The 55828-nt window shown below is 69.5% G+C and carries 51 protein-coding genes (1 of these 51 cut by a window edge); 24 read left to right on the top strand and 27 right to left on the bottom strand.

What is annotated here, in order from left to right; all coding sequences use genetic code 11:
* From AC07PV_RS17920 to AC07PV_RS17930, 3 genes are all read left to right on the top strand, one after another.
* The coding region (locus AC07PV_RS17920) for a DUF748 domain-containing protein (protein WP_494630947.1) at positions 1-2634 on the top strand (2634 nt) is incomplete at its 5' end.
* Between the two features lie 204 nt (positions 2635-2838).
* Complete coding sequence (locus tag AC07PV_RS17925) at positions 2839-5079, top strand: protein-disulfide reductase DsbD family protein (RefSeq protein ID WP_494630948.1); 2241 nt, start codon at positions 2839-2841, stop codon at positions 5077-5079.
* Between the two features lie 55 nt (positions 5080-5134).
* Positions 5135-5740: a thioredoxin family protein gene (locus AC07PV_RS17930; protein WP_218341302.1), complete on the top strand. Its 606-nt coding sequence runs from the start codon at positions 5135-5137 to the stop codon at positions 5738-5740.
* A 127-nt stretch (positions 5741-5867) separates the two neighbouring features.
* On the opposite strand, the gene AC07PV_RS17935 is transcribed toward AC07PV_RS17930, so the two are convergent.
* Positions 5868-6218, bottom strand: coding sequence for a hypothetical protein (locus AC07PV_RS17935; RefSeq protein ID WP_218296924.1), 351 nt, complete (start codon positions 6216-6218; stop codon positions 5868-5870).
* Between the two features lie 91 nt (positions 6219-6309).
* On the opposite strand from AC07PV_RS17935, the gene AC07PV_RS17940 reads away from it, so the two are divergent.
* Both AC07PV_RS17940 and AC07PV_RS17945 read left to right on the top strand, forming a co-directional pair.
* Entirely contained in the window at positions 6310-6825 is a 516-nt protein-coding gene (locus AC07PV_RS17940; RefSeq protein WP_494630949.1) for a CoA-binding protein, read from the top strand.
* A 60-nt stretch (positions 6826-6885) separates the two neighbouring features.
* On the top strand, positions 6886-8211 hold the full coding sequence (locus AC07PV_RS17945) for an O-acetylhomoserine aminocarboxypropyltransferase/cysteine synthase family protein (protein ID WP_494630950.1): 1326 nt from the start codon (positions 6886-6888) through the stop codon (positions 8209-8211).
* A 13-nt stretch (positions 8212-8224) separates the two neighbouring features.
* On the opposite strand, the gene AC07PV_RS17950 is transcribed toward AC07PV_RS17945, so the two are convergent.
* Positions 8225-9034 (bottom strand): IclR family transcriptional regulator, encoded by an 810-nt coding sequence (locus AC07PV_RS17950; protein WP_369643518.1) that lies wholly within the window; start codon positions 9032-9034, stop codon positions 8225-8227.
* Positions 9035-9177: 143 nt separating this feature from the next.
* Here AC07PV_RS17950 and AC07PV_RS17955 point away from each other — a divergent pair, with 143 nt between their 5' ends.
* The 4 genes from AC07PV_RS17955 to AC07PV_RS17970 all read left to right on the top strand — a co-directional run bounded on the left by AC07PV_RS17955 (position 9178) and on the right by AC07PV_RS17970 (position 13164).
* The gene (locus AC07PV_RS17955) at positions 9178-10137 is read left to right on the top strand and encodes an MBL fold metallo-hydrolase (RefSeq protein ID WP_494630951.1); all 960 of its coding nucleotides are present in this window, start codon (positions 9178-9180) and stop codon (positions 10135-10137) included.
* Positions 10138-10163: 26 nt separating this feature from the next.
* Complete coding sequence (locus tag AC07PV_RS17960; protein ID WP_494630952.1) at positions 10164-11816, top strand: FAD-dependent oxidoreductase; 1653 nt, start codon at positions 10164-10166, stop codon at positions 11814-11816.
* A gap of 14 nt (positions 11817-11830) precedes the next feature.
* Positions 11831-12091, top strand: coding sequence for a DUF2783 domain-containing protein (locus AC07PV_RS17965; RefSeq protein WP_494631052.1), 261 nt, complete (start codon positions 11831-11833; stop codon positions 12089-12091).
* Positions 12092-12195: 104 nt separating this feature from the next.
* Entirely contained in the window at positions 12196-13164 is a 969-nt protein-coding gene (locus AC07PV_RS17970) for a Bug family tripartite tricarboxylate transporter substrate binding protein (RefSeq protein WP_218296917.1), read from the top strand.
* Between the two features lie 131 nt (positions 13165-13295).
* Here AC07PV_RS17970 and AC07PV_RS17975 read toward each other — a convergent pair whose 3' ends face one another.
* The 3 genes from AC07PV_RS17975 to AC07PV_RS17985 are packed head-to-tail and all read right to left on the bottom strand — an operon-like array spanning position 13296 to position 15025.
* Positions 13296-13877: a DUF2062 domain-containing protein gene (locus AC07PV_RS17975; protein WP_369643521.1), complete on the bottom strand. Its 582-nt coding sequence runs from the start codon at positions 13875-13877 to the stop codon at positions 13296-13298.
* Entirely contained in the window at positions 13868-14029 is a 162-nt protein-coding gene (locus AC07PV_RS17980; protein ID WP_218296916.1) for a hypothetical protein, read from the bottom strand. Before AC07PV_RS17980 ends, AC07PV_RS17975 begins: the two co-directional genes overlap by 10 nt.
* A 15-nt stretch (positions 14030-14044) precedes the next feature.
* Positions 14045-15025 carry a TerC family protein gene (locus tag AC07PV_RS17985; RefSeq protein ID WP_218296915.1) on the bottom strand — a complete coding sequence of 327 codons (981 nt, stop codon included), beginning with the start codon at positions 15023-15025 and terminating at the stop codon, positions 14045-14047.
* Positions 15026-15289: 264 nt separating this feature from the next.
* On the opposite strand from AC07PV_RS17985, the gene AC07PV_RS17990 reads away from it, so the two are divergent.
* Positions 15290-16195 carry a LysR substrate-binding domain-containing protein gene (locus AC07PV_RS17990; protein ID WP_218341297.1) on the top strand — a complete coding sequence of 302 codons (906 nt, stop codon included), beginning with the start codon at positions 15290-15292 and terminating at the stop codon, positions 16193-16195.
* 23 nt (positions 16196-16218) lie between these two features.
* Here AC07PV_RS17990 and AC07PV_RS17995 read toward each other — a convergent pair whose 3' ends face one another.
* From AC07PV_RS17995 to AC07PV_RS18060, 14 genes are all read right to left on the bottom strand, one after another.
* Positions 16219-17385 carry an ABC transporter substrate-binding protein gene (locus AC07PV_RS17995; RefSeq protein WP_492245103.1) on the bottom strand — a complete coding sequence of 389 codons (1167 nt, stop codon included), beginning with the start codon at positions 17383-17385 and terminating at the stop codon, positions 16219-16221.
* 118 nt (positions 17386-17503) lie between these two features.
* Positions 17504-18253 (bottom strand): ABC transporter ATP-binding protein, encoded by a 750-nt coding sequence (locus AC07PV_RS18000; protein WP_494630954.1) that lies wholly within the window; start codon positions 18251-18253, stop codon positions 17504-17506.
* Positions 18250-20163, bottom strand: coding sequence for a branched-chain amino acid ABC transporter ATP-binding protein/permease (locus AC07PV_RS18005; protein WP_494630955.1), 1914 nt, complete (start codon positions 20161-20163; stop codon positions 18250-18252). The genes AC07PV_RS18000 and AC07PV_RS18005 overlap by 4 nt, the downstream gene beginning before the upstream one ends.
* A complete protein-coding gene (locus AC07PV_RS18010; RefSeq protein WP_145697155.1) occupies positions 20160-21188 on the bottom strand; it encodes a branched-chain amino acid ABC transporter permease in 1029 nt (342 codons plus the stop codon). The genes AC07PV_RS18005 and AC07PV_RS18010 overlap by 4 nt, the downstream gene beginning before the upstream one ends.
* Positions 21189-21422: 234 nt before the next feature.
* On the bottom strand, positions 21423-22580 hold the full coding sequence (locus AC07PV_RS18015; protein ID WP_370627858.1) for an ABC transporter substrate-binding protein: 1158 nt from the start codon (positions 22578-22580) through the stop codon (positions 21423-21425).
* Positions 22581-22705: 125 nt separating this feature from the next.
* A complete protein-coding gene (locus AC07PV_RS18020) occupies positions 22706-23335 on the bottom strand; it encodes a TetR/AcrR family transcriptional regulator (RefSeq protein ID WP_218296909.1) in 630 nt (209 codons plus the stop codon).
* A gap of 134 nt (positions 23336-23469) precedes the next feature.
* Positions 23470-24555, bottom strand: coding sequence for a 1,2-phenylacetyl-CoA epoxidase subunit PaaE (gene paaE, locus AC07PV_RS18025; protein WP_494630956.1), 1086 nt, complete (start codon positions 24553-24555; stop codon positions 23470-23472).
* Between the two features lie 25 nt (positions 24556-24580).
* Positions 24581-25120, bottom strand: coding sequence for a 1,2-phenylacetyl-CoA epoxidase subunit PaaD (gene paaD / locus AC07PV_RS18030; RefSeq protein ID WP_494630957.1), 540 nt, complete (start codon positions 25118-25120; stop codon positions 24581-24583).
* Positions 25120-25896 (bottom strand): 1,2-phenylacetyl-CoA epoxidase subunit PaaC, encoded by a 777-nt coding sequence (gene paaC / locus AC07PV_RS18035; RefSeq protein ID WP_494630959.1) that lies wholly within the window; start codon positions 25894-25896, stop codon positions 25120-25122. The genes paaD and paaC overlap by 1 nt, the downstream gene beginning before the upstream one ends.
* Before the next feature lie 11 nt (positions 25897-25907).
* The gene (gene paaB / locus AC07PV_RS18040) at positions 25908-26231 is read right to left on the bottom strand and encodes a 1,2-phenylacetyl-CoA epoxidase subunit PaaB (protein WP_218296905.1); all 324 of its coding nucleotides are present in this window, start codon (positions 26229-26231) and stop codon (positions 25908-25910) included.
* Positions 26232-26339: 108 nt separating this feature from the next.
* On the bottom strand, positions 26340-27353 hold the full coding sequence (paaA, locus tag AC07PV_RS18045; protein WP_494630960.1) for a 1,2-phenylacetyl-CoA epoxidase subunit PaaA: 1014 nt from the start codon (positions 27351-27353) through the stop codon (positions 26340-26342).
* Between the two features lie 22 nt (positions 27354-27375).
* The gene (paaK, locus tag AC07PV_RS18050) at positions 27376-28683 is read right to left on the bottom strand and encodes a phenylacetate--CoA ligase PaaK (protein ID WP_494630961.1); all 1308 of its coding nucleotides are present in this window, start codon (positions 28681-28683) and stop codon (positions 27376-27378) included.
* A 34-nt stretch (positions 28684-28717) separates the two neighbouring features.
* On the bottom strand, positions 28718-29179 hold the full coding sequence (paaI, locus tag AC07PV_RS18055; protein ID WP_494630962.1) for a hydroxyphenylacetyl-CoA thioesterase PaaI: 462 nt from the start codon (positions 29177-29179) through the stop codon (positions 28718-28720).
* A gap of 7 nt (positions 29180-29186) precedes the next feature.
* On the bottom strand, positions 29187-29990 hold the full coding sequence (locus AC07PV_RS18060) for an enoyl-CoA hydratase-related protein (protein WP_494630964.1): 804 nt from the start codon (positions 29988-29990) through the stop codon (positions 29187-29189).
* 144 nt (positions 29991-30134) lie between these two features.
* Between AC07PV_RS18060 and paaN the strand changes: the two genes are divergently transcribed.
* The gene (gene paaN, locus AC07PV_RS18065) at positions 30135-31814 is read left to right on the top strand and encodes a phenylacetic acid degradation protein PaaN (RefSeq protein ID WP_494630965.1); all 1680 of its coding nucleotides are present in this window, start codon (positions 30135-30137) and stop codon (positions 31812-31814) included.
* 65 nt (positions 31815-31879) lie between these two features.
* On the opposite strand, the gene AC07PV_RS18070 is transcribed toward paaN, so the two are convergent.
* From AC07PV_RS18070 to AC07PV_RS18080, 3 genes are all read right to left on the bottom strand, one after another.
* On the bottom strand, positions 31880-33100 hold the full coding sequence (locus AC07PV_RS18070) for an MFS transporter (protein ID WP_494631053.1): 1221 nt from the start codon (positions 33098-33100) through the stop codon (positions 31880-31882).
* Between the two features lie 82 nt (positions 33101-33182).
* On the bottom strand, positions 33183-34517 hold the full coding sequence (locus AC07PV_RS18075) for a sulfatase family protein (RefSeq protein ID WP_218296899.1): 1335 nt from the start codon (positions 34515-34517) through the stop codon (positions 33183-33185).
* A gap of 147 nt (positions 34518-34664) precedes the next feature.
* Positions 34665-35618 (bottom strand): tripartite tricarboxylate transporter substrate-binding protein, encoded by a 954-nt coding sequence (locus tag AC07PV_RS18080; protein ID WP_494630966.1) that lies wholly within the window; start codon positions 35616-35618, stop codon positions 34665-34667.
* 107 nt (positions 35619-35725) lie between these two features.
* On the opposite strand from AC07PV_RS18080, the gene AC07PV_RS18085 reads away from it, so the two are divergent.
* The 4 genes from AC07PV_RS18085 to AC07PV_RS18100 all read left to right on the top strand — a co-directional run bounded on the left by AC07PV_RS18085 (position 35726) and on the right by AC07PV_RS18100 (position 40196).
* Positions 35726-36283, top strand: coding sequence for a MarR family winged helix-turn-helix transcriptional regulator (locus AC07PV_RS18085; protein ID WP_082486043.1), 558 nt, complete (start codon positions 35726-35728; stop codon positions 36281-36283).
* A gap of 163 nt (positions 36284-36446) precedes the next feature.
* Positions 36447-38027, top strand: coding sequence for an MFS transporter (locus AC07PV_RS18090; protein ID WP_494630967.1), 1581 nt, complete (start codon positions 36447-36449; stop codon positions 38025-38027).
* Between the two features lie 157 nt (positions 38028-38184).
* Positions 38185-39297 carry a uroporphyrinogen decarboxylase gene (gene hemE / locus AC07PV_RS18095; protein WP_494630968.1) on the top strand — a complete coding sequence of 371 codons (1113 nt, stop codon included), beginning with the start codon at positions 38185-38187 and terminating at the stop codon, positions 39295-39297.
* Between the two features lie 14 nt (positions 39298-39311).
* Entirely contained in the window at positions 39312-40196 is an 885-nt protein-coding gene (locus AC07PV_RS18100) for a helix-turn-helix transcriptional regulator (protein WP_494630969.1), read from the top strand.
* A gap of 6 nt (positions 40197-40202) precedes the next feature.
* Here AC07PV_RS18100 and AC07PV_RS18105 read toward each other — a convergent pair whose 3' ends face one another.
* A complete protein-coding gene (locus tag AC07PV_RS18105) occupies positions 40203-40646 on the bottom strand; it encodes a NuoB/complex I 20 kDa subunit family protein (protein ID WP_494631054.1) in 444 nt (147 codons plus the stop codon).
* Between the two features lie 840 nt (positions 40647-41486).
* On the opposite strand from AC07PV_RS18105, the gene priA reads away from it, so the two are divergent.
* A complete protein-coding gene (gene priA, locus AC07PV_RS18110) occupies positions 41487-43610 on the top strand; it encodes a replication restart helicase PriA (protein ID WP_494630970.1) in 2124 nt (707 codons plus the stop codon).
* A 140-nt stretch (positions 43611-43750) separates the two neighbouring features.
* Here the strand turns inward: priA and AC07PV_RS18115 are convergent, their stop codons facing one another.
* The gene (locus tag AC07PV_RS18115) at positions 43751-44623 is read right to left on the bottom strand and encodes an alpha/beta hydrolase (RefSeq protein WP_218296891.1); all 873 of its coding nucleotides are present in this window, start codon (positions 44621-44623) and stop codon (positions 43751-43753) included.
* A gap of 401 nt (positions 44624-45024) precedes the next feature.
* On the opposite strand from AC07PV_RS18115, the gene AC07PV_RS18120 reads away from it, so the two are divergent.
* The gene (locus AC07PV_RS18120; RefSeq protein ID WP_494630972.1) at positions 45025-45753 is read left to right on the top strand and encodes a hypothetical protein; all 729 of its coding nucleotides are present in this window, start codon (positions 45025-45027) and stop codon (positions 45751-45753) included.
* A gap of 80 nt (positions 45754-45833) precedes the next feature.
* On the opposite strand, the gene AC07PV_RS18125 is transcribed toward AC07PV_RS18120, so the two are convergent.
* Entirely contained in the window at positions 45834-46787 is a 954-nt protein-coding gene (locus AC07PV_RS18125; protein WP_218296889.1) for an AEC family transporter, read from the bottom strand.
* 134 nt (positions 46788-46921) lie between these two features.
* Positions 46922-48199, bottom strand: a complete 1278-nt coding sequence (locus tag AC07PV_RS18130; protein WP_494630973.1) for an ABC transporter substrate-binding protein — start codon at positions 48197-48199, stop codon at positions 46922-46924.
* 277 nt (positions 48200-48476) lie between these two features.
* Between AC07PV_RS18130 and AC07PV_RS18135 the strand changes: the two genes are divergently transcribed.
* The 4 genes from AC07PV_RS18135 (at position 48477) to AC07PV_RS18150 (ending at position 53028) form a co-directional block, all read left to right on the top strand.
* Positions 48477-50576, top strand: coding sequence for an ATP-dependent helicase (locus AC07PV_RS18135; RefSeq protein ID WP_494630974.1), 2100 nt, complete (start codon positions 48477-48479; stop codon positions 50574-50576).
* 260 nt (positions 50577-50836) lie between these two features.
* On the top strand, positions 50837-51073 hold the full coding sequence (locus AC07PV_RS18140; protein WP_255591626.1) for a hypothetical protein: 237 nt from the start codon (positions 50837-50839) through the stop codon (positions 51071-51073).
* Positions 51070-52260 carry a phospholipase A gene (locus tag AC07PV_RS18145; RefSeq protein ID WP_494630975.1) on the top strand — a complete coding sequence of 397 codons (1191 nt, stop codon included), beginning with the start codon at positions 51070-51072 and terminating at the stop codon, positions 52258-52260. Before AC07PV_RS18140 ends, AC07PV_RS18145 begins: the two co-directional genes overlap by 4 nt.
* Positions 52261-52638: 378 nt before the next feature.
* Positions 52639-53028, top strand: coding sequence for a hypothetical protein (locus tag AC07PV_RS18150; RefSeq protein WP_010466226.1), 390 nt, complete (start codon positions 52639-52641; stop codon positions 53026-53028).
* A 96-nt stretch (positions 53029-53124) separates the two neighbouring features.
* Here the strand turns inward: AC07PV_RS18150 and AC07PV_RS18155 are convergent, their stop codons facing one another.
* The gene (locus AC07PV_RS18155) at positions 53125-53604 is read right to left on the bottom strand and encodes a universal stress protein (RefSeq protein WP_494630977.1); all 480 of its coding nucleotides are present in this window, start codon (positions 53602-53604) and stop codon (positions 53125-53127) included.
* Positions 53605-53736: 132 nt separating this feature from the next.
* Here AC07PV_RS18155 and tgt point away from each other — a divergent pair, with 132 nt between their 5' ends.
* The 3 genes from tgt to AC07PV_RS18170 all read left to right on the top strand — a co-directional run.
* Positions 53737-54909: a tRNA guanosine(34) transglycosylase Tgt gene (tgt, locus tag AC07PV_RS18160; protein ID WP_218296885.1), complete on the top strand. Its 1173-nt coding sequence runs from the start codon at positions 53737-53739 to the stop codon at positions 54907-54909.
* Positions 54910-55018: 109 nt separating this feature from the next.
* Entirely contained in the window at positions 55019-55486 is a 468-nt protein-coding gene (locus tag AC07PV_RS18165; RefSeq protein WP_494630978.1) for a hypothetical protein, read from the top strand.
* An 80-nt stretch (positions 55487-55566) separates the two neighbouring features.
* On the top strand, positions 55567-55828 hold the 5' end (the start) of the coding sequence (locus tag AC07PV_RS18170) for a GGDEF domain-containing protein (RefSeq protein WP_255594833.1). The gene runs 881 nt beyond the window's last position; only the first 262 of its 1143 coding nucleotides appear in the window; it begins with the start codon at positions 55567-55569; its stop codon lies beyond the right edge, outside the window.

Here is a 55828-nt window from a genome sequence, read left to right on the forward strand (position 1 = left end):
GCCGCAGCCCCCCGCGCGCCCGCGCCGTGGGAGGTGTCCGTCGCCAGCGCCGCGGTGCGGGGCGGCACCGTGCGCTGGGCCGACCAGGGCACGCGCCCGGCCGCCGCGCTGCAGGCCACCGACTTCACGCTGGACGCCGCCGGCATCGCCCTGCCCTTCACCGAATCGTCGAAGCCCTTCACCTTCAAGGGGGGCCTCAACGTGCAAGGCAGCGCCCTGGCCTTCGTGGGCGAAGCCACCGACCGGCGGGCGCAGACCACTGTCTCGGTCAACGCGCTGGCCCTGCAGCTGGCGGCCCCCTATCTGGCGCAGGCGCTGGAGCCGCAGGTGTCCGGACAGCTGACGGGCGACGTGGCCGTGCTGTGGGAGGCGCCCAGCCCCAAGGCCGCGCAGGCCGGCGCCACCGGCGTCACCCTGACGGCCGGCCCCCTGGCCCTGGAGCAACTGTCGGTGAAGCAGGGCAGGACCACGCTGGCCAGCCTGGGCAGGCTGGAGGTGCAGGGCGCCCAGGTGCCGCTGGATGCCCGCACGGTCACGCTGGAGAAGCTGACCCTCAGCCAGCCGCAGGCCACGGTGGACCGGGGCGCGGACGGGCGCTGGATGTTCGAGCGCTGGGCCAAGGGCGCCAGCCCGTCGCCCGCCCCCGCCAGCCCGCCCCCGGGCACCGCCGCGGCCGCCCCCTGGAAGCTGCGCGTGGCCGATTTCGCCGTGCAGGGGGGCGTGGTCTCCTTCGCCGACAACGCCCAGGCACGGCCCGTGGCCCTGGAAGTTTCCGCCCTGAACCTGAGCGCCAGGAACCTTGCCAGCGACGGCGCCAGGCCCGAGGCCTTCCAGCTCTCGGCGCGCGTGGCCGCGCCCGGCAAGGGCGGCGCCAGGGGCGCGGGCAAGCCCGAGGCAGGCCGGATCGACTACCAGGGCACCCTGGCCCTGCAGCCCCTGGCCGCGCAGGGCAAGCTCGACATCGCGCGGCTGCCGCTGCATGCGCTGGACGGCTACCTGGCCAGCCAGCTGTCGGTGGAGCTGCTGCGCGCGGACGTGGGTTTCCGGGGCCAGGTCGCGCTGGCGCAGAACGACAAGGGCACCAGCCTGCGCCTGGCGGGCGACGCCGCCGTCGACGAACTCAAGGCCAACAGCACGGCCGCCTCCACGCCCAAGACCGAGGCGCAGGTGGGCGAGGAACTGCTGGCCTGGAAAAGCCTGAGCCTGCGCGGCCTGTCCGTGGCCACGGCGCCGGGCACGGCGCCGCGCGTGGAGGTCAAGGAGACCAGCCTGGTGGACTTCTTCGCGCGCATCACCGTGAACGAGGTCGGCCGCATCAATCTGAGCGACATCGCCAAGACCCCCGCCGAGGCGCAGGCCGCGAACGCCGCCAGCGCCGCAGCGAGCGGCCCCGCGGCCTCTGCCTCCGCCGCGGCCCCCGCCAGCGCCGCAGTGGCCCAGGCCGACCCGCTGGCCCCGGTGGTGCAGTTCGGGCCGGTGAGCCTGGTCAATGGCCGGGTGGCGTTCTCGGACTTCTTCATCCGGCCCAACTACTCGGCCGACCTCTCGGAGCTGACCGGCCGGCTCAGCGCGTTCTCTTCCGAGGCCCCGGGCGGCGAACCCATGCTGGCCGACCTGGAGCTGCGCGGCCGTGCCGAGGGCTCGGCGTCGCTGGAAGTCACCGGCAAGCTCAACCCGCTGGCCAAGCCCCTGGCGCTCGACATCGTGGGCAAGGTGCGCGACCTGGAGCTGCCGCCGCTCACGCCGTATGCGGTGAAGTACGCCGGACACGGCATCGAGCTCGGCAAGCTCAGCATGGATGTGAACTACAAGGTGCTGCCGAGCGGCCAGCTCACGGCCAGCAACCGGCTGGTGCTCAACCAGCTGACCTTTGGCGAGCCGGTGGAGGGTGCGCCCAACAGCCTGCCGGTGAAGCTGGCGGTGGCGCTGCTGGCCGACCGCGACGGCGTGATCGACCTGGACCTGCCCATCAGCGGCTCGCTGAACGACCCGCAGTTCCGCCTGGGCCCGGTGATCGGCCGGATCATCGTCAACCTCATCGGCAAGGCCCTCACCGCCCCCTTCAGCCTGCTGGCCAGCGCCTTTGGCGGCGGCAACGAGCTGAGCCACGTGGCCTTCGCGCCGGGCAGCGCCGCGCTCACGGCCGAGGCGAAACAGAATCTGGACAAGGTGGTGAAGGCGCTGACCGACCGGCCGGCCCTCAAGATCACCGTGACCGGCATGGCGAGCCTCAAGGACGAGCGCGAAGGCCTGCAGCGCGAACGCCTGCAGCAGCTGGTGGCCGCCGAAAAGCGCCGTGCGGGCGGGGGCGACACGGCAGCGCCCGTGTCGGCGGCCGAGTACCCCGCCCTGCTCAAGGAGGTGTACCGCCGCGCCGACATCCCCAAGCCGCGCAACCTGGTGGGCCTGGCCAAGGACCTCACGGTGCCCGAGATGGAAACCCTGCTGATCACCAGCCAGAGCGCCACCGACGCGATGGCCGCCGAACTCGCGCAGGAACGCGGCCAGGCGATCCGGGCCTATCTGGTGGCGCAGAAGCTGCCCGCCGAACGGCTGTTCGTGGCCGCGCCCAAGTCGGGCAGCCAGCCCGACAAGTGGACACCGCGTGCGGAACTGAGCCTGAACACCCAGTAGCCCCCGTGCCGCCACGAGACGCGGCGGCTCTTCGGAGCGGTCCCCGGCGCCTCGTGCCGGAGCTGCTGCGCCCGTTTCCCCAGGGGGCCCGCGGGGCGCGCCCCGTTCCAGAGGGAGGGCGGTCCCGCGCACAATGGCGGATTCACTGAACGGACGGCCGGGCGCCGGAACCAACGGCGCCGCGCCTGCTCCCACACTGCAACCATGCCCCAACGCCTGCTCCACCGCCTTGCGGTCACTCTGCTTTTCATAGCCGCCAGCGCTTTATGGACAAGCGCCAGCGCCCAATTCAGCTCCAAAACCAGCGGCCAGGGCACGAGCGTGGTCACCACGCCGCATGTGCGGGCCGAGCTGATGGCCCATGCCCCCCAGGGCGTGGCGCCCGGCCAGCCGCTGTGGCTGGGCCTCTCGATCACCCACCAGCCCGAGTGGCATACCTACTGGAAGAACCCCGGCGACTCCGGCCTGCCCACCGACCTGGCCTGGACGCTGCCCGCCGGCCTGGACGCGGGCGAGATCGCCTGGCCCCTGCCCCGCAAGATCCCCATCGGCACCCTGGCCAACTACGGCTATGAAGGCACGGTGCTGCTGCCCGTGCCCGTCACGGTGGCCGGCAGCTTTGCCGCCGGGCCGCTCGCCAGGGACGCCACGATCAAGCTGCGCGCATCCTGGCTGGTCTGCCGCAAGGAGTGCATCCCCGAAGAGGGCGAATTCACGCTGCAGCTGCCCCTGCGCAGCACCACGGCCCTGAACGGCGCCGCGTTCGAGGCGGCCGCCCAGGCGCAGCCCCGGCCCGTGCTGGCGGGCACCGGCGGCATCGTGCCGGACAGCCAGGCGCAGATTTCCGACGGCAATGCGCTGCAGGTCAGCGTGCAGGGCCTGCCCGTGGCGCTGCGGGGCAAGACGCTGGACCTGTTCCCCGAAACCGCCGAGGTCATCGACAACGCCGCCAGTTGGAAGCAGGCCTGGAACGGCACCGTCTGGACCGCGCAGATTCCCCTGTCTGCCCAGCGCAGCAACAGCCCCACGCTGATGCCCGTGGTGCTGGCCGAGCAGATGGCCGCGCACGCCACCGGCCCCGACACCCGCACCGGCTACCGGGCCGAGCTCAAGGTGCTGGGCACCTGGCCCCCCGCGGCCTCGGTGGCCAGCGTGTCGCCTGCCTTGGAGGCCGCGCTCAAGGCCAATGCAGCGCAAGCGGGAGGAGCGGCAGCGTCGGCCGCAGGCTCCGGCGCATCGCCACTCACCCTCGCGGCGGCGCTGCTGGGTGCCTTGCTCGGCGGCCTCATCCTCAACCTCATGCCCTGCGTGTTCCCCGTACTGGCGATCAAGGTGGTGGGCTTCACCCGGCACGCGCAGGACCGCCGCGCGCACCGGCTCAGCGGCATGGCCTACGCGGCGGGCGTGGTGCTGTCGTTCATGCTGCTCGGCGCGCTCATGCTGGGCCTGCGCGCGGCGGGCGAGGCCATTGGCTGGGGCTTTCAGCTGCAGTCGCCGGCCGTGGTGGCCTCGCTGGCGGCGCTGTTCACGCTGATCGCGCTCAACCTGGCAGGCGTGTTCGAGTTCGGGCACTTCCTGCCCTCCTCGGTGGCCAGCCTGCAGGCGCGCCACCCGGTGGCCGACAGCTTCCTCACCGGCGTACTGGCTGTTGCCGTGGCATCACCCTGCACCGCACCGTTCATGGGCGCATCGCTGGGCCTCACGGCCACCCTGCCCGCGCCGCAGGCGCTGGCCGTGTTCGCAGCGCTGGGCCTGGGCCTGGCGCTGCCGTTTCTGGCCGCGAGTTTCATCCCCGCCGTGGCCCGCGCGCTGCCGCGCCCCGGCGCGTGGATGGACACCTTCCGCAAGCTCATGGCCTTCCCCATGCTGGCCACCGTGGTCTGGCTGGTGTGGGTGCTGGGCCAGCAAAGCGGCATCGACGGCGCCGGTGCGCTGCTGATCCTGCTGGTGGGGCTGTCGCTGGTGGTGTGGGCGCTGTCGCTGGCGGGCCGCGCGCGCGTGTGGATGGCCAGTGTGTCCATCGCGGCGATGGCCTTGCTGGTCTGGGCCTTTGCGCCGCATATCACCACCATGCCCGCCACGCAGGCCGCCCCGCAGGTTTCCGCCAACGGCTGGCAGCCCTGGGCACCCGGCGCGGCCGAGCAGATCGTGGCCACGGGCCGCCCCGTGTTCGTGGACTTCACCGCCGCATGGTGCGTGACCTGCCAATACAACAAGAAGACCACGCTGGCCGACGCCGACGTGATCGCCGACCTGCAGGCCAGGAACGTGGCCCTGCTGCGCGCGGACTGGACGCGCCGCGACCCCGACATCACCGCCGCGCTGGCGGCGCTGGGCCGCAGCGGCGTGCCCGTGTATGTGTTCTACCGGCCCGGCAAGCCGCCCGTGGTGCTGACCGAGGTGCTCAGCGTGGACGAGGTGCGCTCCACCATTGCCCAGTTGTAGAGGTTTTCACCCCGTTTCTTTTCCATCGACAGCCAACCCTTCAGGAGAGTCCGCCATGAAGATGCTTCGCCGTACGTTGATTGCCACCGCCGCGCTGGTGGCGCTGGGTGCCCAGGCCGCCGCGACCGTGGGCCAGCCCGCCCCGGACTTCACGCTCAAGGACGCCGCCGGCAAGACGGTGCGCCTGTCGGACTTCAGGGGCAAACATGTGGTGCTGGAGTGGACCAATCCCGGCTGCCCCTTCGTGCGCAAGCACTACGACAGCGGCAACATGCCCGCCACGCAGAAGCACGCCACTGGCCAGAACGTGGTGTGGCTGGCGGTCAATTCCACCGAGAAGGCCAGCAGCGACTACCTGGAGCCCGCCAAACTCACGGCCTGGCTCGCCGAGCGCAAGGCCGTGCCCACCGCCGTGCTCATGGACGAGGAGGGCACCGTGGGCAAAAGCTATGGCGCGCGCACCACGCCGCACCTGTACATCGTCAACCCGCAGGGCGTGCTGGTCTATGCGGGCGGCATCGACAGTATCCCCTCGGCCCGGCCGGCCGACATCGAGAAGGCCACCAACTACGTGAAGGTGGGGCTGTCGGAGGCGCTGGCGGGCAAGCCGATCTCGGCGGCGACGACACAGCCTTATGGCTGCAGCATCAAGTACAAGTAGGAAGCCCCCCTGAGGCGCTGCGCGCCTTCCCCCGGCGGGGGACGCCACCGGTGGCCTGGCGGAGCCAGTTCCACGGTGGCACTGGTGCGGGGAGCGCGCCAGTTTTTACGAGTGTGGCGGGCTCAGCTCAGCGCGCCACACAGTTCACGCGCAGCACACGGGGCGCCTGGAAGAACATCGTGTTGCCCTGGCCACGGATGTAGGTGCCACCGTCGCCATACCCAAAGCCGGTGACCACACGCTCAGGCTGCAGCGGCACGGTGCGGCCGTTGATCTCCAGCAGCGCCGGGCCATCGGGCTGGGCGGGCCAGTGCACCACCAGCATGGGGCCACGGTCACAGGCGTAGGTCGTGACACGCTGGACCTTGGGGACATCGGGCGCGCGGGGCGGCGTGCAGGCGCTCAGGGCAACGGTGGACAGGACAACGGCGGCGGCCACAAGGCCAGTGGCGCGGCGAGCGCGTGGGGGGTTCTGCACGGGATCTCCTCGGAATCTGGGGCGGGGCCACAGTGTGGATGGACAACGGTGCTCTGGCGCCGCAGCAGTCCGTCCCCATACACTGCCATGTATGACACGCACGCCCGACACCATCAGCACCCTGCGCGATATTCTGACGCACTGCCGCACCCTTGCGGTGGTGGGACTGTCGCCCCAATGGCACAGGCCCAGCTATTTCGCGGCCAAGTACATGCAGGCGCATGGCTACCGCATCGTGCCGGTGAATCCGCTCGTCGCGCGCGAGGGCGGGCAGATTCTGGGGGAGACGGCCTACGCCAGCGTGGCCGATGCCGCCCGGGCGCTCGCGGCCCGGGGCGAACGCATCGACATGGTGGACTGCTTTCGCAAGAGCGAGGACATCCCCCCGCTGGCCGGGGAGGCGATCGCCATCGGCGCGCGCTGCCTGTGGCTGCAGCTGGGCGTGTTCAACGAGGCCGCCCGCCTGCAGGCAGAGGCCGCCGGGCTGCAGGTGGTCGAAAACCGCTGCGTGAAGATCGAGCACGCGCGGCTGTTTGGCGGCCTGGGCTGGATGGGCGTGAACACGCGCGTCATCAGCGCCAAGCGCCTGCGGCAGCTGCCTTACTAGCAAATTCATAGCATCCAGCGCTTGCCCATAAAGCGCTGTCGGCCAATTTCATTCAAGACCATGTCCTCATCAGACCACCCCTCCGGCGCCGACCGCGACTTCGGCTTCGGCACCCGCGCCATCCACGCCGGCGCCCAGCCCGACCCCGTGACCGGCGCGCGCGCCACGCCGATCCACCAGACGACCAGCTTCGTGTTCGACAACGCCGAACACGCGAGCAGCCTGTTCAACCTGCAGACCTTCGGCAACGTCTACAGCCGCATCAGCAACCCTACGGTGGCCGTGTTCGAGGAGCGCATCGCCAGCCTGGAGAACGGCCGCGCGGCGCTGGCCTGCGCCAGCGGCATGGCCGCGCAGATGGCGGCGCTGCTGGCCATCCTGAAGACCGGCGACCACATCGTGGCGGCCAGCACGCTCTATGGCGGCACGGTGGGCCAGCTCGGCGTGGGCTTTGGCCGCCTCGGCATCGAGACCACGTTCGTGGACCCGGCCGACCCCGAGAACTTTGCCCGCGCCATGCGCCCCCACACCCGCGCCGTGTACGGCGAGACCATCGGCAACCCGCTGGTCAACGTGCTCGACATCGCGGCCGTGGCCGAGGTGGCGCATGCGCACGGCGTGCCGCTCATCATCGACAACACGGTGGCCAGCCCCTACCTGTGCAACCCGCTGGCCCTGGGCGCCGACATCGTGGTGCACAGCGCCACCAAGTACATCGGCGGTCACGGCACCACCATGGGCGGCGTGGTGGTCGAGGGCGGCAAGTTCCCGTGGGACAACGGCAACTTCCCCGAGATGGTGGAGCCCAGCCGCGCCTACCACGGCGTGAAGTTCTACGAGACCTTTGGCGACTTCGGCTACACCATGAAGGCGCGCATGGAGGTCAACCGCACCTTCGGCGGCGTGCTCTCGCCCATGAACGCGTGGCAGCTGCTGCAGGGCGCCGAGACGCTGCACCTGCGCATGCGCGAGCACTGCCGCAACGCGCTGGCCGTGGCGAAGTTTCTGCAAGGCCACCCGCAGGTGGCGTGGGTCAACTACCCCGGTTTGGCAGATTCGCCGTATTTCGACTTGGCACAAAAGCAGTTCCGCGCCGTGGACGGAACGCCCGGCGCCTCGGGCATCCTGACCTTTGGTGTGAAGGGCGGCGCGGCGGCGGGCGAGAAGTTCATCGACGCCTGCGAATTCCTGAGCCACCTGGCCAACATCGGCGATGCCAAGACGCTGGTGATCCACCCCGCATCGACCACCCACCGCCAGCTGAGCGAAGAAGAACTGGCCCGCGCGGGCGTGAGCGCGGACATGGTGCGGCTGTCGGTGGGGATCGAGGATGTGGACGACATCCTGTGGGATATCGACCAGGCGCTGGGGCGCGCAACCGCCTGAACGCCCTGGCGCACTAGGCGGAGCTCACCGGCGCCCCCAGCCGTTGTGACAGGCTCCGCGCGGCCTCGCGCAGATGCCGCGCCGCCGGGCTGGCGGGACCCGTCCGCAGCGTGGCGCTGGGCCCGATCACCGCCAGGCACAGCACCAGCTGCCCGAACCCGTCAAACACCGGCGTGGCCAGCGCGCTGATGCCGGGCAGGAGCTGGTCGGTCACCTCGCTGATCTGGTGCGTGCGCACCGCCTCCAGTTCGGCCGCGAACGCGGGTTCATCCAGCGCGCCCGCGAACCCTTCGGCCGCCAAGGCTGCGGCGGCGCGTTCGCGCGGCCCGAAGGCCGCGAACACCTTGCCCGTGGCCGTGTGGCGCACCGAGGCCGTGGTGCCGTGGCGCATGGCCACGTACACGGCCGTGGGGCCTTCCTCGACGCGGATGATGGTCGGGCCGCTGTCGCCCCACACCGAGGCCGACACGGTGTAGCCGATGCGCTGGGCCAGCGCGGGCAGCTCGGCGATCGCCAGGCGCACCGGGTCCACCTGCTGCAGGCTGATCAGGCCCAGCTGCATGGCCAAGGGGCCCAGGCCGTAGTGGCCGCTCACGGCGTCCTGCTCGATCAGGCCCAGCTTGCCAAAGCTCACCAGGTAGGGGTGGGCCTTGGCGGCCGTCATGTCCGCCGCGCGGGCCAGGTCCTTGAGCGCCATGCGCCGGCCGGTGCGCGCCAGCACCTTCAGCAACTGCCCACCCACCTCCACGCTCTGGATGCCGCGCGGGCTGCGGGGCGTGTCTTCGTCATCGGCAAGGGGCAGGTCGGGGGTCGTGATGGGCATGGGCCCGATTGTCCACGCCTGGCGGCAAGGCAAGCCTCTTCGGGTTTTCACCTAAACGAATGCATTAGACATGAACGAATTTCTTGCCTAACATCAACACATTCCGTTTAGATAAACGCATTCATCATTAACAAATCACCACCATGAGCACCGTCAAAACCTTTGCCTCCGCCGCCGACCTCGAAGTGAAGAAGGTGAGCTTCGACAAGCTCTCCGACCACGCCTATGCCTACACCGCCGAGGGCGACCCCAACACCGGCATCATCATTGGCGACGACGCCGTGATGGTCATCGACACGCAGGCCACGCCGGTGATGGCGCAGGACGTGATCCGCCGCATCCGCGAAGTCACCGACAAGCCCATCAAGTACGTGCTGCTCTCCCACTACCACGCCGTGCGCGTGCTGGGTGCCAGCGCCTACGGCGCCGAGCACATCATCGCCAGCGAAGACACGCGCGACCTGATCGTGGAGCGCGGCCAGTTCGACAAGGACAGTGAGATCGGCCGCTTTCCGCGCCTGTTCCAGAACGTGGAGAGCGTGCCCGAGGGCCTGACCTGGCCGACCATGACCTTCAACAAGAAGATGACCTTGTGGCTGGGCAGCGTGGAAGTGCAGATCCTGCAACTGGGCCGGGGCCACACCAAGGGCGACACGGTGGCCTGGCTGCCGCAGGAAAAAATCCTCTTTTCCGGAGACCTGGTGGAGTTCGACGCCACGCCGTATGCGGGCGATGCGTACTTCCAGGACTGGCCGCAGACCCTGGACAACCTGGCCGCCCTGAAGCCCGAGAAGCTGGTGCCCGGCCGGGGCGCCGCGCTGCAGACGCCCGAGCAGGTGCAGGCGGGCCTGGCCGGCACGCGGGCCTTCATCAGCGACCTGTACGACAGCGTCAAGGCCAGCGCCGCACAAGGCGAGGACCTGCGCAAGGTGTACGAGGCCACCTTCGCGAAACTGCAACCCAAGTACGGCCACTGGGTGATCTTCAACCATTGCATGCCGTTCGACGTGACCCGCGCCTACGACGAGGCCACGCAGTACCCCGACCCGCGCATCTGGACGGCCGAGCGCGACATTCAGATGTGGAAATCGCTGGAAGGCTGAGCCACTGAGGCTGGAGGAGACAAAAGATGAACCCCAGAGACATTCCTGCCGAGGCGTTCCACGCGAGCGGCCCGGACGTGCAGGCCATCGATTTCGGCTACGTGCGCTCGCCCGACCAGGACAGCGCCGCGCCCGCGCCGCACCCCATCGTGGTCGTGGGCGCGGGCCCCGTGGGCCTGTCGCTCGCCATCGACCTGGCCCAGCGCGGCCAGCGTGTGGTGGTGCTGGACAACGACCACAAGCTCTCCATCGGCTCGCGCGCCATCTGCTTCGCCAAGCGCACGCTCGAAATCTGGGACCGCCTGGGCGTGGGCCAGCGCATGGTGGACAAGGGCGTGTCGTGGAACGTGGGCAAGGTGTTCCTCAAGGACGAGCAGCTCTACGAATTCAACCTGCTGCCCGAAGAAGGCCACGAGCGCCCCGCGTTCATCAACCTGCAGCAGTACTACGCCGAGGCCTACCTGGTGGAGCGCGCGCTGCAGCTGCCCGGCATCGACATCCGCTGGCACAACAAGGTGACCGCCGTGGCCGCACGCAACGACGGCGCCCTGCTCAGCATCGACACGCCCGAAGGCCCCTACCAGGTGGATGCGCAATGGGTGGCCGCCTGCGACGGCTCGCGTTCGCCCCTGCGCCAGATGATGGGACTGGAAAGCAAGGGCCGCATCTTCCAGGACCGGTTCCTGATCGCCGACGTGAAGCTGGCGGGCGATGCGGACTTCCCGACCGAGCGCTGGTTCTGGTTCGACCCGCCCTTTCACCCCGGCCAGAGCGTGCTGCTGCACCGCCAGCCGGACAACGTGTGGCGCATCGACTTCCAGCTGGGCTGGGACGCCGACCCGGAAGAAGAAAAGAAGCCCGGGAACATCATCCCGCGCGTGCAGGCGCTGCTGGGCGCGGATGCGCAGTTCGAGTTGGACTGGGCGAGTGTCTACACCTTTGCCTGCCTGCGCATGGACCAGTTCGTGCACGGCCGCGTGGTCTTCGCGGGCGACAGCGCGCATGGCGTCTCGCCCTTTGGCGCACGCGGCGCCAACAGCGGCGTGCAGGATGCCGAGAACCTGGCCTGGAAGCTGGACTGGGTGCTCAAGGGCCGGGTGGGCCCTGCCCTGCTGGCCACCTACGGGCCCGAGCGCGAGTACGCGGCGGACGAGAACCTGTGCAACTCGACCCGCGCCACCGACTTCATCACGCCCAAGAGCGAGGTGAGCCGCCTGTTCCGCGACGCGGCGCTGCATCTGGCGCGCGAGCATGCGTTTGCGCGGCGCATCGTCAACAGCGGGCGCCTGTCGGTGCCGGCCACGCTGCACCAGTCGCCGCTGAACACGCCCGACGCCGACACCTTCGCGGGCACGCAGGTGCCCGGTGCGGTGCTGCTCGACGCTCCCCTGACAAAACAGGGCCGCCCCACGTGGCTGCTGCGCGAGCTGGGGTCGGACTTCACGCTGCTGGTGTTTGGCCCCGCCCCCACCTGGGCCCGGGACCTGGCCCATGTGCGGGTGCTGCAGATCGGCATCGACGTGATCGACCACCAGGCGCTGGCCGCGCAGCGGCTTGATGCCCAGCCGCGCACCGTGTACCTCGTGCGCCCCGACCAGCATGTGTGCGCACGTTGGCGCACCCCCACCGAAGCGGCGGTGCGTGCCGCCCTGGCCCACGCCACGGCGCCGGCCCCCTGACAAGGAACACCTTCATCATGCTCAACACCCAGCCCCACCTGCAGGCCTGCGACGATTTTTACGAGGCGCTGATCGCTGCGCACCAGGGCCTGTCCACGCCCGAGAGCCACGCCATGAACGCCCGCCTCGTGCTGCTGCTGGCCAACCACATCGGCGACCAGGCCACGCTGCTGCATGCCCTGCAGCTGGCGCACGGCGCCGCGATGCCTCTGGCAGACCGGCGCGCCACCCAGGCCATCACGCCCGTGGTGCCCACGCACGCCCTGGCGGCCTAGCCGCGCCCCCGCACCCCATCCGCCCCCCGGGGCTTCGGCACCGCACGGACGGTGCAAGCCCCGGCTTTGCCCGATTCTTTTGACGACACCCCGGAGACGACACCATGCTGCGCAAACACTTCCTCGCCACCCTTGCCGGGCTGGCCCTGGCCACCACCCTCCCCCAGGCCCATGCCCAGGACACCAAGCCGCTGGAATGGGTGGTGGGCTATGCCGCCGGCGGCGGCTCGGACATCGTCGCGCGCACCATCGCCGAGTCGATGTCGGCCACGCTGGGCCGCCCCATCGTCATCAACAACAAGCCCGGCGCGGGCACCAACATCGCGGCCGAGTACAGCGCGCGCAACAAGGACTTCGGCAACCTGATCTTCTCGGCCGACTTCGCCACGCTGGCGGCCAACCCGTTCCTGTTCAGCAAGCTGAGCTACAACGCCGAGAAGGACTTCCAGCCCGTGGGCCTGCTGGTGCGCTTCCCCATGTTCCTCGTGGTGTCCAACAACGTGCCCGCCAGGAACCTCAAGGAGTTCATGGCCTGGGCCAAGGGCCTGCCCGACGGCGTGAACTGGGCCTCGGCCGGGCCCGGCAGCCCGCACCACCTGGTGGGCGAGCTGTTCCGCGAGCAAAGCGGCCTCAGGCTCACGCACGTGCCCTACCGGGGTGCGGCACCGGCCATCCAGGACGTGATCGGCGGCCAGGTCCCGGCCATGTGGATCGACAGCGCCACCGTGTACCCGTTCCTTGCCGCCGGCAAGGTCAAGGCCATCGGCGTGGCCAGCCCGCAGCGCGTGGGCACCATGCCCGACGTGGCCACCATTGCCGAACAGGGCCTGCAGGGCTTCGAGGGCTTTGCGTGGCAGGGGCTGGTCGCCCCCCATGGCACCTCGGCCGAGGCGGTGGCCCAGTTCAGCAAGGCCCTTCAAACCGCCCTTGCCGACACCCGCACGCGTGCGCGCCTGCAGGCCCTGGGTGTCGAACCCTTGCCCGGCACCGCCGCGCAGATGGGGAGCTTCGCGCGCGCCGAACGCGAGAAGTGGGGTCGTGTGATCACCAAGGTGGGCGTCAAGCTGGATTGAGCCCCCTGAGCGGGTGGCCAAGCCAGTTCCGCGGTGGCACTGGCGATAGCAGCGCGCCGGTTTCGCTGCCCGTGGACTCCAGGATCTGCGGGATTTCGCGCTTCGGAAAGCGAGCAGCGCCGATTCGTCCGTTACGCGGCGGCTGAGCGGCAGCGCGCCAGCCGGCGCTTGCGCTGCAGGGCGGGGGCCAGCCACAGCACCTGCACCACGGCGTAACCCAGCGCCGCGAGCAGCAATCCCAGCGTGGGCAGGCCGACCAGCAGTGGCGTGCCCAGGGCCTGGATCCAGGCCGCCATCGCCTGCACGGAGAAATCCCCGCCCGGCGCCACGCTGCTCCATGGCGGCAGGGTTTGCGTGCCGGGCATCACCAGCGCGCCCAGGTAGAAGGCCAGGGCATACAGCGGCACGGTGGTGAACGGGTTGGTATAGAAGGTGGCCACGCCGCCCGCCACCACGTTGCCGCGCAGCCACGCGCACACCAGCAGGGTGCCGGGGATCTGCAGCGGGCCGGGAATGAGCCCGCAGAACATGCCGGCCGCCACACCGCGCGCCAGCGGCTGGCGCTGAAAGCGGAACAGCTCGCGCCGCTCCAGCCAGGGCCGTAAGCGGGCGAGCCAGCCCCGGTCCAGGTGCACGCGGGCCCGGGGTTCCAGGCCGCGCAACCAGCGGCGCAGGGTGCACAGCATCTGCATCACCACCCTGATCAGCTCCACGCCAGGGCCGCGGCCGTGCCGGCGCCCCACAGGGCGGCAAGGCCCGCCAGCAGGCGCACGTCCCGCCGCTCATTGCCGGCGCGGTACGCCGTCACCGTCGCCCCCACCAGGCCCACCAGCACACAGAGCATGATGGCATCGAGCAATTGCATGGTCTCCTACTCCCTTCAGTCCTTGGATGGCGATGCCAGGGGCTTGTGGGCGCCCGGGGCCGAGTTGCGCAGCGACAGGAAGATCGAACCCGCGATCAGCGATGCCGTGACCAGCAGCGCGTAGCCGATCGGAATCTTCACGAGGTCGATGAGCAGCATCTTGCCGCCGATGAACACCAGCACCAGGGCCAGGCCATAGGCCAGCAGGTGGAAGCGGTCGGCCAGGTCCGCCAGCAGGAAGTACAGCGCACGCAGGCCCAGGATGGCGAAGATGTTGGCCGTGAGCACGATGAACGGGTCGCTGGTGATGGCGAAGATGGCCGGGATGCTGTCCACCGCGAAGATGATGTCGGTGGTGCCGATGAGCACCAGCACCACGAACAGCGGGGTGTAGTGCTTGACGCCCTGGACCAGCGTGGAGAGCTTTTCGCCGTCGAACTGGTCGGTGATGCGGATGCGCTTCTTCAGCAACCTGAGCACCGGGTTGGTCGCGATGTCGGGCTCCTGCCCGGCCGCGAACCACATCTTGGCACCCGTGACCACGAGGAACGCGCCGAACACGTACAGCAGCCAGTGGAAGGTGGCCAGCAGCCAGGCGCCTGCCAGGATGAGCAGCGTGCGCAGCACGATCGCGCCGATGATGCCGATGATGAGCGCGCGCTTCTGGTACTGCGGCGGCACGGCGAAATAGCTGAACAGCATCAGGAACACAAAGATGTTGTCCACCGAGAGGCTTTTTTCCACCAGGTAGCCGGTGATGAACTGCATCGACACCGTGTTGGCCACCTCGCGGCCCTGGCTGCCGTCCAGGTACCACCAGAGGATACCCACGAACACGAAGGCCAGCGAGAACCACAGCAGGCTCCAGCGCACGGCCTCCTTCATCGTGACCTTGTGCGCGCCCTGGCGCTCCATCACCAGCAGGTCGATGCCGATGGCCACCACCACGAAGACGGCAAAGCCCGCCCACATCCACCAGGTTCCGATCGTTTCCATGAAGTCTTGCTCCTTCGCGCGACGGCGTCAGCGCCGCGAACGCGGCAGGGGTGGCAGGCCCGGGGTCGGGGCGGACAGGGGAAGGGGTGCGGCGTAGTGCATGGGTTCTCTCCGGTGCAATGGGTTGGCATTCAGGACAAGCCCGCACTGTAGGGATGCTTTTGCATCTTAAAAACCTGCCTTCACGGTACTATTTGTTCGGTTTTTACGAACCAACCAGTTCCTGCACCGATACCCCTTCAACGCACTGGGATACGCAAGACCATGAGCCAGAGCTTCAACTACCGCCACCTGTACTACTTCTGGGTGGTCGCCAAGGAGGGCGGCATCGCGCGCGCCGCCGAGCGGCTGGACATGGCCGTGCAGACCATCAGCGCGCAGGTGCGCTCCCTTGAGCAGGCCCTGGGAACCAGCCTGCTGCGCACCGAGGGGCGCAGCCTGGTGCTCACCGAGGCCGGCGTGGCCGCGCTGCACGAGGCCGACCATATCTTTGCCCTGGGCGAGCAGCTGACCCACCGCGTGCGCGAGGCCGCCAGCGGCCAGACGCTGCGGCTGAACCTGGGCATCTCGGACGGCATCGCCAAGCTGGCCATGCACCGGCTGCTGACGCCGGTGCTCGACGAACCGCACCTGCGCCTGCTGTGCCACGAGGGGGAGTTCCAGCCGCTGCTCGGCGAGCTCGCGCTGCACAAGCTCGACGCGGTGCTGGCCGACCGCGCCGCACCGCCCAACCCGGCCCTCAAGACCACCAGCCAGCTGCTGGGCACGAGCGCCGTGGCCTGGTATGCCCCACCCGTGTGGGCCGAGGCGGCGGCGCGGCAGTTTCCGCAGAGCCTGGCGGTGGTGCCCGTGCTGCTGCCTACCGACCATGCCGCCATGCGCGCGCGCCTGGACCATTGGTTGGAGCGCGAACGCATTCGCCCGCGCATTGCCGGTGAATTCGAGGACAGTGCCCTGCTGAGCACCTTTGCCGCCACGGGCATGGGGGTGATGCCGGCCCCCGTGACCGTGGGCGCGCATCTGCTCAAGACCCATGGTCTGGTGCAGGTGGGCACGACGCCCGACGTGCAGGAGCAGTTCCACCTGATCTACAACGCGCGCAAGGTCATGCACCCGCTGCTCACGCGACTGCTGGAAGCCTCCGAGGGAGGTGCGCTGCTCAACTCCTGAGCAGCGCGTGCTGCCTGTGCGGCCTATTTGGTGAACCGGCCGTCGCGGCCCATCATGAGCAGATCCACGAACTTGCCCGAACTGTGCTGCGTGGCCGACAGCTCCACGGGGTAGCCGCCCAGGTTCACGCTCTTCATCGACTCCATGGCCTGCACCAGCCCTGCGCGGGTGGGCTTGGCGCCAGCGCGCTGCAGCGCCTCGACCAGGAAGCGGGCGGAGATGAATCCCTCCATCTGGCTGAAGGTGTACTCGGTGATGCCCTTGGCCTTGGCCAGGGTCTGGAACTCGCGAGAGATCGGCATGCTCTGGTTCCACGGCGAGGGCACGACCTGCGACACCACCACGCCCCGCGCGCGCTCGCCCAGCGCCTTGACCAGCTGGGCGTTGCTGATCACCGAGAGCATGTAGAAGGTGGAGCGGTGGCCGGCCGCCAGGTAGGCATCGACGAAATCCACGCTGGGCTTGCCCGCGCTGATGACGATGATGGCCTGGGGCGTGGCCTTGGCCACCGAGGCCACGGCGTCCGCCATCTTCGAGCCATCCACCTCCAGCGGGGCCTGGGCCACGAGTTCCACCTTGTGGTTCTTGACCGACTTCTCGACCGAGGCCAGCCCGCCCGTGCCGAAGGGGTTGTTGAGGTAGACCGCCGCGATGCGCGCGATGCCCACCGAGGCCAGTTGCTTCACGGTGGCGTCGAGCTCGGTCGCATAGCCTGCCTTGATGTTGAACACGTAGCGGCTGCTGGCCTGGCGCAGGCCGTCGGAGCCCGTGAACGGCGCGATGAAGGGCACGCCGCGCTCCTCGGCGATCGGTAGGGCGGCCAGCGCGGGCGGGGTGCCCGCGTACTGGAACAGCGCGAGCACCTTGTCCTCGTCGATCAGCTTCTTCGTGTTCTCGGCGGCCTTCTTGGGGTCGTAGGCATCGTCGATGGCGACCACGCGGATCTTGCGGCCGCGCACGCCGCCCGAGGCATTCACATGGTCGAAATACAGGGCCGCGCCCTGGCGCACCTCGCTGGTCAGCGCCGCGAGCGGGCCGCTCAGCTGGCAGGACTGGCCGATCACGATCTCGCTGTCGGTCACGCCCGCGCTGTCCTGGGCCCAGGCCGTTCCCGCCAGACCCGCGGCCAATGCCCCACCCGAACGCAAAAACGCCCTGCGTGCCAACCCTGGCTGAACGCCTGTCTTCATGCTTTGTCTCCTGTCGTATTCATGGATCTTCACAACGCAAAAGCCCTTCCGCAGCCCCAAGGCCTGCGAAAGGGCGAAACAGGACGGTCGCTGCGCTGCGCGGCGGTCCTCGGGACTTTCAATGGGCTTCGGCCCGGGCGTGCGCCGCCCCTCCCATGCCCAGGTAGGTGTCGATGATGCGGCGGTCGTTGAGCAGGTCCTGCGCAGCGCCGGTCAGCGCCACGGCGCCCATTTCGAGCACATAGGCGCGATCGGCCACGCGCAAGGCGGCACGTGCGTTCTGCTCCACCAGCAGTACCGATACGCCGTGCGCGCGCAGCGAGGACACCACCTGCAGCACCTCGCGCACGATCAGCGGGGCCAGGCCGAGCGAGGGCTCGTCGAGCATCAGCAGGCGCGGGCGGGCCATCAGCGCACGGCCGATGGCCAGCATCTGGCGCTCGCCGCCCGAGAGCGTGGACGCCAGTTGCGGGCGGCGCTCGCGCAGGCGCGGGAAGATGCCGAACACTTCTTCCATGCGTTGCGCCTGGTCACGCTGGCCCTTGCGCCAGCGCGAAAAGCCGCCCAGCAGCAGGTTGTCCTCCACCGACATCTCGCCGAAGAGTTCGCGCTTTTCGGGCACCAGGGCCACGCCGCGCGCCACCATGGCCTCCACGCTGGGGCGGGCGATGCGCTCGCCGGCCAGGGTGATGGAGCCGGTGGCCGGCAGCAGCCCCATGGCTGCGCACAGCAAGGTGGTCTTGCCGGCGCCGTTGGGGCCGATCACGGTGACGATCTCACCCTCGTTCACGTCAAGCCGGACCTGGTGGACGGCCTCCACGGGGCCGTACGACACGGAGAGGTCCTGCAGTTGCAGCAAGGCGGTCATGCGCGGGCTCCTTCGGTGGCGACAGCGGCGGGCAGGTCGTCGTCGGCGCCGCCCAGGTAGGCATCGAGCACGCGCTGGTTGCTCTGCACCTGCGCGGGCGTGCCCTCGGCGATCACGGTGCCGAACTCCAGCACGGTGATGCGGTCGGCCAGGTTCATCACGAACTCCATGTCATGCTCCACCACCAGGATGCCCAGGCCCTCGGCGCGCAACTGGCGCAGCAGGTCGGCCAGGGCCTTCTTTTCCAGATGCCGCAGGCCGGCGGCGGGTTCGTCGAGCAGCAGGATGGCCGGCTGGCCGGCCAGGGCACGCGCGATCTCGACGATGCGCTGCTGCCCCAGGGCCAGCGAGGCGGCGGGCGCGTCGGCATGGGCACCCAGGCCGCAGCGCTCGATCTGGCGGCGGGCCTCGGCCAGCAGGGCGGCTTCCTCGGCGCGGTCCAGGCGCAGCATCGAGGCGATCCAGCCGCGGTGGGCGCGCTGGTGCGCGCCCAGGGCGACGTTCTCGACCACGCTGCGCTGGCCCAAGAGGCGCACGTGCTGGAAGGTGCGCGCCATGCCCAGGCGCGCGAAGGCGCGCGAGGGGCGGCGCAGCATGGCCTGGTCCACCAGGCGCACCTCGCCCTCGGTGGCGTCGTCCACGCCCGAGATCATGTTGAAGAAGGTGCTCTTGCCGGCGCCGTTGGGCCCGATCAGCGCGTGCACCTCGCCGGCCTTCACGTCCATGGAGACATTGTTGTTGGCGACCAGGCCGCCGAAGCGCTTGGTCACGTTGCGCGCCTGCAGCAGCACCGTGCCGGCCGCGGGCAAGGTACGCTGGCCCAGCTGTGCAGCCTCGCGCACCGCGCGCGGCGCTTCGCGGCGCAGCCAGCGCTCGCCCAGGCGGTTCAGCGTGGGCCACAGGCCGTCGGCAAAGCGCTGCAGCACGAAGACCATGAGCAGGCCGAAGACGATGACCTCGAAGTTGCCGCTGGTGCCCAGCAGCGAGGGCAGCACGTCCTGCAGCTTTTCCTTGAGCAGGGTGATGAGGGTGGCGCCCAGCACCGCGCCCCAGAGGTGGCCGGCGCCGCCGACCACGGCCATGAACAGGTACTCGATGCCGATGTTGAGGTTGAACGGCGTGGGGCTGACAAAGCGCTGGAGGTGCGCATACAGCCAGCCCGAGATCGCCGCCAGCAGCGCCGCCAGCACGAAGAGCTTGATGCGGTAGCGCGCCGTGTCCACGCCCATGGACTCGGCCATCACCCGCCCGCCCTTGAGCGCGCGGATGGCGCGGCCCTCGCGCGAGTCGAGCAGGTTGTGCAGCAGCCACAGCGACACCAGCAGCACCGCCCAGATCAGCACGCCGATGGCGCGCGGCGAGGCCAGCGAGAAGCCCGCCACGACGAGCGGCGGCACGCCGGTGATGCCGGTCTGCCCTCCCAGGAATTCCATGTTGCCGAACAGGTAGTACAGCGACAGGCCCCAGGCGATGGTGCACAGCGGCAGGTAGTGGCCCGACAGCTTGAGCGTGACCGAGCCCAGGCCCCAGGCCACCGCGAAGGTGATCACCAGGCCGAGCACCAGCCCCACCCAGGGCAGGCCGGCCATGCCGACCAGGCCCGAGAGCGCCTGCACCGACGCGGGCGCCGTGCAGATCCAGGCCGTGGCATAGGCACCGACGCCCACGAAGGCCGCCTGGCCGAAGGAGGTCATGCCGCCCACGCCGGTGAGCATGACCAGGCCCGCCGCCACGATGGCGTACAGGCCGATGTAGCTGAGCACGACCACGGTGAAGTCGGGCAGGAAGCCCCAGCACAGGGCCAGCAGCGCCACGGCGGCCAGCGTCAGCTGGGTGCGCGTGGCGATGCCGCGCGATGTGCCTGCATCGTGTGTGCCGGCAGCCATATCCGTCTTGACGGGCGTGCTCATTCCTCATCCTCCACATGGCGGCTGTTGAGCGAGCGCCACCACAGCACGGGAACGATCAGCGTGAACACGAGAACCTCCTTGTAGGCACTGGCCCAGAACGATGCAAAGGCCTCCAGCTGGCCCACGATCAGCGCGCCGAGCAGCGCCATGGGATAGCTGCCCAGGCCGCCCACGATGGCCGCGACGAAGCCCTTGAGGCCGATCAGGAAACCCGTGTCGTAGTACACGGTGGTGAGCGGCGCGATCAAGAGGCCCGAGACCGCACCGATCAGCGCGGCCAGGGCAAAGCTCACGTCGCCCGAGAGTTCGGTGGGAATGCCCATGAGGCGCGCCCCCACGCGGTTGAGGGCCGTGGCGCGCAGCGCCTTGCCCACCATGGAGCGGCCGAAGAACAGGAACAGCAGCATCACCAGCGCCAGCGTGACGCCCAGCACCACCAGCGACTGGCCCGAGACCGGGATGCCCCCGAGGTCGAAGCGCGCCTCCGAGAACGGTGGCGTGCGCGAGCCTTCGGCACCGAAGAACAGCAGGCCCAGGCCCACCAGCACGCCATGCAGCGCCACCGAGACGATGAGCAGCATCAGCACCGTGGCATCGGCCAGCGGGCGATACGCCAGGCGGTACAGCAGCGGCCCCATGGGCGTGATCAGGATCAGCGTGGTGAGCGCCTGCATGCCCAGCGAGGTGGGGCGCAGCCCCAGGATCAGCGCCGTGGCCAGCAACGGCAGCACCAGGCACCAGACCACCGTGGCGGGCCAGTTCACGGGGCTGCCGCGCTGAAAGCGCACCACCTCGACCACCAGCACCACGGCGGCCATCCCCACCAGCAGCCACAGCGTGGCGGGAATGCGCCCGCCCTGCATCATGGCCATGGTCAGCGCCCCGAAGGCCACGAACTCGCCCTGGGGGATGAAGATCACCCGGGTCACGGAAAAAACCAGCACCAGCGCCAGCGCCATCAGTCCATAGATGGCGCCGTTGACAATGCCGTCCTGCCCCAGCAGCAGGGCAATCTGCAAATCCATATTCAGCTTTCTTTGAGAAGCAGGTCGACCAGCGCTTACTACCTATTTAATAGCTGCTAGCGCTTTACCAGTAAGCGCCAGAGGCCATTTTCATGGCATTTCCAGACAGCTCTTCGCCGAAGAGACGGACACCATGAAACCGGCGCGCCCCAGACCAGCGCCATCGTGGAACCGGCTTCGCCAGGCCACGGGTGGCGTCCCCTTGGAGGGGAAGGCGCGCAGCGCCTCAGGGGGTCAGGGAATGTATTTCCAGGTCCCGTTCTCGATCTTGACCATCACGCGGGCGCGCTGGTCCAGGCCCAGGTGGTCGTTCTCGGACATGTTGAAGATGCCGTGCGCGCCGGGCACTTCCTTGATCTGCTCCAGCGCATCGCGCAGGGCCGTGCGGAATTCCACGGTGCCGGGCTTGGCCTTCTTCAGGGCCACGGGCACGGCGGCGGCCATCAGCACGCCGGCATCCCAGCCATGGGCGCCGAAGGTGGAGACGCTGTCCTTGCCGTGGGCGGCCTCATAGGCGGCCACGTAGGCGCTGGCCGACTTCTTCACCGGGTGCGAGGCGGGCAGCTGCGAAGCCACGAGCACCGGGCCGGAGGGCAGGAAGGTGCCTTCCACGTCCTTGCCGCCCACGCGCAGGAAGTCGGCATTGGCCACGCCGTGGGTCTGGTAGACCTTGCCGGTGAAGCCGCGCTCCTTGAGCGCCTTCTGGGGCAATGCGGCCGGCGTGCCGGAGCCGGCGATGAGCACGGCGTCGGGCTTGGCCGAGATCATCTTCAGCGTCTGGCCCGTCACCGAGGTGTCGGTGCGCGCATAGCGCTCGTTGGCCACGATCTGGATCTTCTTGATGGCGGCGGCCTTGCCGAACTCCTGGTACCAGCCTTCGCCGTAGGCGTCGGCAAAGCCGATGAAGGCCACGGTCTTCACGCCGGCGTTGGCCATGTGGTCCACGATGGCCAGCGACATCATGATGTCGTTCTGCGGGGTCTTGAAGACCCACTTCTTCTTGGCGTCCATGGGCTCGACGATGCGCGCCGAGGCGGCCATGGAGATCATGGGCGTCTGCGCCTCGGCGACCACATCGATCATGGCCAGCGAGTTGGGCGTGGTGCTCGACCCGAGGATGATGTCGACCTTGCTTTCGCTGATCAGCTTGCGCGTGTTGCCCACGGCGGTGGTCGTGTCCGACGCGTCGTCGAGCACGATGTAGTTGACCTTCTGGCCGCCGATGGTGCGCGGCATCAGGGCGATGGTGTTCTTCTCGGGAATGCCCAGCGAGGCGGCGGGGCCGGTGGCCGACACCGTGACACCGACGGTGATGTCGGCCAGGGCGGCGCCGCAGGCCATGGCGGCGGCTGCGGCCACCAGCGCGAGTTGTGCGAAGCGGGTCTTTTTCATGCGTTTGTCTCCTGTGGAAAAGAAAGGATGGTGGTGTCAGCGCAGGCAAGCAAGGAAGATTCAGCGCTGTTCCGGCTCTTGTCGGCCGGTATCGGGTACGCCGTGGTGAACGTGCGTGGCCATTGTCATGGACGCGCGGGTCTTTGGGCCGGTTCAATGGGCATTCGGACGGCAGGAAATCCACCAAAGAACAGGTCCGCAACGATGGGCGCCATGGTCCCGTAGTCGAGTTCGCCGTCGGGCTTGAGCCAGGTGAACATCCAGTTGATCATGCCGAACAGCAGCATGGTCAGCGCCTTGGTCAGGCCGGCGGCATCGGTGTCGGGGCGCAGTTGCCCCAGCGCGGTGGCGAAGGCGGCCACCACGGCGCGCTCCTTGCCCAGGATGCGCTCGCTGTCCTCGGGCTGCAGGAAGCGCACGTCCTCGGTCAGCACGCGGTGGGCGTGCTGGGCCTCGGCGTATTCTTCGACGAAGCGGTGGATCAGTTCGCGCAGCCGCGCCTCGGGCGCGAGCTGCTGGGCCTCGACCTCCTCCACCAGCGCCTGCAGGCGCGAGACATGGCCGTCGGCGATGTGCACGAGCAGGTTGTACTTGTCGCGAAAGTAGTGGTACAGCGTGGGCTTGGACAGGCCGCAGGCCTCGGCCACCTCGTTCATCGAGGTGGCGGGATAGCCGCGGCGTGCGAACAGTTCGGCGGCATGGCGGAGGATCATTTCGCGCTGGTCGTCGTATCCGGGGGAGCGTCCTCGGGCCATGGGCAGTTTTCCTTTGCATCCTGGAGTGAAGGGGCGCCATCTTGCCGCATCCGGGGGCACCGCAGGCCCACGGCGGCCCATTCCTTGCCGATGCCAGGCACCGTGTGCAGCGGTGGATGCCGTCATAGCGACCATCAGCGTTCGTCGAACGACAGCACCACGCTGTCGGACAGCGGCCGGCACTGGCAGGTGAGCACGAAGCCGGCGGCCACCTCGTTCTTGTCGAGCGCGAAGTTGCGCTCCATGCGCACCTCGCCCTCCACGCACTTGGCGCGGCAGGTACCGCACACGCCCGAGGTGCACGAGAACGGCACCTCCAGCCCGGCGGCCGAGGCCGCATCGAGGATGCTGGCCTGCTCGCCCGAGAACGGGAATTCGCGCCGCAGGCCATCGCGCACGATGGCGATGCGGGAGGTCTTGGCATCGCCCGGCAGCGCCTCGTGCACCACCGCGCCGACCTGCCCTCCTGCGGGCAGGGCCACGCCGAAGCGCTCCACGTGGATGCGCTCGGCCGGCACGCCGCCGGCCAGCAGCGCGGCCTCGGCCTCATCGTTCATCTGAAAGGGGCCGCAGATGAAGGCCTCGTCGATCTTCTGCGCGGGGATCAGCGCCTTCAGGAACTCGGCGAGCTTCTCGCTGTTCACGAAGCCCATGTTCAGCGGCGCGTCGGTCTGCTCGGCCGAGAACACATGGTGCAGCACCAGGCGCGTGAGGTAGCGGTTCTTGAGGTCCTCGATCTCCTCCTTGAACATGGTGGACTGCAGCGTGCGGTTGCCGTAGATCAGCGTGAAGCGGCTGCCGGGTTCGCGCGCCAGCACCGTCTTCATGATGGACAGGATGGGCGTGATGCCGCTGCCGCCCGCGATGCCCAGGTAGTGGCGCTGCGCGGCAGCCTGGATGGGCACGAAGAAGCGGCCCTGCGGCGCCATGACCTGCAGGGTGTCGCCCACCTTGAGCTGCGCGTTGATCCAGTTGGAGAACACGCCGCCGTTGATCTTGCGCACGCCCACGCGCAATTCGGCGTCGTCCACGCCGGCGCAGATGGAGTACGAGCGGCGCAGGTCCTGGCCACCGATGTCGGTGCGCAGGGTGAGGTACTGGCCCTGGGTGAAGCCGAAGACCTCGCGCAGCTCGGGCGGCACGTCGAAGGAGACGATGACGGCCTCGGCCGTGTCGGGCTCGATGGCGCGCACGCGCAGGGGATGGAAGATGACGCTCATGTCGGTGTCTTGTGGTGGGTGGCCGTCACAGCGGCTTGAAATGTTCGAAGGGCTCGCGGCAGGCCATGCAGCGGTACAGCGCCTTGCAGGCCGTGGAGCCGAAGGCCGAGAGCCGCTCGGTCTGCAGGCTGCCGCAGCGCGGGCAGGCCAGCGCCGGTGCGGCTGCGGTGCGCGGCATGAAGCGCAGCGGCACCTCGGTGCCCGGCGGCAGCGGGCCGGGCGGTGCGATGCCGTAGGCCAGCAGGCGGGCGCGGCCGCGTTCGGTGATCCAGTCGGTGGTCCAGGCCGGGGCGCGCTGCAGCGTGGCATGGGCCGGGCCCAGGCCGGCCGCCTCGATGGCGGCGAGCACGTCGCGCTCGATGGCCTCGGTGGCGGGACAGCCCGAATAGGTGGGCGTGAGCACGATCTCCAGGCCATTGCCCGCCAGGCGCACGGCGCGCACGATGCCCAGGTCGCACACGGAGACCGCGGGCACCTCGGGGTCGGGCACGCCGTCGAGCACCTGCCAAGCGCGGGCAATGCGCGCGTCGGCGGTCTCAAAAGGCGCCACGGCTTCGGCCATCATCACCACACGCCTCCGGGAAAGCTGCGCTGCAGGTACTGCATCTCGGTCAGGATGTAGCCCATGTGCTCGCTGTGCACGCCCTGCTTTCCGGTGCTGCGGAACGCTGACTCCTGGGGCGTGGCCAGGCTGGCAGCGGCCAGGATCTGCGCCATCTCGCCGGTCCAGGCGTCCTGCAGGTCGGCCCAGCGCGGGCCCAGACCGGTGGCGTGGGCGGATTCGTCCACCGCGTCGACCACGAAAAGCTCGGGCGTGTAGCGCCACAGGGCCTTCAAGGCCGCTTCGGTGCGGCGGCGCGATTCGGCCGTGCCGTCGCCCAGGCGCACGACCCAGTCGGCCGCATGCTGCTGGTGGTAGCGCGCCTCCTTGACTGCCTTGCCGGCAATGGCGGCCAGCTCCGTGTCGCTGGAGGTGGCCAGGCGCTCCCACAGCAGCTTGAAGAGGGTGGCCACCATGGCATTGCGCACCACGGTGAAGGCGAAGTCACCGCGCGGCAGCTCCACCAGGGTCACGTTGACATAGTCGCGCTCGTCGCGCAAAAAGGCCAGCTGGTCCTCGTCGTGGCCACGGCCTTCGATCTGCCCGGCCCGGGTGAGCACGGCGCGCGCCTGGCCCACGAGGTCCAGCGCCATGTTGGACAGGGCGATGTCCTCTTCGAGCACGGGGCCGTGGCCGCACCATTCGGACAGGCGCTGGGCGAGGATGAGGCAGGTATCGCCGATGCGCAGCAGGTACTGCACGGCCGGGTCCTGGCTGGTGTGGATGCTGGTGGCTTGCATGGCAGTGGCGCTCACATGTGGTCCACGGACTCGGGCAGCACGTAGAAGGTGGGGTGGCGGTAGACCTTGTCCTGCGCCGGGTCGAAGTACATGGACTTCTCGCCGGGGTCGCTGGCCACGATCTGGTCGGAGCGCACGACCCAGACGCTGGTGCCTTCCTGGCGCCGGGTGTAGACGTCGCGCGCCAGCTGGATGGCCATCTTCGGGTCGGCGGCGTGCAGGCTGCCGCAGTGCTTGTGGTCCAGCCCGGCCTTGCTGCGCACAAAGACCTCCCAAAGGGGCCATTCGGTGGCGGTCGCAGAGGTCGCGGCGTCAGAAGGGGCGTTGGTGCTCATGGGGTTTCCGGACATTCGTTAAATGCGTTGCACTACTTTTTGATAGCTATTAGCGCTTTATGGATAAGCGCTAGAGGCCTTTTTTTATTCAGATTCTTTGCGGTGATATCAGGCGGCAGCCTTCACCGGCGCGTACTTGGCCGCGTGCGCAAGGGCCGCTTCGCGCACCCAGGCGCCGTCTTCCCAGGCTTTCACGCGGGCGCCCAGGCGCTCTTCGTTGCAGGGGCCGTCGCCGCCGATCACGCGCCAGAACTCGCTCCAGTCGATGGCGCCGTAGTCGTGCGCCTGGCGCTCCTCGTTCCATTGCAGGTCGGGGTCGGGCAGGGTCACGCCCAGCACCTTGGCCTGCTCGACGGTGGCGTCGATGAACTTCTGGCGCAGCGTGTCGTTGGAGACGCGCTTGATGCCCCAGCGCATGGATTGCGCGGAGTTGGGCGACTGGTCATCGGGCGGGCCGAACATCATGATGGAGGGCCACCACCAGCGGTTGACCGCGTCCTGCACCATGGCGCGCTGGGCGTCGGTGCCCTGCTGCATCATGGTGAGCAGCGCGTCGTAGCCCTGGCGCTGGTGGAAGCTCTCCTCGCGGCAGATGCGCACCATGGCCCGCGCGTAGGGCGCGTACGAGCAGCGGCAGATCGGCACCTGGTTCATGATGGCCGCGCCATCGACCAGCCAGCCGATGGTGCCCATGTCGGCCCAGGTCAGCGTGGGGTAGTTGAAGATGGAGCTGTACTTGGCGCGCCCGGTGTGCAGCGCATCCAGCATCTGGTCGCGCGAGCTGCCCAGGGTTTCGGCCGCGGCGTACAGGTACAGGCCGTGGCCGCCCTCGTCCTGTACCTTGGCCAGCAGGATGGCCTTGCGCTTGAGCGTGGGCGCGCGCGATATCCAGTTGCCCTCGGGCAGCATGCCGACGATCTCCGAGTGCGCATGCTGGCTGATCTGGCGCAGCAGGGTCTTGCGGTAGTGCTCGGGCATCCAGTCCTTGGCCTCGATGAATTCGCCCGCGTCGATGCGCGCGTCGAACGCCTCCTGGCGCTGCATCTCCTCGGCGCTGCGCAAGGCCTTGTTGCCGGCGTCGCCGCCTTCCTTGCCCATGGTGTCCATGGCCTGGGTGTACATGGTGTCGTCCTTTCGTGAAGGGTTAGCGTGGGCGCTGGTCGATCACGCGGCGGGCCTTGCCCACCAGCGTGCGTTCGATGGAATCGGTGGCCAGCACCTCGACCTGGCAGGTGATGCCCACCAGGGTCTTGATGCGCTGCTGCACCCAGCCGGTAAGGTCGGGGCGCTCGCCGTCGGCCACGCCGGGCTGCAGCTCGCAGCGCACGGTGACCTGGTCGAGGTTGCCGTCGCGCGCCACCAGGATCTGGTACTGGCCCGAGAGCTTTTCGTTCTGCAGCACGATCTCTTCGATCTGCGTGGGGAACACGTTCACGCCGCGGATGATGAGCATGTCGTCCGAGCGGCCCACGATCTTGCCCATGCGGCGGAACGCGCGCGAGGTCGGCGGCAAGAGGCGCGTGAGGTCGCGCGTGCGGTAGCGGATCATGGGCAGCGCCTCCTTGCTCAGCGAGGTGAAGACGAGTTCGCCCTCCTGGCCGTCGGGCAGCACCTCGCCCGTCTCGGGGTCGATGATCTCGGGGTAGAAGTGGTCTTCCCAGACCACCGGGCCATCCTTGCTCTCGATGCACTCGCTGGCCACGCCCGGGCCCATCACTTCGGACAGGCCGTAGATGTCCACCGCGTCGATGCCGGCCTTGGTCTCGATCTCGCGGCGCATGGCCTCGGTCCAGGGCTCGGCGCCGAAGATGCCCACCTTGAGCGAGCTCTCGCGCGGGTCCAGCCCCTGGCGCACGAACTCCTCGTTGATGACCTGCATGTACGAGGGCGTGACCATGATGATGCTGGGCCCGAAATCGCGGATCAGCTGCACCTGCTTTTCGGTCTGGCCGCCCGACATGGGGATCACCGTGCAGCCTGCGCGCTCAGCGCCGTAGTGCGCGCCCAGGCCGCCCGTGAACAGGCCGTAGCCATAAGCCACATGGATCAGGTCGCCAGCGCGCCCACCCGCTGCGCGGATGGACCGTGCCACCAGGTCGGCCCAGGTGTCGATGTCCTTGAGCGTGTAGCCCACCACCGTGGGCTTGCCCGTGGTGCCCGAGGAGGCGTGGATGCGTGCCACCTTTTCGCGCGGCACGGCGAACATGCCGAAAGGGTAGTTGTCGCGCAGGTCCTTCTTGACCGTGAAGGGGAACCTGGAGAGGTCGGACAGCTGCGTCAGGTCGGACGGGTGCACGCCCTTGGCATCGAAGGCGCGTCGGTAGTGCGGCACATTGTCGTAGGCGTGCTGCAGCGTCCAGCGCAGGCGCTGCAGCTGCAGCGCCTGGACTTCATCGCGGCTGGCGGTTTCGATGGGCTCCAGGTCGCCCGGAGCGGGTTGGCGCACGGCCATGGATGTCTCCTGTGGATGGGATGTTGTTCTGTCGTCAGCGGGCGGCATCGAGCGGCACGGTGGGCTTGCCCTTCATGCAGTACGAGCGGCCGCGGAACACGGCGATGGCCTCTCCGCGCTGGTTGTGCACGTTCACGTCATACACGCCGGTGCGGCCGGCCAGCGAGACCTCGGTGGCCACGGCGGTGAGGCGGTCGCCCTCGCGCGCGGGCGCCAGGAAGTCGATGGACAGGCCCGAGGCCACGGTCATGTCGTTGCGCGCATTGCACGAGAAGGCGAACGCCGAGTCGGCCAGCGTGGTGATGAAGCCGCCGTGGCAGATGTCGAAGCCGTTGAGCATGTCGGCGCGCACGGTCATCTCGAGCGTGGCCCGGCCCGGCGCGATGGCCGTGATGGCGATGCCCAGGCCCTGCGTGGCGCGGTCGTTGGCGAGCATGCCGGTGCGCACATGCTCGGCGATGGCCTGGGGGTCCATGGGGGAGGTGGTGGAGTCCATGGGTCGCTCAGCGGTCTTTGAACACGGGAGCGCGCTTGCCGATGAAGGCCTCGACGCCCTCACGATAGTCGGCCGAGGCGCCCAGCGTGCGCTGCACGGCCGCCTCACGGGCCAGGGCCTGGCCGTAGTCCATCTGCGCGGCGGCATCGATCGCATTGCGCGTGGCGACCAGCGCCTTCACGGGCATGGCGGCCAGCCGCTGGGCCAGGGCCTGGGCTTCGTCCTGCAGCGCCGCGTCGTCCACGCAGCGCCAGATCAGGCCCAGGCGCTCGGCATCGGCGGCGGGCAGCTTGTCGCCCAGCAGCGCCAGGCCCAGGGCCTGCGCACGGCCCACCAGGCGCGGCAGCAGCCAGGTGCCGCCGGTGTCGGGCACCAGCCCGATCTTGGTGAAGGCCTGGATGAAGCTGGCCGAGCGCGCGGCCAGCACCAGGTCGCACGAGAGCGCCAGGTTGGCACCCGCGCCGGCGGCCACACCGTTGACGGCGGCCACCACGGGGATGGGCATGCTGCGGATGCGCAGGCACAGCGGGCCGTAGAGTTTCTCGATCACTTCACCCAGGTCCTTGGGCGCGGCGCCGGGCGTGAGGTCGGGCGCCACGGCCGGGTCGGCCAGGTCCTGCCCGGCGCAGAAGGCCCGGCCCGTGCCCGTGAGCACCACGCAGCGCACCTCGGCGTTGGCCGCAGCGGCCTCCAGGGCGTCCAGCAGTTGCGCATGCAACTCGGCGGTAAAGCTGTTGAGCGCGGCGGGCCGGTGGAGCGCCAGTGTTTGCACGGCGCCCGACTGCGTCACAAGGACAAGGGGTTCAGACATGGATGCTCCTGCCTACCAAAGTGGGGAAACGTTGTATTGATCGGCCGCAAACATTATTGACCGACCGTTCGGTAGAGAATAAACTTTCCACAACCCTGACACAAGTCAAACCCCTCAGGGCAAACCCTTAACGGAGACAAATACATGCCCCTGTTCGATACGCACCGTGCCCTGCTCGATGGCGCCCTGGACGCCCTGGCCACGCGCGGCCACTGGACGCCCTTCCCCGAATCGCCCTCCCCCAAGGTCTATGGCGAGACCGGCCAGGCCGACGGCCAGGCGGCCGTGGCCGCCCTGCTGGGCAAGGATTTCCCGCTGCAGCAGCCCGGTGAACAGGGCCGGCTGGCGACAGAACGCTCGCCCTACGGCGTGGCGCTGGATGTGCGCTACCCCGACTGCGACGTGCACGCGCTGGTGGCAGCGGCCCAGGCGGCCGAACCCGCGTGGCAGGCACTGGGCGCGCAAGGCCGCGTGGGCGTGCTGCTGGAGGCGCTCATGCGCATCCACCGCCGCAGCCATGAGATCGCCCACGCCGTGATGCTGACCACCGGCCAGGGCCCGATGATGGCCTTCCAGGCCGGGGGCCCGCACGCCCAGGACCGCGCGCTCGAAGCCATCGCCTACGCCTGGAAGGCCATGGCCGACGTGCCCGGCCAGGCGCTGTGGGACAAGCCCCAGGGCAAGAACCCGCCGCTGGTGATGCAAAAGCACTACGAGATCGTGGGCCGCGGCGTCGCGCTGGTGGTCGGCTGCGCCACCTTCCCCACCTGGAACACCTACCCCGGCCTGTTCGCCGCGCTGGCCACGGGCAACCCGGTCATCGTCAAGCCCCATCCCCATGCCGTGCTGCCGGCCGCGATCTCGGTGAACATCCTGCGCGAGGTGCTGGCCGAGCAGGGGCTGGACCCGAACACCGTGACCCTGGCGCTGAGCCCCCGCGCCGAAGACACCCAGGCCCTGGCCACGCACAGCGCGGTGGCCAGCATCGACTTCACGGGCAGCAACCAGTTCGGCCGCTGGCTGATCGACAACGCCCGCCAGGCGCGCGTGTATGCCGAGATGGCCGGCGTGAACACGGTGATCATCGAATCCACCGACCAGTACGCGGCCCTGCTGCGCAACCTGGCGTTCACGCTGTCGCTGTACAGCGGCCAGATGTGCACCACCACGCAGAACCTCCTGGTGCCGCGCTGCGGCATCGCCACCGACGAAGGGCACAAGAGCTTCGAGCAGGTGTGCGCGGACCTCGCCGCCGCCGTGACCGAGCTGGCCTCGAACCCGCGCGTGGCCACCTCGGTGCTGGGCGCCGTGGGCTCGCCCGAGACCGTGGCGCGCATGCAGCGGGCCAGCGGCCAGGGCCGCCTGGTGCTGGCCTCGCGCGCCCTGCCCCACCCCGATTTCGCGAACGCACAGATCCACACGCCCGTGATCGTGGCGCTGGAGCAGGCCGACAGCGCCATCTACGGCCAGGAATGCTTCGGCCCCGTGTCCTACCTGGTGGCCACCGATTCGGGCGCCGCCAGCCTGCAGGTGGCCGAGGCCACGCTGCGCGCGCATGGCGCGCTGACGCTGGGCGTGTACTCCACCGACCGCGCCTACATCGACGCCGCCATCGCCCTGGGCCGGCGCACGCGCGTGGCCCTGTCCATCAACCTCACGCAGGGGGTGTTCGTGAACCAGTCGGCCTCGTTCTCGGACTACCACGCCACGGGGGGCAACCCGGCCGCCAACGCCAGCTACACCAACCTGGCCTTCGTGGCCGACCGCTTCGTGATCGTGCAGCGGCGCGAGCATGTGCAGGCGGGGTCCGCTACGGCAGCGTGATCGGGCGGGCGGCAGGTGGCGGGGCGCCCGGCCCCTGCCCGCTCCGCCGGGACGTGTTTGCGGTCTCAGGCCGGGTGCTGCCAGCGCACCCACCACGACAGCCCCATGCCCACCACCGAAGCCACGCCGGTGACCGCCCAGGTGAAATGCCAGCCGCCCGCCAGGCCCGCCACCCAGGCCACCAGCGGCGGGCCCAGGAACTGGCCACAGGCCGAGCACTGCTGCACCCAACCCATCGTGGTGGACACCGTACTCTCGCTGGGTGCCAGCCGTACCGCCAGGGCAAACAAGGTGGCGGGAATCATCCCGCCCACGGCCGAAAACGCCACCACGGCAGCGAAACGAAGGACCGGGCCATCGCCCGCGAAGGGGCTGAAGGCCACCACCGTCGCCAATGCCGTGCCGCCGAAACCGATGACCAACAGATGGTGCGTGCGCCAACCCGCCCGCATCAAGCCGCCGGCCCCCAGGTTCCCCACCACGTTGGCCGCGCAGGCCAGTGCGGTCAGCGCACCCGCAGCCACGCCGCTGACGCCCGCCTGCATGTAGATGGAGGGCAGAAACCCGATGACGGCCAGCCACTGGCAGGAGTACATGCCAAACGCCACCGCCACCACCCAGGGCCCGGGACTGGCCAGGGTGAGCCGCAGCCGCCGCGCCAGAAGCACCACCGCGGGAGGCGGCGGGTCGGTGCGCGGCCGCGCCACGGTGGTTCGCCGTGCATCCGGGCCAACGGCCAGGGCCAGCCAGAGCCCCGCGCAGCCCGCCAGCACACCCAGCAGCCCCCACCAAGCCTGCCAGTTCCACAGCCCCATGACCACCGGCCCTGCCAGAAGCGCCAGGGCAACGCCGGCGGGCATGTAGGCCCCCCACAGCCCCATGAAGGCGGGCAGCCTGGCAGCGGGCACCAACTGCCGCATCAAGCTGGGCGCCGGCAGCACAACCCACAGGAAACCCAGCCCCTCCAGCGCCCGCAATGCCAGCAGGTCCGCCGCCTGGCGGGCCCACACGCCCGCCAGGCTGGCGATACACAACACGCCCAGCCCATACAGCATGCTGCGCCGCAGGCCAAAACCATCGGCCAGCGCCCCCACCAGAACGCCGAGCAGCATGCCCGCCAGCTGGACCGCCGACAGCAGGAAGCCCGCCTCGACAAGCGAGACCCCCAGCGTCTCCCGCAGCACGGTGATGGCGGGTGGGATCTTGCCGATGTGCAGCGCGGCCGCGAGCCCCGCCAGAAACACGGCGATGGGCGCGCGCAGGGGAAAGGAAGTCAACGGGGGCATCTTCAAGGCATGGATTCGGAAGGAAGGCGGGCGGATGGCATGCGCCCCCCACACCATAGCCGACAGCCCCGCCGGCCGCCCGTCACCGCTGCGGCATGTCCTTGACCGAGTAGCCCAGGCTCACCGTCGCGTCGTCCGGGATCGCGGGCATGGACGCATTCCATGCCTCCCAGGCCGCGCGCATCGTCCGCAGCCGCTCGGGTTCCACGGGAGCCCGGTTGGCGCGCTCGCGTTCGTCCTGCGACAGATCGAACAGGTAGTCGTTGCCGTCCACACGCAGGTATTTCCAGTCGCCCTGGCGCATGGCGCGCTGGCCCCGGTGGTTCATGCGCCAGAACAGGGGCGGCGCATCGTGCAGGGCGGCATCGCGCAGCAGCGGCATCAGCGAGCGGCCGTCGAGCGGGTAGTCCCCATGCGCCGCCACGCCGGCCGCATCGAGCATCGTGGCCGACCAGTCCATGGTCATGCAGGTCTGCGGGCTCACGCCGCCCGGCGCGATCACGGCGGGCCAGTGGGCGATCCACGGCACGCGGATCCCGCCTTCGGTCAGGTCCATCTTGCCGCCCACCAGGGGCCAGTTGTCCGAGAAGCGCTCGCCGCCGTTGTCGCTGGTGAAGACCACCAGCGTGTCGCGCTCGATGCCGTGGCGGCGCAGCGCGTCCATCAGGCGGCCAATCCCTTCATCCATGTGGTGGATCATGCGGCGGTAGGTCTCGATGTTGCCGCCATGCAGGTGAAACAGGTTGCCCTTCACCTCCTGCGCCAGCGCCCCGTCATCGCGCGTCTCCCACGGCCAGTGGGGCGCCGTGTAGTGCAGGCTCAGAAAGAACGGCGTGCCGGCCTGTGCGCCCGGCGCCATGCGCTCCACGTAGCCGAGCGCATGGTCGGTGATGAGGTCGGTGAGGTAGCCGTCCTGCTGTTTTTCCTCTTCGCCCAGGTACAGGTCATGGGTGCCGTTGGAACTGCAGTGCGTAAAGTAGTCCACCCCGCCCGACATGGGGCCGAAGAACTCTTCGTAGCCTGACTGCAGCGGCCCGAAGGCCGGCGGGTAGCCCAGGTGCCATTTGCCCATGAGCGCCGTGCGGTAGCCGCCCGCGCGCAGCAGCGAGGGCAGCGTGGGGTGCGACGGCGGCAGGCCCAGCGTGGTGCTGCCCCGGCTCTTGCTGTTGATGGGCTCCTCAGCCGCGCCGCGCAGGCGGTACTGGTAGCGCGCCGTCATCAGCGCGAAGCGCGTGGGCGAGCACACGGGCGAGTTGGAATAACCCTGGGTGAGCTTCAAGCCCTGCGCGGCCAGGCCGTCGAGCACGGGCGAGACCGGGCCGAAGGCCGCTTCGCGCCCGCCGTAGCAGCCCAGGTCGGCATAGCCCAGGTCGTCGGCGACGATGAAGATAATGTTGGGGCGGGTTTTGATGGTCATCTCGAAGTCCAGTTTCACTAAACCGCGCCCATTGCCTTTGCAACAGGCACGGCCGAGGCGAGGGGCGGCAAGCAAGGGCCGCCCCGCAGCAAGGCCGCCGTCCCCTTCGAGGGAGACGCGGCAAAGCCGCTCAGGGGGTGCTTCCTGTCAAGGCTTGAAGCCCGAGCGCTGCACGACCGGCGCCCACTGCGCGCGGTAGGCCTTGAGCATGGCATCGGTCTGGGCCATGGTCGCCACCACGGGTTCCATCTTGGCGGTCTCGAACTTGCGCTGGGTGTCGGGGTCCTTCATCACCTCCACGATCAGCCCGGCCAGGCGTTCGGCCTGGGCCTTGGGCATGCTCATCGGGGCGAAGAAGGTGTTCCAGCCGGTGGCGGCCAGGTCCATGCCGGCTTCCTTGAAGGTGGGAATCTTCGGGTCCAGCGGGCTGCGCTTGGCGCTCGACACGGCCAGGATGCGAATCTTGCCGGCCTCGTGCTGGGGCAGCAGGGTGTCGAAGGTGTCGAACGCCACGGGCACCTGCCCGCCCAGCAGGTCGTTGAGCAGCGGCGCCGAGCCCCGGTAGCCCACCACCTCGGCGCGCACCTTGGCGGCATCGCCCACCATCAGCCCGAAGAAATGCGGCAGGCTGCCCGTGGCCGGCACGCCGAAGTTGGCCTTGTCGGGGTTGGCGCGCAGCCAGGCCATCAGGTGCGGCAGCTCCTTGACCGGCACGGCGCTGGCCACAGCCACGCCGAACTCATAGCTGTTGACATGGCTCACGGGGCGGAAGTCGCGCTCGGGGTCGTAGCCCGCGTCGGGGAACACCAGGGGCGCCACCAGCATGACGGCGGGGTTCGCCAGCAGCAGCGTGGGCTGGTTGGCGGGCGCGGCTTTCACGGCCTGGGCCGACAGGCGGCCGCCCGCACCGGTCTTGTTCTCCACGATGACGGGCGTGCCGAGCTTGGTGCCCAGCTTGTCGGCCACGATGCGGGCCACGCGGTCTGTCGCGCCGCCGGGGGCGTAGCCGACGACGATGCGCAAGGGCGTGTCCTGCGCCTGGGCCAAGGTGGCGCACAGGGCGAGCGCGGCGGTCAGCACGAGGGCGAGGGGTTTTCGCATGGTCGGGTCTCCAGGCAGTGGCAGTGGCAAAGAGTAGGCAGCGAGCGAAAGAGCGTCGCCGCGCGGCCCACTGTATTGGGCCCACAATCGATTGATCTAATCAATTCATGCCCGGAGATACCCTGATGCCCGCGCCCTCCCCGGCCACGCCAGCGGCCAGCCGGCTGGCCGACCCACTGGTGGCCCACGACCTGCTGATGTACCGCCTGAACCGCCTGCTGGCGGTGGCTGGCAGTCTGGTGGTGCGGCTGTGCGAAGGCGGTTACGGCATCACGCGGCGCGAATGGGGCCTGCTCATGGTGCTGGCGCAGCACCCGGGCCTGCCGCCGGCGGAGCTGGCCCTGCGCCTGGGGCTGGACCGGGCCCGCACCTCGCGCGCCATCACCTCGCTGCTGGCCAAGAAGCTGCTCATCCGCGAGGCCATGCCGGGCGACCGCCGCCAGGCCGTGCTGTCGCTCACGCCTTCCGGGCAGGCGGTGCACGATGGGCTGTTCCCGCAGGTCAAGGCGCTCAACCAGGAGCTGCTGGCCGGGCTGGACGCGCACGCGGTGCAGAGCCTGGACCAGGCCCTGGCCGACATGCAGCAGCGCGCCGAGGCGCTGGTCGCCACCCGCACCGACGTACCGCGCACCTACCGGCTGCGCGGCGGGCGGCACACAGATTGAAGGGGATGCGCGCGGCACTGCCCCAAAACAGGGAACCGGCGATATCCTCCAGAGCGGGGCTCGCGGCCACAAGCCGCTGAGCGCACCCCACGACGACAGACGACCGCACCACGACGAACCCGCGGCCGACCCCGGCCCACACCCACCGCCCCACCATCCATTCATGTCGCAGCCATCAACCTCTTTGTGGAGCCCCTTGCGCCAACCAGCATTCCGGGGCCTGTGGGTCTGCGGTGGCGTGTTCTTCATCGGCAGCGGCATGCAGACCATGGCCGCGGCCTGGCTGATGGTGGAGCTCACGGGTTCGTCGTTCCTGGCGGCGCTGGTGCAGACGGCGGTGTTCATGCCGATGTTCCTGCTGGCTCTGCCGGCGGGTGTGCTGGCCGACACGACGGACAGGCGGCGCCTGATCTCGGGCGCGCTGCTGGCGCAGGTGGGGGCCAGCGTGCTGCTCACGCTGCTAGTGCTGGGCGGCTGGGGCGGGCCCGCGTCGGTGCTGTTTCTGGTGTTCATCTGCGGCTGCTGCACGGCGGTGCTGACACCGGCGTGGAACTCATCGGTCATCGACCCGGTGCCGCGCGATGAATGGCCACAGGCCATCACCGCCGTGAGCATTGCCTACAACGCCGCGCGCGCCATCGGGCCGACGCTTGCGGGGCTGGTGTTTGCCCAACTAGGAGCGGGGTGGGTGTTTGCCGTCACCGTGACCACCACGCTGGTGATGTGGGAGTCGATCCGCCGCTGGCCGCCCAAGGCCCACCCGCCCTCCAAGCTGCCCGCAGAGCGCCTGTGGGGCGGCACGCTGAGCGGCCTGCGCTTTGCCTGGCACTCGCGCATCATCCTGGCCCAGCTGGTGCGCGTGATGGCATTCAGCGCCGCGGGCTCGGCCCTGTGGGCGCTGCTGCCCGTCATCGCCCAACGCCTGGGCACGGGGGCGCCGGGCTTCGGCCTGCTGATGGGGTGCCTGGGCACCGGCGCCGTGGCGGTGGGCCTGGTGCTGGGGCGGCTGCGCGCGCGCTTTGGTATGGAGATCATCGTGGGCGCAGGCGGCGTGGTGTTTGCCGCCGCCATGCTGGTCGCTGCCATGACCAAGATCGCGTGGGTGGTGTACATCGCCATGCTGTTTGCGGGCGCGGCGTGGATGTCGGCCATGTCCACCTTCAACACCGCCACCCAGGCCAGCGCTCCACAGTGGGTGCGCTCGCGCGCGGTGGCCATGCACATGGTGGCGGCGCTGGGCGCGTTTGCGATGGGCTCGGCCTTCTGGGGGGCGGCGTCGGACATCGTGGGCCTGGCCCCCACGCTGTACACAGCCGCCGCGCTCATGGGGGCCGGGCTGCTGCTGGCGCGGCCCATGCCGCTGCGCATGGGCGCGCTGCACGAGGTGACGCAGGCCACGCCCTGGGACGAACTCTTCATCGAAGCCGAGCCCCTGCCCGAGGCCGGCCCGGTCGCCGTGGAGGTGGGCTACCGCATCGCGCCCGGCACGGACGCCGAGTTCCTGGACACCATCAGCCGCATGAAGGCCCCGCGCCGCCGCGACGGCGCCACCTTCTGGCGCGTGTACAAGGACCTGGGCGAGCCCTCGCGCTATGTGGAGCGGTTCATCGTTGAATCTTGGGCCGACTATTTGCACCAGCGCGCCCGCGCCACCATGGCCGACCAGGCGCTGGAGACCGAGGTGCGTGCATTTTTGGCGCCCGGCGAGGTTGTGCGCATGTCGCACTACATCGCTGAGAGATAGTTAGCTCCCCCTGAGCCGCTTCGCGTCTTCCCCCTGAGCGGGACGCCACCCGTGGACCGGCAAGGCCTGATCCACAGTGGCGCTGGCCTGGGGTGCGCCAGTGTCAGTCGCAGCACACTGTGCCGGGCCTCGCCGTCCACCCTGCGACAATTGCAGGATGAGCTTTGCCCCCCTCTCCAACGACACCTTCCTGCGTGCCTGCCGCCGCCAGGCCACCGACTACACGCCCTTGTGGCTCATGCGCCAGGCGGGGCGCTATCTGCCGGAGTACAAGGCCACGCGTGCCAAGGCGGGCAGCTTCATGGGCTTGGCCACCAACGTGGACTACGCCACCGAGGTCACGCTGCAGCCCCTGGAGCGTTTTCCGCTCGATGCGGCCATCCTGTTCAGCGACATCCTCACCGTGCCCGACGCGATGGGCCTGGGCCTGTCGTTCGCCGAGGGCGAGGGACCGCGCTTTGCCAAGGTGGTGCGCGACGAAGCCGCTGTGGATCAGCTGGCCGTGCCCGACATGGACAAGCTGCGCTACGTGTTCAACGCCGTCACCAGCATCCGCAAGGCCCTGAACGGCCGCGTACCGCTGATCGGCTTCTCGGGCAGCCCCTGGACGCTGGCCTGCTACATGGTCGAAGGCAAGGGCAGCGACGACTATCGGCTGGTCAAGAGCCTGATGTACGCGCGGCCCGACCTGATGCACCGCATCCTGGCCATCAACGCCGACAGCGTGGCCGCCTACCTCAATGCCCAGATCGACGCGGGCGCCCAGGCCGTGATGGTGTTCGACAGCTGGGGCGGCGTGCTGGCCGACGGCGCCTTCCAGGAGTTCAGCCTGGCGTACACGAAACGGGTGCTGGCACAGCTCAAGCGCACCGGCGTGGACGGCACCGACGTGCCGCGCATCGTCTTCACCAAGGGCGGTGGCATCTGGCTGCCGGACATGAACGACCTGGACTGCGAAGTGCTGGGCCTGGACTGGACGGCCAACCTGGGCCATGCCCGCGCCATCGTCGGCGGCCAGGTCGGCGGCCCCGGCAAGGCGCTGCAGGGCAACATCGACCCGAACGTGCTGTTTGCGCCGCCCGCGCAGATCGCCACCCAGGTGCGCCACGTGCTGGACAGCTTTGGCAAGCCCCACACTGACCGCAGCACCACCGGCCCCACACACATCTTCAACCTGGGCCACGGCATCAGCCAGTTCACGCCACCCGAGCATGTGGCCGCGCTGGTCGAGGCGGTGCACGGCCATTCCCGGGCGCAGCGCCAGGGCTGAACCGGCCACCAGCGATGGCGGCACTGCCCGCATCGGCCCTGCTGGCGCCCCCGCCCGCGCTCGCCGGCTGCGTGCGCGCCTACATCTGGCGCGACCTGGCCGCGCTGCCCGCCGGCGCTCCGCGCGACACGCGGGTGCCGGCCAGCCCGTACCCCGGAATCCTCTGGCTGGTGCGCGGCGCCGTGCACCTGCATGAATGCGCGGGCCAGGCCACGGACCAATGGCTGCCCCGCACGGCGCTCTCGGGAGCGCACCGGCACGCCTACCACTCCACCTCCGAACCCGCGGGCGACTTCTTCTGCCTGGCCTTCCAGCCCGGCGCGCTCGCGCTGCTGACGGGGCAGGACCTGCAGCCCCTCACCGACCGCGTGCAGGACGCGCGCGACTGGCTGCCCGCCGGCCCCGGGCGCGCCGACTGGCTTTGCTGGCTCGAGGCGATGCACGCCGCCCCCGGCCACGGTGCCCGCATGGCCCTGTGCGAGGCGTTCCTGGCGCCCCGCTGGACCGCCGTGGCGCGGCAGCATGCGGCGTGGCTGCGCGTGCTGCAGGGGCGCTGGGAGCGCCCGGCGCGCCAGGCCCTCGCCCGGGAGCTGGGCTGGACGCCCCGCCACCTGCAGCGGCGCGCGCACCAGATCACCGGCCTGCGCCCCGGCGAGGTCGAGCGCATGCTGCGCGCCGAGCACGCCCTGCTGGCCATGCGCGACGCGGGCGCGAGCGTCGTCGACGCGGCCTTGCGGCACGGCTACGCCGACCAGGCCCATTTCAGCCGCGAGGCACGCACGCTCTACGAGCGCCCCCCCGCGGCGCTCAGGACCCACGCGCAACAGCCCGCCGACGACGCGGACTGGCTGCTGCGCCGGCCCGCGCAAATGCCAGCGGCGCCTGGCGCGCGGCGCTAGCCGGTGCTAGCGCGGGATGACCCGGGGCCGCCGGATCCGGCCCTGCAGCTGCAGGATGCCGTAGAGCAGCGCCTCGGCCGTGGGCGGGCAGCCGGGCACGTACACATCCACCGGCACGATGCGGTCGCAGCCCCGCACCACTGAGTAGCTGTAGTGGTAGTAGCCTCCGCCATTGGCGCACGAGCCCATGGAGATCACGTAGCGGGGCTCGGGCATCTGGTCGTAGACCTTGCGGATGGCGGGCGCCATCTTGTTGGTCAGCGTGCCGGCCACGATCATCAGGTCGCTGTGGCGCGGACTGGAGCGCGGGATGATGCCGAAGCGGTCCAGGTCGTAGCGCGCCATGGCCGCGTGCATCATCTCCACGGCGCAGCAGGCCAGGCCAAAGGTCATGAACCACAGGCTGTCGGAGCGCGCGGCCTGGAACACGTCGTCCAGCCGGGCCAGCATGAATCCATCGCGCTCCAGCGTGGGAGCCGCCTCGGCGGGGAAAGGGAGGTGGGAGGAGGAGGAGGAAGCCATGGCGGCATCTTGGCGAGGCCGCTGCCCGCCGTCTTGAAGCAAAGCGACCTCAGGGCCGCCCGCCGCGCCCTGCGACAATGCCCGGCCGCGCGGGCGCATTTCCAGCCAGTCCGTGCGGCCGAAGGCCTGACTTATGCACAAAACTGGCGCAGGACCCGCGCCGTCCGCGCGGCGCGGCACGCCGGGCAGGCCCGAACGGAAATATTCTCAACCAGCACGTAAGTCATTGATTTCAAAGGATGTAGCAGGACTGCTTTTTTTGCGGGCATTCCGGCGAAAGCACGGCGGCACAAGGGCTTGCACGCCAAACACAGGGGATATCAACAAAGTTATCCACAGAAATTCTGGATTTCTCGCAAAACCTGAGGCAAATCAAGCACTTGCGGCCTACATCGCAGGAAAGCCTCAGCAGGGAATGGGGCGGCTAGCACAATTTTGGGGCTTCCCCGGGCCTTGACGGCCGATCGATGTTCGACTTATGCACACAAATCTTGATGCGACGCAACATAATCGGGCCCGGCAGCCTTAGCACAGAATTTGTACCGAAAATCCTTCAGATGATTGATTCATAAGGATTTTTTGGAGCTGCCGATTTTGTGTGCAATCTGTTCAGGCCCAGTATTCATGCGGGTCGGCAGGGTGCCGGGGCAGGATGTCAACAAAGTTATCCACAGAAAGACGGGATTACTCGCTCGCTCCAACAAATCAAGCACTTAGCCCCCGAACCTCCACACCGCCTCCACAAGCCTCTGTAACTCGCTCCTGTCCGTGTCCGCCCCCCTCGCCATCGTCCACGTCGCGCTGCACACCCCGTCCCACAGCGGCGTGGGGGACCTGCTCAGCTACGCCAGCCCCCAGGCCCTGCCGCCCGGCACGCTGGTGCGGGTGCCGCTCGGAAGCCGCGAAGTGCTGGGCGTGGTGTGGGACGCGGCCGAGGGCACCGGCGAGTTGCCCGAGGGGGCCACCCTGCGCCCCATCGCGGGCGTGCTGGAGGGCGTGGCCCCGCTGGACCTGCCCTGGCGCCGCCTGGTGGCCTTTGCCGCGCGCTACTACCAGCGCGCGCTGGGCGAAGTGGCGCTGGCGGCCCTGCCGCCCCAGCTGCGCGATTTGCGGCCCGAGCAGCTGGCCCGCCGCCTGCGCCGCCCCGCGAAGGCGGCCGGGGACACCACGGACGCTATGCAAACAATAGCAATCACCGCTGAACAGGAAAGCGCCAGGGCCCGGATTTCTTCAGAATCCGGCCCCTTCCTGCTGTTCGGCAGCACCGGCAGCGGCAAGACCGAGGTGTACCTGCGCTGCGCCCAGGAGATGCTGGAGGCGGACCCGGCGGCGCAGGCGCTGGTGATGGTGCCCGAGATCAACCTCACGCCCCAGCTGGAGGAGCGCTTCGTCTCCCGCTTCGCCCCGCGGTTCGGCGCGGGGGCCGTCGTCTCGCTGCACAGCGGCATGACGAACCCCCAGCGCCTCAAGAGCTGGCTGGCCGCGCACGGCGGCGCCGCGCGCATCGTGCTGGGCACGCGCATGGCGGTGTTCGCGAGCATGCCGGGCCTCAAGCTCATCGTGGTCGACGAGGAGCACGACCCCAGCTACAAGCAGCAGGAGGGCGCCCGCTACTCCGCGCGCGACCTGGCCATCTGGCGGGGGCGCGAGCAGGGCGCCAAGGTGCTTCTGGGCTCGGCCACGCCTTCGCTGGAAAGCTGGCACGCCAGCCGCCCGCCCACGCCGGACGACCCCGAGGGCGGGCGCTACGCGCGCCTGGCCATGCCCAGCCGGATCGGCGCGGGCGCCCTGGCGCGGGTGCGCCGCGTGGACATGAACCAGCAGCCGCGCCGCGCGATCTTCAGCGCGCCGCTGCTGGCCGCCATCACCGAACGCGTGGCGCGCGGCGAGCAGAGCATGGTGCTGCTCAACCGGCGCGGCTACGCCCCCGTGCTGCACTGCGCCGACTGCGGCTGGAAAAGCGACTGCCCGCACTGCAGCGCCCACCAGGTCTTCCACAAGGCCGACCGCACCCTGCGCTGCCACCACTGCGGCTACACCGTGCGCGTGCCCCGCGCCTGCCCCACCTGCGGCAGCCCCGACATCCACTCCATGGGGCGGGGCACGGAGCAGCTGGAGGAGCAGCTCTCCACCCTGCTGTCCGAGGTGCTGCGGCCCGACCGCACGCCCGCGCGCATCGCCCGCATCGACGCCGATACCACCAAGGCCAAGGGCGCGCTGGAGGCCCAGCTGGCACAGGTGCACGCGGGCGAGGTGGATGTGCTCGTGGGCACGCAGATGATCGCCAAGGGCCATGACTTCCGGCGCATCACGCTGGTGGCGGCCGTGCAGCCGGACGGCGCGCTGTTCAGCAGCGACTTCCGCGCGCCCGAGCGCCTGTTCGCGCTGCTCATGCAGGCCGCCGGCCGCGCGGGGCGCGACGCCGCCTACATGGCCGCGCAGGGCACCCAGTGCGAGATGTGGATCCAGAGCTACCACCCCAAGCACCCGGTGTATGAGGCGCTGCGCACCCACGACTACCCCGCCTTCGCCGCCCAGCAGCTCCAGGAGCGCGAGGAAGCCGCCATGCCCCCGTTCGCCTACCAGGCCCTGGTGCGCGCCGATGCCCGCACGCAGGAGGTGGCCCAGGGCTTCCTGGCCGCCGCCACGGCCGCCGCCCATGCCGCCGGCCTGCCGGGGCTGGACGCGGTCACGCTGTTCCCCCCGGTGCCGCTGACCATCCAGCGCGTGGCCAACGTGGAGCGCGCCCAGATGCTGATGGAAAGCCCGAGCCGCGCCGCGCTGCAGCGCTTCCTGGCCGCCTGGCAGCCGGTGCTGCAGGCCACGCGCGCCCAGCCCGCGCACAAGGGGCTGGTGCGCTGGCTGGTGGATGTGGACCCGCTGGTGATCTAGGCTCGAGATCCAGGATTTTCATGGCCCTGGCGCTTGATGGACATGCGCGGATAGCTATTTAATTGATAGCAAATTCCGCCACGCCCCGCGCATCCTCGCACCCGGCGGATTCCGGGCCGGGGTGCGCGCAGGCCATCCGGTCACCCCTGGCGGCACTGCCGGTCCACGTACTGCAGGGCGTCGGGCAACGCGTCGCGGAACACCAGCCACTCGTGGTCGCCGTCGATCACGCGCAGCTCCACCTGCTTGGGCTGAATCTGGTACATCCGCCAGTACAGGGTGGCCGACATGGGAGCGATGCCCAGGTAGTCGTGGTCGCCCGAGACGATCCACATCGGCACACGCGGCGTGCCCGCCTTGTAGGCGTCGAGCGCCGCCGCGTAGTTCAGCGACTTCCAGGTGTCGGGGTCAAACTGCCCGTCGCGCACGAACTGCGGGGTGCGCCGTGCCGCCGAGGTGTCCGGCGGCAGCGGGTCATAGATGGCGGGGCTGATCACCGCCGCGGCGCAGAACTGCGTGGGGTTGCGCAGCGACAGGTTCAACGCGCCGTAGCCCCCCATCGACAGGCCGCCGATGGCCCGGCCGCTGCGCTCCTTTTGCACGCGGTAGCGCGACTCGACGTAGGGCAGCAGGTCTTTCATGATGGCGGTGCCCGCCTTCTCGGCCGCGCCGTCGGCCCACCACGACGCCGGGCCCGCCGTGGGCATGACCACGACCGACGGGCGGATCAGCCCGCGCTTGATGAGGCCGTCCAGGGTCTCGACCGCGCCCCCCTTGGTGCGCCATTCGTTCTCGTCGCCGCCCGCGCCGTGCAGCAGGTAGACCACGGGATAGTTCACCGTGCCGCCGGGCTGGTAGCCGTCGGGCACATACACCGTGAACTTCACGTCGCGGCCCAGCGCGGCCGAGGGTGCCTGGTCGGCAAACACCTGGCCTGCCTGCGCGGTGGCGGCGGCGGAAAGAACGGCGGCCGCTGCCAGCCAGCTCCGAAAACAAGGCTTCGCAAAACGCATGGAGGTCTCCTCATGAATGGATGGATACGCCCATGCTGCAGTGGCACAGGCGATAGCATTGTGTGCGCACCACGCCACAGTGGACGTTTCGCCGGCGACAGGCGTGGAGGAAGGCCTTCCCGGGCGCTGCGCCCCCCCGACCGTCACGCGCGATGCGGGCGCGCATGCTGGACGACCACACCCATCCGTTCAAGGCCAGGGCGCTGATCCTGTCCGGCGCGATCGGCAGCCCACGGTCGCGCGGGCCCGATAAAACTTGCATGCCGTGGGCTCGCCCCAGATACTGCGGCCTGGCACTCCAGCGCCTCGGGGCGTGGCTGTGCTGCGCGGGTCCGGTGGACCCGGCATCCAGGGCCCGTCGACCGGCCCCGTTCCCCCTTCCCTCGTCAGAAAGCCTGCCAATGACCGCCATTGTTCGTGCCCTGATCTTGCTGGCCCTCCTTGCGGGGGGGACCGCCGTGCGCGCCCAGAACCTGCTCACCAACGGCAACTTCGACGCCGGCCTGGCCGGCTGGAGCACCTGGACGGCGCCGCCGGGCTTCTGGGATGGCACCTGGATCCACAGCAACGATTGCGACATCTGGGTGCCCACCCAGTGCCCCTTCGGGGGGGCGGGCACCTCGCACGCGCAGAAGAAGGGCAGCGGCGCGGGCAATGCGCACGGCGGCCTGTTCCAGACCGTGGCGGTGACCCCCGGGCGGGTGTACCGGCTGCGCGGCGCCTGGTCAGGGGGCGTGACGGGCAATGCGGGCGGCAACGCCACCTGGTGGGAGGTCGTGGCCTACGACGGCGCCGTGGGGGCCGCCACCATCGACGCCGCGCCCGGCCCGCTGGACACGATGATCGCCCGCCGCGACGTCTCGAACCTCGCGCTCAACGGGGTATTCCAGTTCCAGTGGGAGCCGTTCGATGCCACCTTCGCCGCCGCCTCGAGCCAGGTGACCATCGCGCTGAAGACCGGCAGCTTCTTCACCTTCGACGCGGCGGGCTACCACGACGACCTCGTGCTCGAAGAGGTGGCGCCCAGCCAAATTCCCGTCAACTCGCCCTGGGCGCTGGCGATGCTTTGCCTGGTGCTTCTGGTGACCGGTGCCTGGCTGCGGCGGAGCCAGGGGATGCGCCCCAGGTAGGGGGCGGCACAGAATTTCAAGTGCTTCTTGGCCGCCAGCGCTTTGCCAGCAAGCGCTGAAAGCTATCAAAAATATAGCAATCAGGCCAGCAGCGCCACCGCCGCCGAAAAGCTCAGGAACGCCAGCGCCGTGGACACCAGGATGATCCGCGCCACGCGCCCGTTGTTGGCGCCAAACTTCTCGGCCAGCAGCGAGACGTTGCTGGCGCTGGGCAGGGCCGCCAGCAGCACCAGCACCGTGAGCGCGAACGGCGTGAGCGGCACCCCGAGCGCGATGGCCGCCGTGCCCGCGCCCCACACCAGCAGCGGGTGCACCAGCAGCTTGGCCAGCGCGATGGGCACGTAGTCGCGCGCGGGCACCTGCTCGTGCTGGTTCATCTGCGAGCGGGCCAGCACCGCGCCGATGGTGAACAGCGCCACGGGCGAGGCCGCGTCGGCCAGCATGGCGATGGTCTTGTCGACCGGGCCCGGCAGCGTGAACTGCAGGGCCGATGCCAGCGCGCCCAGCGCGATCGACCAGGGCATGGGGTTGGTCGCCATGCCCTTGAAGGCGCTGCGCAGCGCCACGCCCACGCCGTGGGTGCCGGCGCCGTCCAGCCGCGACAGCGCGATGCACAGCGAGCTGGTGATGACCATGTCCACCACGATGGTGACGATGGCCGGGCCCGCGCTTTGCGCGCCCAGCAAGGCCACGAGCAGCGGGACCCCCATGAAGCCCGTGTTGGGAAAGGCGGCCACCAGCGCGCCGAAGGCCGCGTCGTTCCAGCCGATGCGCGCACTGCGCGTGAGCGCCACCGTGCCGCCCACCATGGCCAGGGCGCACACCACGTACACGCCCGCCACGGCCGGGTCCAGCAGCTGCCCGATGGGCGTGCTGGCGCCAAAGCGGTACAGCATGCAGGGCAGCGCGAAATACAGCACGAAGGCATTGAGCCCCGGGATGGCCGGCTGGGGCAGCACGCCGCGCCGCGCGGCCAGATAGCCGCAGAGCACGAGCGCGAAGAAGGGGAAGGTGATGAGCAGGACGGAGAGCACGGGGCTATTGTCCGTGCTGCGCGGCGCGGCCGGTCGCCGGGCGCCGGCGGCGGTCAGCGCAAAGTCAGGCGGGGGCCATCACCCCTGGCGAATGCACGGCGCGAGCGCCGGCGCGGCGGTGCCCTTGCGCGCCACTACTGCTTGCGCTGCACGATCAGGTTGCGCTTGGCGTCCTCGGGGTAGGCGAAGGTGATGGCACCGTTCCTGACCATGCCGATGACCAGCATGTTGCGGGTGATGGCCTCCTTGTCCTGCACGCTGAACGGCTTGTCGTAGGTGGACACCACCCCGTAGTAGGTCTTCATCCTGCCCTCCAGCGATTCCTTGATGGCCTTGCCCGAGAGGTTGCCGTCGCGGATGCCGAGGAAGGAATACATCAGCAGGTACGTGGCGTCGTACGCGTTGGCCGCGGCCATGGGCACGGCCACCTTGCCGTTGTACTTGCGGGTGTAGCTCGACAGGAACGAGGCCCGGCGCTCGTTGCTCGGCTCGGCGATGAAGGTCTGCACCATGAGCGCGCCCTCGGCGGCGTCCTTGGCCCCTTCAAGGAAGAACGGGAAGGACAGCGGCCACGCGCCCACCTGGGGCACCTTCCAGCCCATCGCCTTCTTGCCGTTGGCGATGGTCGCGTTCTCCGGCCCCACGGTGTAGCTGTAGACCACGTTGGCGCCCGCGGCGCGGGCGGCCGCGAGCTCGGCCGTGAGGTCCTTCACGCCCAGGTCGAAGCGCGCCACGTGCACGGGCTTGAGGTTCTTGGCCGCCAGCGCCGCCACCACGTCGGTGTAGCCGCCCTCGCCGTAGCCCGTCTTGTCGGCGAAGATGGCCACCTTGTCCCAGCCGCGCTTGACGATGTCGTCCACCATGAAGGGCGCCTGCAGCGCGTCGCGGGCCTGCACCCGGAAGATGTAGCTGTCGGCGGCCGGGTACCTGGCCGTGACCGCCGTGCCCGTGGAGCACGGCACGATGAGCGGGCTCCTGGCCTCCTGGAACAGGTCGATGGCCTTGAGCGCCACGCCGGTGTTGCAAAAGCCGATGGTGGCGACCACCTTCTCGCCCAGCAGCTCCTGCGAGACCTTGCGGCCCTGGTCCGGGTTGGCGGCGTCGTCCTTGATGACCAGCTCCAGCGGCCGCCCCAGGTAGCCGCCCACGGCGTTGATCTCGTCCACCGCGAGCTTGATGCCGTTGAGCATGGGCACCCCGAAATCCGCCGAAGGCCCCGTGAACGGGCCGACCACGCCGACACGCACCGGGGCGGTGCTGCCCAGCTGCGCGTGCGCCGGGGCCAGCGCGGCGGCGCAGGCCAGCAGGGCGGCGCCCAGGGCCCCACGGCCGCGGCGCCGGCGGGTACCAGGTTGCAGCGGTGCCCGGGCGCGAAGGGGGCGAAGGGCGCGGAGTGGGGCAGGAAGGTGCATGGTGGGACTCGTCACGGCGCGGCCACCCGGATCGGGCGAAAACCGATGGGCGTAGTATCAAAGTGTGACGATCCCGTCCCTAGCGGGGTTTCCCGCAGCGCGGAGGCGGCGTCAGGCCCCTGTCAGACCCCGCCGGGCCCGGGGCCGGCCGCGGCGCAACCCGGCCCCGCCGGAGCGCGCCGGTATCATTGCGCGCTCCGGCGGCGCTGCGGTACGCCCGCCCCTGGGTGCCCCCGGCCCCTTCTTCCTCTCCTGCTTTTTCCTTCTTCCTCCATCCATGTCCGCCGGTCTCAATCTCGCCCAGCTCCAGGCTGTCCACTACACCGACGGGGCCTGCCTGGTGCTGGCCGGCGCGGGCTCGGGCAAGACGCGCGTGATCACGCAGAAGATCGCGCACATGATCGAGAAGGGCATGGAGCCCAGGCGCATCGCCGCCATCACCTTCACCAACAAGGCGGCCGCCGAAATGCGCGAGCGCGCCAAGGGCCTGATCGGCCGGCGCGCCAAGGACGTGCTGGTGTGCACCTTCCACGCTCTGGGCGTGCGCATGGTGCGCGAGGATGGTTCGGTGCTGGGCCTCAAGCCCCAGTTCAGCATCCTGGATGCCGACGACGTGACGGGCATCCTGAAAGAAGCCTCGGGCGGCACCACCGACATGGCCACCGCGCGCCAGTGGCAGTGGGTGATCAGCAAGTGGAAGAACATGGGCCTGACCTCCGAGCAGGCGCTGGCCCAGGCGGCCGACGACAACGAGCGCATCATCGCCACGCTGATGGCGCGCTACGAAGAGCGCCTGGCGGCCTACCAGAGCGTGGACTTCGACGACCTCATCGGCATGCCGCTGCGCCTGCTGCGCGACTTCCCCGAGGTGCGCGCCAAGTGGCAGGCGTCGCTCGGCCACGTGCTGGTGGACGAATACCAGGACACCAACGCCACGCAGTACGAACTGCTCAAGCTGCTGGTGGGCGAGAACGGGCACTTCACGGCCGTGGGCGACGACGACCAGTCCATCTACGGCTGGCGCGGCGCCACGCTGGACAACTTGAAGAAGCTGCCCATCGACTTCCCGCACCTCAAGGTCATCAAGCTGGAGCAGAACTACCGCTCCACCAGCGCCATCCTGCGCGCGGCCAACAACGTGATCGGGCCCAACCCCAAGCTGTTTCCGAAAACGCTGTTCTCCGAGCTGGGCGAGGGCGAGCCCGTGCGCGTGGTGGACGCCGACAGCGAAGAGCACGAGGCCGAACGCGCCGTGGCCCGCATCCAGAGCCTGCGCGCGGCCAGCAACCCGCCGCCCGACTGGAAGTCCTTCGCCATCCTGTACCGCGCCAACCACCAGGCCAAGCCGTTCGAGAAGGCGCTGCGCAAGGCCAACATTCCCTACAAGGTCTCGGGCGGCACCAGCTTCTTCGACCGCGCCGAGATCAAGGACCTGTGCGCCTGGTTCCGGCTGTGGATCAACAACGACGATGACCCGGCGTTCCTGCGCGCCATCACCACGCCCAAGCGCGGCATCGGCCACACCACGCTGGCGGCGCTGGGCGCGTTCGCCACGCAGCACAAGCAGAGCATGTTCGGCGCGCTGTTCAACGGCATGCTGCCGGCGGCCGTGCCCAAGCGGGCCATGGACGGCCTGCATGAATTCGGCCGCTACATCAACTACCTGGAGTACAGCGCGCGCCGCGTGCATGGCGCCGAGGAGTCGCGCACCTTCCTGAACGAGTGGCTCAAGGAGATCGGCTACGAGCAGCACCTGTACGACAACGAGGACAGCGAAAAGGTGGCCGCCGCGCGCTGGAGCAATGTGATGGAGTTCTGCGACTGGATGGCCCAGCGCGCGGGCGGCCAGATCGACGACACGGCGGGCGCCGTGGTGGCCAAGGAGACCAAGAGCCTGCTGGAGGTGTCGCAGACCATCGCGCTGCTGTCCACCATCAGTGAGCGCGAGCAGGAGCAGGACATGGTGACGCTGTCGACCCTGCACGCGAGCAAGGGCCTGGAGTGGCCGCACGTGGTGCTGGTGGGCGTGACCGAAGGCATGCTGCCGTTCAAGCTCGACGACGACGAGGGGCGCCAGCAGAAGGTGAGCGACGACACGCTGCAGCGCCTGCAGGAAGAGCGCCGCCTGATGTACGTGGGCATCACACGCGCGCAGCGCACGCTGGCCGTGAGCTGGACCAAGCGGCGCAAGAAGGGCCGCGAGATGGTGGCCGCGCAGCCCAGCCGCTTCATCGCCGAGATGGGCCTGGACAAGACCACCGCCCGCGAAGACCCGCGCGAGAAGCTCAAGGCCCTGCGCGCCGAATTCGCCGCCAAGGCCCAGGCGACGAGCGCGGCCAACGCCGCCGTGGCCGCCCAGCCCGCGCCCACGGCCTGAGGCGCCCCATGCCCCGGCCGGCACCCGCTCGCCCCCGCCCCGCGCCCCGGCGGGGGGCTGCTTTTATTTTGATAGCTATCAGCGCTTATCCTACAAGTGCCCACCGCCGAAATGAACCACAATCCACGGCGGCGTGCCCCGCCGCGGCGGACAGGGGCCACCCGCGCCTGCGGGGCCGCTGGCTGGCCGAGCCGCCGACCCCCGCGCCGGGCGCCACGGCCACGCCGCAGTTGGGGCACCACGGCGCACTGGCACACAGCGTGCGTGGTACCGTGCAGCGTGGCGGCACCACGGCGCCGGTCAGCGGCGACGCCGATGGCGGCGACCCGACCCTGGAAGAATCGATCAACGGCATGAACATCAGCACCCCCTGGACGGGCCAGGTGGTGGATGGATCGTGCGGCAAGGAAATACGCGGAACATGGAACAACGCCACCCCCACCCCTTCAGCTCCATCGGCCCCTTTCGCGCTGCGCAGGCAGGCGGGGTGGCCATGACCGCCACGCCCGCCGCCACGCCATCGCGTCGCACGCTGGCGCTGCTGGTGGCCGCCGCGCTGGCGCCCGCCGGCGCCGCGCTGGCACAGGCGGTGGCACCGGCCGGCGCCACCGCCTCGGCGGCCGGGGGCGCAGAGAGCGCCTGGCGCCGCTGCACCGCCCTGTCCAGCGACAACCAGGCGCGCCTGGCCTGCTTCGACCAGTGGGCCGCCGACCAGCAAAGCTGGAATGCGCCGGGCGCCTCCGCCGCCGCCTCGGCCGTGCCGCCGCCCGTGGACACCACCCTGCCCGCCACCCGCGTCATCGACGTGGCCCGCACCGAGGGCTGCCGCGACCCGCAGTACAGCGACCTCTCGCGCTTCTGGGAGCTGGAATCGGGCAGCGACTGCGGCACCTTCAGCTTCCGGGGCTACCGGCCCATCACCGTGTCGGTGGTGGCGTCGAGCAACGTGAACCGCCAGCCCACGTCCGACGCGGCGGACCACTCGGCCACCGAATCCACGCCCTACCGCCGCACCGAGAACCGCATCCAGCTGTCGGTGCGCACCAAGCTCGCGCAGGGCCTGCTCACGCAGGGCCACCCCACGCTCAAGGATTCCGTGTGGTTCGGCTATTCGCAGCAGTCGTACTGGCAGCTGTTCACGCCCCAGATCTCGCGCCCCTTCCGCGCCACCGACCACGAGCCCGAGGTCATGTACGTCTACCCCACCACGGCGCAGCTGCCGTTCGGCTGGAAGTGGCGCTACAGCGGCATCGGCCTGGTGCACCAGTCCAACGGCCAGAGCAAGCCCCTGTCGCGCAGTTGGAACCGCGTGTACCTCATGACCGGCATGGAGCTTTCCAACAGCTTCAGCGTGAACGCGCGCCTGTGGAAGCGCGTGCCCGAAAGCTCGGGCAGCGACGACAACCCCGGCATCAGCGACTACGTCGGCCGGGGCGAGCTGTCGGCGTTCTGGAACGTCAACAAGGACAACACCGTGGGCGCCACGCTGCGCCACTCGCTGTCGAGCAGCGACCGGGGCTCGGTGCGCCTGGAATGGCTGCAGACGGTGGGCACGGGCCTTTTCGGCAGCAAGAGCAACCTGCGCCTGCACACGCAGCTGTTCAGCGGCTATGGCGACAGCATGATCGACTACAACCGCAAGCGCACCGTGTTCAGCCTGGGGCTGAGCCTGGTGGATTTCTAGCAGGGACATCCCCCTGAGGCGCTGTGCGCCGTCCCCCCGCTCTCGCTGCGCTGCGCGGGCAGAGGGACGCAGCCCTCGCTGCGGGGCAGCCCTTGCTTGGCGGCTCTGGCGCGGGCCGCGCCAGTCGCATACGCCTTGGGCAACGCAACGGCCGGGCGCAACCAAAGGCCAGACGCGCCACACACTCCACTCACAACTCGTTACGACATCGCCCTCAAGTTTCGCGCGCTGGCGCCGGGGCGCCGCCACAATGGCACGCGCACAGAAACCAGCGCGGCCCTGGCGAACGGCTCCCGATAAGAGCCCCTTTCCCACCGTTTTACCTGCCATTGCCCGCACCGTGCGCCCTCGACAATGCCGACAGAGAGGAACACACCCATGGACATGCAATACCAGCTCAAGGCAGGCAGCTACTACCTCTACGACATGCGCGAGGCGCCCAGCGCCGTGACGGGTGAGCGCAGGTTCAAGCTGAAAACCGATACCGTGGCGATTGCGTTCGATGCGCACACGGGCGAGGTGCACCAGCACGGCAGCCCCACGCGCATCCAGTCCTGGGCCAACAACACGCGCCGGCGCCTGCGGGCCGCAGGAGCCCAGGACGTGGCCAACGACATCGTGGTGGTGTCGGGCCCGCTGCCCGTGGACGAGCTCAACAAATGCCTGTGGGTGCGCGGCTACGTGCGCCGCATGTTCTCGCGCCTGGCCACCCTGCCCCACGGCAAGCTGCAGCGGCCCGCGGCCGAACCGTTTCGCAAGGCGGCCTGACACGCCGGGCAACCGTCCTCCGAAGATCCCCGCCAGGGCCGCGCACAGCGGCCCTTTTCTTTTCTGGGCCCCCCCGAAAAGATCTTGAACAGGTTCTCAGGCCTCGGTGTCCTCGGCCACGTCGCTTTCCAGCGCTTCCAGCACCTCGGCATGCTTGACGATGGTCACCGGCACCGGGCTCGCGTGCGCGACCTCCTGGGAGACCGAGCCCAGCAGCGCGCTGGAGATGGCGCCCTGCCCCTTGGCACCGATGATGACCATGTCGCAGCCCGAGCGCTCGATCATGTCCACCAGCGTATGGGCCACGTCGCCCACGCCCACATCGGTCTCGTAGGCCACGCCCGCCGCGTCGAGCAGCGCCCGCGCGGACGCCATGAGGTGCTGGCCGGCCTCCAGGCTGGCGGCGGCGATCAGGTCGGGGTCGCGCGTGGTCACCAGTTCGTACAGCGTGGCGGGTTCCTGCACGTTGGCCAGGACCACGCTGGCCTTCAGGCCCTGGCCCAGGAGCGCCAGCGCATGGTGCACGCCGTCCAGGGAGAGTTCCGAGCCATCCACGGCGATGAGGATCTTGAGCATGTTGTTCTCCTTGTGATGGGCTGGTAGCCCGTCTGGAACCAGTGTAGCGATGCGGCGCGCCAATGCCAGCCCATGTCCCTGCGGCCTGCCCGCACAAGGCGGGGGCGGCCCGTCTGGGACAATCGCCCCATCATGCTGCAGTTCGACCTCCTCAAAACCGACCCCACCAGCCACGCACGCCGTGGCACGCTCACGCTCAACCACGGCGTGGTGCAAACTCCCATCTTCATGCCCGTGGGCACCTACGGCACCGTCAAGGGTGTGATGCCGCGCAGCCTGCACGACATGGGCGCGCAGATCATCCTGGGCAATACCTTCCACCTGTGGATGCGCCCGGGCCTGGACGTGATGCAGAGCTTTGGCGGCCTGCACGGCTTTGAAAAGTGGGACAAGCCCATCCTCACCGACTCGGGCGGTTTCCAGGTCTGGAGCCTGGGCGCGATGCGCAAGATCACCGAAGAGGGCGTGACCTTCGCCAGCCCCGTCAACGGCGACAAGCTCTTCATGTCGCCCGAGGTGAGCATGCAGATCCAGACCACGCTCAACTCCGACATCGTGATGCAACTCGACGAGTGCACGCCGTACGAGACCAAGGGCCACCTCACCACCGAGGCCGAGGCGCGCAAGAGCATGGAAATGAGCCTGCGCTGGGCCAAGCGCTCGCGGGATGAATTCCAGCGGCTGGAGAACCCCAACGCGCTGTTCGGCATCGTGCAGGGCGGCATGTACAAGAACCTGCGCCAGGAATCGCTGGAGCGCCTGGTCGAGATGGATTTCCCCGGCTACGCCGTGGGCGGCGTGAGCGTGGGCGAACCCAAGGACGAGATGCTGGACATCATGGCCCACACGCCGCACCGCCTGCCCGCGCACAAGCCCCGCTACCTGATGGGCGTGGGCACGCCCGAAGACCTGGTGCAGGGCGTGGCCGACGGCGTGGACATGTTCGACTGCGTGATGCCCACGCGCAATGCGCGCAACGGCACGCTGTTCACGCGTTTTGGCGACCTGAAAATCCGCAACGCACGCCACAAGGCCGACCACCAGCCCCTGGACACCAGTTGCACCTGCTATGCCTGCGCGGGCAGCGCGGGCGTGTCGTGGGACGAGGGCGGGCGCGAGGGTTTCAGCCGTGCCTACCTGCACCACCTGGACCGCTGCGGCGAAATGCTGGGCCCCATGCTCACCACCGTGCACAACCTGCACTACTACCTGAACCTCATGCGCGAGGTGCGCGAGTCGCTCGACGCGGGCGCGTTCGCGCAGTTCCGGGCGCGCTTCAAGGCCGAGCGGGCCCGGGGCGTGTAACCACGATCGGAAGCTATAAAAACAATAGCTATCCGCGCCGGATAGACAAGCGCCAGAGGCCAAAATCACTCCAAGAATCCTGCACCAACTGCTGCGCTGGCCCGCGCGCATGCTGACCGGCCTGGGCAGCGGGCTGCTGGCCCTGCTGATCCTGTTCGAGGAATGGGGCTGGGTACCGCTGCAGCAGTTGCTGGCGCGCATCGGCCGCTGGCCCGGCCTGCGCTGGATCGAAGGCGGCGTGCGCGCCCTGCCGCCCTGGGCGGCGGTGGCCGTGTTCCTGCTGCCCACGGCGCTGCTGCTGCCCGTGAAGCTGCTGGCCCTGTGGGCGGTGGGCCGGGGGCACGTGGTGCTGGGCATGACCGTGATCGTGATCGCCAAGGTGGTGGGCACCGCCGTGGTGGCCCGGCTGTACAGCCTCACCCAGGCCGCGCTGATGCAGCTGCGCTGGTTCGCCTGGACCCATGCCCGCTGGATGGGCATCAAGCACGCCGTGCTGGAGCGCGCCCGCGCGTCATGGGCCTGGCGCGTGGCGCGGGTCATCCGGCGGCAGTGGCGGCTGCGCTGGCGCCGCCGCTGAGCGCCTCCCCCATCGCGACCACGAACCACAGACCACGGTCCCCGCCTGGGACCGCCACCAACCCGCCATTGCACCGCGACATGGGCATACAGCTTGACCTCCCCACCGTACTCCTGCTCTACAAGACCGCCCTGGTGGCCGGGGCCCTGAGCATCTTTCACGTCAGCCGGCATTCCTGCCGGCCCCAGGGGCTGCGGCCGCTGGCCGGGGCGTACCTGCTGCTGGCCATCGGCGCCGAACTGGCGGGCCGGGGCGAGTACCTCATCCTGCCGGACTGGCTCTGGACACACGGCAGCCTGCTGCTCGGCACGGTCGGCTATTGCCTCTTCTGGGCGGGCGTCC

The organism is Acidovorax sp. GW821-FHT09A11, assembly GCF_059418365.1.

What these genes read in the sequence shown, in the direction of transcription:
- AC07PV_RS17925 (WP_494630948.1), top strand. Translation starts at nt 2,839, where the DNA reads ATGCCCCAACGCCTGCTCCACCGCCTTGCGGTCACTCTGCTTTTCATA.
- AC07PV_RS17930 (WP_218341302.1), top strand. Translation starts at nt 5,135, where the DNA reads ATGAAGATGCTTCGCCGTACGTTGATTGCCACCGCCGCGCTGGTGGCG.
- AC07PV_RS17940 (WP_494630949.1), top strand. Translation starts at nt 6,310, where the DNA reads ATGACACGCACGCCCGACACCATCAGCACCCTGCGCGATATTCTGACG.
- AC07PV_RS17945 (WP_494630950.1), top strand. Translation starts at nt 6,886, where the DNA reads ATGTCCTCATCAGACCACCCCTCCGGCGCCGACCGCGACTTCGGCTTC.
- AC07PV_RS17950 (WP_369643518.1), bottom strand. Translation starts at nt 9,034, where the DNA reads ATGCCCATCACGACCCCCGACCTGCCCCTTGCCGATGACGAAGACACG.
- AC07PV_RS17955 (WP_494630951.1), top strand. Translation starts at nt 9,178, where the DNA reads ATGAGCACCGTCAAAACCTTTGCCTCCGCCGCCGACCTCGAAGTGAAG.
- AC07PV_RS17960 (WP_494630952.1), top strand. Translation starts at nt 10,164, where the DNA reads ATGAACCCCAGAGACATTCCTGCCGAGGCGTTCCACGCGAGCGGCCCG.
- AC07PV_RS17970 (WP_218296917.1), top strand. Translation starts at nt 12,196, where the DNA reads ATGCTGCGCAAACACTTCCTCGCCACCCTTGCCGGGCTGGCCCTGGCC.
- AC07PV_RS17980 (WP_218296916.1), bottom strand. Translation starts at nt 14,029, where the DNA reads ATGCAATTGCTCGATGCCATCATGCTCTGTGTGCTGGTGGGCCTGGTG.
- AC07PV_RS17985 (WP_218296915.1), bottom strand. Translation starts at nt 15,025, where the DNA reads ATGGAAACGATCGGAACCTGGTGGATGTGGGCGGGCTTTGCCGTCTTC.
- AC07PV_RS17990 (WP_218341297.1), top strand. Translation starts at nt 15,290, where the DNA reads ATGAGCCAGAGCTTCAACTACCGCCACCTGTACTACTTCTGGGTGGTC.
- AC07PV_RS17995 (WP_492245103.1), bottom strand. Translation starts at nt 17,385, where the DNA reads ATGAAGACAGGCGTTCAGCCAGGGTTGGCACGCAGGGCGTTTTTGCGT.
- AC07PV_RS18000 (WP_494630954.1), bottom strand. Translation starts at nt 18,253, where the DNA reads ATGACCGCCTTGCTGCAACTGCAGGACCTCTCCGTGTCGTACGGCCCC.
- AC07PV_RS18005 (WP_494630955.1), bottom strand. Translation starts at nt 20,163, where the DNA reads ATGAGCACGCCCGTCAAGACGGATATGGCTGCCGGCACACACGATGCA.
- AC07PV_RS18010 (WP_145697155.1), bottom strand. Translation starts at nt 21,188, where the DNA reads ATGGATTTGCAGATTGCCCTGCTGCTGGGGCAGGACGGCATTGTCAAC.
- AC07PV_RS18015 (WP_370627858.1), bottom strand. Translation starts at nt 22,580, where the DNA reads ATGAAAAAGACCCGCTTCGCACAACTCGCGCTGGTGGCCGCAGCCGCC.
- AC07PV_RS18020 (WP_218296909.1), bottom strand. Translation starts at nt 23,335, where the DNA reads ATGGCCCGAGGACGCTCCCCCGGATACGACGACCAGCGCGAAATGATC.
- paaE (WP_494630956.1), bottom strand. Translation starts at nt 24,555, where the DNA reads ATGAGCGTCATCTTCCATCCCCTGCGCGTGCGCGCCATCGAGCCCGAC.
- paaD (WP_494630957.1), bottom strand. Translation starts at nt 25,120, where the DNA reads ATGATGGCCGAAGCCGTGGCGCCTTTTGAGACCGCCGACGCGCGCATT.
- paaC (WP_494630959.1), bottom strand. Translation starts at nt 25,896, where the DNA reads ATGCAAGCCACCAGCATCCACACCAGCCAGGACCCGGCCGTGCAGTAC.
- paaB (WP_218296905.1), bottom strand. Translation starts at nt 26,231, where the DNA reads ATGAGCACCAACGCCCCTTCTGACGCCGCGACCTCTGCGACCGCCACC.
- paaA (WP_494630960.1), bottom strand. Translation starts at nt 27,353, where the DNA reads ATGTACACCCAGGCCATGGACACCATGGGCAAGGAAGGCGGCGACGCC.
- paaK (WP_494630961.1), bottom strand. Translation starts at nt 28,683, where the DNA reads ATGGCCGTGCGCCAACCCGCTCCGGGCGACCTGGAGCCCATCGAAACC.
- paaI (WP_494630962.1), bottom strand. Translation starts at nt 29,179, where the DNA reads ATGGACTCCACCACCTCCCCCATGGACCCCCAGGCCATCGCCGAGCAT.
- AC07PV_RS18060 (WP_494630964.1), bottom strand. Translation starts at nt 29,990, where the DNA reads ATGTCTGAACCCCTTGTCCTTGTGACGCAGTCGGGCGCCGTGCAAACA.
- paaN (WP_494630965.1), top strand. Translation starts at nt 30,135, where the DNA reads ATGCCCCTGTTCGATACGCACCGTGCCCTGCTCGATGGCGCCCTGGAC.
- AC07PV_RS18070 (WP_494631053.1), bottom strand. Translation starts at nt 33,100, where the DNA reads ATGCCCCCGTTGACTTCCTTTCCCCTGCGCGCGCCCATCGCCGTGTTT.
- AC07PV_RS18075 (WP_218296899.1), bottom strand. Translation starts at nt 34,517, where the DNA reads ATGACCATCAAAACCCGCCCCAACATTATCTTCATCGTCGCCGACGAC.
- AC07PV_RS18080 (WP_494630966.1), bottom strand. Translation starts at nt 35,618, where the DNA reads ATGCGAAAACCCCTCGCCCTCGTGCTGACCGCCGCGCTCGCCCTGTGC.
- AC07PV_RS18085 (WP_082486043.1), top strand. Translation starts at nt 35,726, where the DNA reads ATGCCCGGAGATACCCTGATGCCCGCGCCCTCCCCGGCCACGCCAGCG.
- AC07PV_RS18090 (WP_494630967.1), top strand. Translation starts at nt 36,447, where the DNA reads ATGTCGCAGCCATCAACCTCTTTGTGGAGCCCCTTGCGCCAACCAGCA.
- hemE (WP_494630968.1), top strand. Translation starts at nt 38,185, where the DNA reads ATGAGCTTTGCCCCCCTCTCCAACGACACCTTCCTGCGTGCCTGCCGC.
- AC07PV_RS18100 (WP_494630969.1), top strand. Translation starts at nt 39,312, where the DNA reads ATGGCGGCACTGCCCGCATCGGCCCTGCTGGCGCCCCCGCCCGCGCTC.
- AC07PV_RS18105 (WP_494631054.1), bottom strand. Translation starts at nt 40,646, where the DNA reads ATGCTGGCCCGGCTGGACGACGTGTTCCAGGCCGCGCGCTCCGACAGC.
- AC07PV_RS18115 (WP_218296891.1), bottom strand. Translation starts at nt 44,623, where the DNA reads ATGCGTTTTGCGAAGCCTTGTTTTCGGAGCTGGCTGGCAGCGGCCGCC.
- AC07PV_RS18120 (WP_494630972.1), top strand. Translation starts at nt 45,025, where the DNA reads ATGACCGCCATTGTTCGTGCCCTGATCTTGCTGGCCCTCCTTGCGGGG.
- AC07PV_RS18130 (WP_494630973.1), bottom strand. Translation starts at nt 48,199, where the DNA reads ATGCACCTTCCTGCCCCACTCCGCGCCCTTCGCCCCCTTCGCGCCCGG.
- AC07PV_RS18135 (WP_494630974.1), top strand. Translation starts at nt 48,477, where the DNA reads ATGTCCGCCGGTCTCAATCTCGCCCAGCTCCAGGCTGTCCACTACACC.
- AC07PV_RS18145 (WP_494630975.1), top strand. Translation starts at nt 51,070, where the DNA reads ATGACCGCCACGCCCGCCGCCACGCCATCGCGTCGCACGCTGGCGCTG.
- AC07PV_RS18150 (WP_010466226.1), top strand. Translation starts at nt 52,639, where the DNA reads ATGGACATGCAATACCAGCTCAAGGCAGGCAGCTACTACCTCTACGAC.
- AC07PV_RS18155 (WP_494630977.1), bottom strand. Translation starts at nt 53,604, where the DNA reads ATGCTCAAGATCCTCATCGCCGTGGATGGCTCGGAACTCTCCCTGGAC.
- tgt (WP_218296885.1), top strand. Translation starts at nt 53,737, where the DNA reads ATGCTGCAGTTCGACCTCCTCAAAACCGACCCCACCAGCCACGCACGC.
- AC07PV_RS18165 (WP_494630978.1), top strand. Translation starts at nt 55,019, where the DNA reads ATGCTGACCGGCCTGGGCAGCGGGCTGCTGGCCCTGCTGATCCTGTTC.